Annotated in this window: 51 protein-coding genes (2 of these 51 running past the window's edge); 10 read left to right on the plus strand and 41 right to left on the minus strand. The window is 67.5% G+C overall.

The window, feature by feature from the left end; translation table 11 throughout:
• The 4 genes from C5E07_RS08065 to dhaK all read right to left on the minus strand — a co-directional run.
• Positions 1-206: the 5' portion of an NfeD family protein gene (locus C5E07_RS08065; protein ID WP_104299053.1), read on the minus strand. The gene continues 262 nt to the left of window position 1, outside the view; only the first 206 of its 468 coding nucleotides appear in the window; its start codon is at positions 204-206; the stop codon falls past the left edge of the window.
• Between the two features lie 133 nt (positions 207-339).
• On the minus strand, positions 340-1,053 hold the full coding sequence (gene dhaM / locus C5E07_RS08070; protein WP_104299054.1) for a dihydroxyacetone kinase phosphoryl donor subunit DhaM: 714 nt from the start codon (positions 1,051-1,053) through the stop codon (positions 340-342).
• On the minus strand, positions 1,050-1,682 hold the full coding sequence (dhaL, locus tag C5E07_RS08075) for a dihydroxyacetone kinase subunit DhaL (protein ID WP_104299055.1): 633 nt from the start codon (positions 1,680-1,682) through the stop codon (positions 1,050-1,052). Before dhaL ends, dhaM begins: the two co-directional genes overlap by 4 nt.
• A gap of 3 nt (positions 1,683-1,685) precedes the next feature.
• Positions 1,686-2,687, minus strand: coding sequence for a dihydroxyacetone kinase subunit DhaK (dhaK, locus tag C5E07_RS08080; protein WP_104299183.1), 1,002 nt, complete (start codon positions 2,685-2,687; stop codon positions 1,686-1,688).
• Between the two features lie 188 nt (positions 2,688-2,875).
• On the opposite strand from dhaK, the gene C5E07_RS08085 reads away from it, so the two are divergent.
• Both C5E07_RS08085 and glpK read left to right on the plus strand, forming a co-directional pair.
• The gene (locus C5E07_RS08085) at positions 2,876-3,673 is read left to right on the plus strand and encodes an MIP/aquaporin family protein (protein ID WP_104241166.1); all 798 of its coding nucleotides are present in this window, start codon (positions 2,876-2,878) and stop codon (positions 3,671-3,673) included.
• Between the two features lie 154 nt (positions 3,674-3,827).
• Positions 3,828-5,342 (plus strand): glycerol kinase GlpK, encoded by a 1,515-nt coding sequence (glpK, locus tag C5E07_RS08090; protein WP_104299056.1) that lies wholly within the window; start codon positions 3,828-3,830, stop codon positions 5,340-5,342.
• Positions 5,343-5,466: 124 nt separating this feature from the next.
• Here the strand turns inward: glpK and trpD are convergent, their stop codons facing one another.
• Entirely contained in the window at positions 5,467-6,525 is a 1,059-nt protein-coding gene (gene trpD / locus C5E07_RS08095) for an anthranilate phosphoribosyltransferase (protein WP_104241164.1), read from the minus strand.
• Positions 6,526-6,631: 106 nt separating this feature from the next.
• Between trpD and C5E07_RS08100 the strand changes: the two genes are divergently transcribed.
• The 4 genes from C5E07_RS08100 (at position 6,632) to C5E07_RS08115 (ending at position 10,860) form a co-directional block, all read left to right on the plus strand.
• Complete coding sequence (locus tag C5E07_RS08100; protein WP_236558405.1) at positions 6,632-7,264, plus strand: heme-copper oxidase subunit III; 633 nt, start codon at positions 6,632-6,634, stop codon at positions 7,262-7,264.
• A 22-nt stretch (positions 7,265-7,286) separates the two neighbouring features.
• Positions 7,287-8,120, plus strand: a complete 834-nt coding sequence (locus tag C5E07_RS08105; RefSeq protein WP_104241162.1) for a c-type cytochrome — start codon at positions 7,287-7,289, stop codon at positions 8,118-8,120.
• 72 nt (positions 8,121-8,192) lie between these two features.
• Entirely contained in the window at positions 8,193-9,272 is a 1,080-nt protein-coding gene (locus tag C5E07_RS08110) for a ubiquinol-cytochrome c reductase iron-sulfur subunit (protein ID WP_104241161.1), read from the plus strand.
• Positions 9,256-10,860 carry a cytochrome bc complex cytochrome b subunit gene (locus C5E07_RS08115; protein ID WP_104241160.1) on the plus strand — a complete coding sequence of 535 codons (1,605 nt, stop codon included), beginning with the start codon at positions 9,256-9,258 and terminating at the stop codon, positions 10,858-10,860. The genes C5E07_RS08110 and C5E07_RS08115 overlap by 17 nt, the downstream gene beginning before the upstream one ends.
• A gap of 803 nt (positions 10,861-11,663) precedes the next feature.
• Here the strand turns inward: C5E07_RS08115 and C5E07_RS08120 are convergent.
• The 5 genes from C5E07_RS08120 to C5E07_RS08140 all read right to left on the minus strand — a co-directional run bounded on the left by C5E07_RS08120 (position 11,664) and on the right by C5E07_RS08140 (position 16,782).
• Positions 11,664-12,086, minus strand: a complete 423-nt coding sequence (locus C5E07_RS08120; protein ID WP_104241158.1) for a cytochrome c oxidase subunit 4 — start codon at positions 12,084-12,086, stop codon at positions 11,664-11,666.
• The gene (gene ctaD / locus C5E07_RS08125; RefSeq protein WP_104241157.1) at positions 12,083-13,804 is read right to left on the minus strand and encodes a cytochrome c oxidase subunit I; all 1,722 of its coding nucleotides are present in this window, start codon (positions 13,802-13,804) and stop codon (positions 12,083-12,085) included. Before ctaD ends, C5E07_RS08120 begins: the two co-directional genes overlap by 4 nt.
• Positions 13,805-13,815: 11 nt before the next feature.
• Positions 13,816-14,769, minus strand: a complete 954-nt coding sequence (gene coxB, locus C5E07_RS08130; RefSeq protein ID WP_104241156.1) for a cytochrome c oxidase subunit II — start codon at positions 14,767-14,769, stop codon at positions 13,816-13,818.
• A 128-nt stretch (positions 14,770-14,897) separates the two neighbouring features.
• Positions 14,898-15,263 carry an iron-sulfur cluster assembly accessory protein gene (locus C5E07_RS08135; protein WP_104241155.1) on the minus strand — a complete coding sequence of 122 codons (366 nt, stop codon included), beginning with the start codon at positions 15,261-15,263 and terminating at the stop codon, positions 14,898-14,900.
• 100 nt (positions 15,264-15,363) lie between these two features.
• Complete coding sequence (locus C5E07_RS08140) at positions 15,364-16,782, minus strand: dipeptidase (protein ID WP_104299057.1); 1,419 nt, start codon at positions 16,780-16,782, stop codon at positions 15,364-15,366.
• A gap of 40 nt (positions 16,783-16,822) precedes the next feature.
• Between C5E07_RS08140 and C5E07_RS08145 the strand changes: the two genes are divergently transcribed.
• Positions 16,823-17,407 carry a DUF3043 domain-containing protein gene (locus C5E07_RS08145; RefSeq protein WP_160071698.1) on the plus strand — a complete coding sequence of 195 codons (585 nt, stop codon included), beginning with the start codon at positions 16,823-16,825 and terminating at the stop codon, positions 17,405-17,407.
• A 196-nt stretch (positions 17,408-17,603) separates the two neighbouring features.
• Here the strand turns inward: C5E07_RS08145 and C5E07_RS08150 are convergent, their stop codons facing one another.
• From C5E07_RS08150 to C5E07_RS08265, 24 genes are all read right to left on the minus strand, one after another.
• On the minus strand, positions 17,604-18,635 hold the full coding sequence (locus tag C5E07_RS08150) for a quinone-dependent dihydroorotate dehydrogenase (protein ID WP_104299058.1): 1,032 nt from the start codon (positions 18,633-18,635) through the stop codon (positions 17,604-17,606).
• A complete protein-coding gene (nrdR, locus tag C5E07_RS08155) occupies positions 18,632-19,141 on the minus strand; it encodes a transcriptional regulator NrdR (RefSeq protein ID WP_104241151.1) in 510 nt (169 codons plus the stop codon). The genes C5E07_RS08150 and nrdR overlap by 4 nt, the downstream gene beginning before the upstream one ends.
• Positions 19,141-20,445 carry a histidinol dehydrogenase gene (gene hisD / locus C5E07_RS08160; RefSeq protein ID WP_104299059.1) on the minus strand — a complete coding sequence of 435 codons (1,305 nt, stop codon included), beginning with the start codon at positions 20,443-20,445 and terminating at the stop codon, positions 19,141-19,143. The genes nrdR and hisD overlap by 1 nt, the downstream gene beginning before the upstream one ends.
• Before the next feature lie 63 nt (positions 20,446-20,508).
• Positions 20,509-24,018 (minus strand): DNA polymerase III subunit alpha, encoded by a 3,510-nt coding sequence (gene dnaE, locus C5E07_RS08165; protein WP_104241149.1) that lies wholly within the window; start codon positions 24,016-24,018, stop codon positions 20,509-20,511.
• A 76-nt stretch (positions 24,019-24,094) separates the two neighbouring features.
• Complete coding sequence (locus C5E07_RS08170; protein WP_104241148.1) at positions 24,095-25,021, minus strand: RluA family pseudouridine synthase; 927 nt, start codon at positions 25,019-25,021, stop codon at positions 24,095-24,097.
• Entirely contained in the window at positions 25,021-25,572 is a 552-nt protein-coding gene (lspA, locus tag C5E07_RS08175) for a signal peptidase II (protein ID WP_258063115.1), read from the minus strand. The genes C5E07_RS08170 and lspA overlap by 1 nt, the downstream gene beginning before the upstream one ends.
• Positions 25,573-25,582: 10 nt before the next feature.
• Positions 25,583-26,329, minus strand: a complete 747-nt coding sequence (locus C5E07_RS08180; protein ID WP_104241147.1) for a DivIVA domain-containing protein — start codon at positions 26,327-26,329, stop codon at positions 25,583-25,585.
• 306 nt (positions 26,330-26,635) lie between these two features.
• Positions 26,636-26,920 carry a YggT family protein gene (locus C5E07_RS08185; RefSeq protein WP_104241146.1) on the minus strand — a complete coding sequence of 95 codons (285 nt, stop codon included), beginning with the start codon at positions 26,918-26,920 and terminating at the stop codon, positions 26,636-26,638.
• A 118-nt stretch (positions 26,921-27,038) separates the two neighbouring features.
• Positions 27,039-27,545: a cell division protein SepF gene (locus C5E07_RS08190; RefSeq protein ID WP_104241145.1), complete on the minus strand. Its 507-nt coding sequence runs from the start codon at positions 27,543-27,545 to the stop codon at positions 27,039-27,041.
• Between the two features lie 33 nt (positions 27,546-27,578).
• Positions 27,579-28,295, minus strand: coding sequence for a YggS family pyridoxal phosphate-dependent enzyme (locus C5E07_RS08195; RefSeq protein WP_104299060.1), 717 nt, complete (start codon positions 28,293-28,295; stop codon positions 27,579-27,581).
• Between the two features lie 7 nt (positions 28,296-28,302).
• Positions 28,303-29,529: a cell division protein FtsZ gene (gene ftsZ / locus C5E07_RS08200; RefSeq protein WP_104241143.1), complete on the minus strand. Its 1,227-nt coding sequence runs from the start codon at positions 29,527-29,529 to the stop codon at positions 28,303-28,305.
• Positions 29,530-29,782: 253 nt separating this feature from the next.
• Positions 29,783-30,505, minus strand: coding sequence for an FtsQ-type POTRA domain-containing protein (locus C5E07_RS08205; RefSeq protein ID WP_104299061.1), 723 nt, complete (start codon positions 30,503-30,505; stop codon positions 29,783-29,785).
• Positions 30,502-31,911 carry a UDP-N-acetylmuramate--L-alanine ligase gene (gene murC / locus C5E07_RS08210; RefSeq protein WP_104241141.1) on the minus strand — a complete coding sequence of 470 codons (1,410 nt, stop codon included), beginning with the start codon at positions 31,909-31,911 and terminating at the stop codon, positions 30,502-30,504. The genes C5E07_RS08205 and murC overlap by 4 nt, the downstream gene beginning before the upstream one ends.
• 89 nt (positions 31,912-32,000) lie before the next feature.
• Positions 32,001-33,086 carry a glycosyltransferase gene (locus C5E07_RS08215; RefSeq protein WP_104299062.1) on the minus strand — a complete coding sequence of 362 codons (1,086 nt, stop codon included), beginning with the start codon at positions 33,084-33,086 and terminating at the stop codon, positions 32,001-32,003.
• Positions 33,083-34,312 (minus strand): putative lipid II flippase FtsW, encoded by a 1,230-nt coding sequence (gene ftsW / locus C5E07_RS08220; RefSeq protein ID WP_104299063.1) that lies wholly within the window; start codon positions 34,310-34,312, stop codon positions 33,083-33,085. The genes C5E07_RS08215 and ftsW overlap by 4 nt, the downstream gene beginning before the upstream one ends.
• The gene (gene murD, locus C5E07_RS08225; RefSeq protein WP_104299064.1) at positions 34,272-35,783 is read right to left on the minus strand and encodes a UDP-N-acetylmuramoyl-L-alanine--D-glutamate ligase; all 1,512 of its coding nucleotides are present in this window, start codon (positions 35,781-35,783) and stop codon (positions 34,272-34,274) included. The genes ftsW and murD overlap by 41 nt, the downstream gene beginning before the upstream one ends.
• On the minus strand, positions 35,780-36,877 hold the full coding sequence (gene mraY, locus C5E07_RS08230) for a phospho-N-acetylmuramoyl-pentapeptide-transferase (protein WP_104241137.1): 1,098 nt from the start codon (positions 36,875-36,877) through the stop codon (positions 35,780-35,782). The genes murD and mraY overlap by 4 nt, the downstream gene beginning before the upstream one ends.
• Entirely contained in the window at positions 36,874-38,292 is a 1,419-nt protein-coding gene (gene murF, locus C5E07_RS08235) for a UDP-N-acetylmuramoyl-tripeptide--D-alanyl-D-alanine ligase (protein ID WP_104241136.1), read from the minus strand. Before murF ends, mraY begins: the two co-directional genes overlap by 4 nt.
• Before the next feature lie 4 nt (positions 38,293-38,296).
• Positions 38,297-39,829, minus strand: coding sequence for a Mur ligase family protein (locus C5E07_RS08240; RefSeq protein ID WP_104299065.1), 1,533 nt, complete (start codon positions 39,827-39,829; stop codon positions 38,297-38,299).
• 23 nt (positions 39,830-39,852) lie between these two features.
• Positions 39,853-41,622 carry a penicillin-binding protein 2 gene (locus C5E07_RS08245; RefSeq protein ID WP_104299066.1) on the minus strand — a complete coding sequence of 590 codons (1,770 nt, stop codon included), beginning with the start codon at positions 41,620-41,622 and terminating at the stop codon, positions 39,853-39,855.
• Positions 41,623-41,658: 36 nt separating this feature from the next.
• On the minus strand, positions 41,659-42,222 hold the full coding sequence (locus C5E07_RS08250) for a hypothetical protein (protein WP_146080547.1): 564 nt from the start codon (positions 42,220-42,222) through the stop codon (positions 41,659-41,661).
• Positions 42,219-43,220: a 16S rRNA (cytosine(1402)-N(4))-methyltransferase RsmH gene (gene rsmH / locus C5E07_RS08255; protein ID WP_258063810.1), complete on the minus strand. Its 1,002-nt coding sequence runs from the start codon at positions 43,218-43,220 to the stop codon at positions 42,219-42,221. The genes C5E07_RS08250 and rsmH overlap by 4 nt, the downstream gene beginning before the upstream one ends.
• Positions 43,221-43,412: 192 nt before the next feature.
• On the minus strand, positions 43,413-43,844 hold the full coding sequence (mraZ, locus tag C5E07_RS08260; protein WP_104241131.1) for a division/cell wall cluster transcriptional repressor MraZ: 432 nt from the start codon (positions 43,842-43,844) through the stop codon (positions 43,413-43,415).
• 270 nt (positions 43,845-44,114) lie between these two features.
• Positions 44,115-44,498: a DUF3040 domain-containing protein gene (locus C5E07_RS08265; RefSeq protein ID WP_104241130.1), complete on the minus strand. Its 384-nt coding sequence runs from the start codon at positions 44,496-44,498 to the stop codon at positions 44,115-44,117.
• A gap of 87 nt (positions 44,499-44,585) precedes the next feature.
• On the opposite strand from C5E07_RS08265, the gene C5E07_RS08270 reads away from it, so the two are divergent.
• Complete coding sequence (locus C5E07_RS08270) at positions 44,586-45,668, plus strand: polyprenyl synthetase family protein (protein WP_104299068.1); 1,083 nt, start codon at positions 44,586-44,588, stop codon at positions 45,666-45,668.
• 61 nt (positions 45,669-45,729) lie between these two features.
• Here C5E07_RS08270 and C5E07_RS08275 read toward each other — a convergent pair whose 3' ends face one another.
• A complete protein-coding gene (locus C5E07_RS08275; RefSeq protein ID WP_104241128.1) occupies positions 45,730-46,074 on the minus strand; it encodes an Rv2175c family DNA-binding protein in 345 nt (114 codons plus the stop codon).
• Positions 46,075-46,208: 134 nt separating this feature from the next.
• Between C5E07_RS08275 and pknB the strand changes: the two genes are divergently transcribed.
• The gene (pknB, locus tag C5E07_RS08280) at positions 46,209-48,224 is read left to right on the plus strand and encodes a Stk1 family PASTA domain-containing Ser/Thr kinase (RefSeq protein ID WP_104299069.1); all 2,016 of its coding nucleotides are present in this window, start codon (positions 46,209-46,211) and stop codon (positions 48,222-48,224) included.
• A 51-nt stretch (positions 48,225-48,275) separates the two neighbouring features.
• Here the strand turns inward: pknB and C5E07_RS08285 are convergent, their stop codons facing one another.
• The 3 genes from C5E07_RS08285 to C5E07_RS08295 form a co-directional block, all read right to left on the minus strand.
• Positions 48,276-49,979, minus strand: a complete 1,704-nt coding sequence (locus tag C5E07_RS08285) for an acyltransferase (RefSeq protein ID WP_104299070.1) — start codon at positions 49,977-49,979, stop codon at positions 48,276-48,278.
• A gap of 165 nt (positions 49,980-50,144) precedes the next feature.
• A complete protein-coding gene (locus C5E07_RS08290; RefSeq protein WP_104241125.1) occupies positions 50,145-51,530 on the minus strand; it encodes a class II 3-deoxy-7-phosphoheptulonate synthase in 1,386 nt (461 codons plus the stop codon).
• Between the two features lie 169 nt (positions 51,531-51,699).
• Positions 51,700-52,419 (minus strand): 1-acyl-sn-glycerol-3-phosphate acyltransferase, encoded by a 720-nt coding sequence (locus tag C5E07_RS08295; protein ID WP_104241124.1) that lies wholly within the window; start codon positions 52,417-52,419, stop codon positions 51,700-51,702.
• Between the two features lie 175 nt (positions 52,420-52,594).
• On the opposite strand from C5E07_RS08295, the gene C5E07_RS08300 reads away from it, so the two are divergent.
• On the plus strand, positions 52,595-54,415 hold the full coding sequence (locus C5E07_RS08300) for a long-chain fatty acid--CoA ligase (RefSeq protein WP_104299071.1): 1,821 nt from the start codon (positions 52,595-52,597) through the stop codon (positions 54,413-54,415).
• Positions 54,416-54,460: 45 nt separating this feature from the next.
• Here C5E07_RS08300 and def read toward each other — a convergent pair whose 3' ends face one another.
• The 3 genes in view from def to C5E07_RS08315 are tightly spaced (each overlapping or abutting the next) and all read right to left on the minus strand, a layout consistent with a single transcriptional unit that may run on beyond the window.
• Positions 54,461-55,012, minus strand: a complete 552-nt coding sequence (gene def / locus C5E07_RS08305) for a peptide deformylase (protein ID WP_104299072.1) — start codon at positions 55,010-55,012, stop codon at positions 54,461-54,463.
• Positions 55,009-56,415, minus strand: a complete 1,407-nt coding sequence (locus tag C5E07_RS08310) for a mycothione reductase (protein ID WP_104299073.1) — start codon at positions 56,413-56,415, stop codon at positions 55,009-55,011. Before C5E07_RS08310 ends, def begins: the two co-directional genes overlap by 4 nt.
• Positions 56,408-57,108, minus strand: partial view of a pyruvate carboxylase gene (locus C5E07_RS08315; RefSeq protein WP_104299074.1) — the end only. It continues 2,722 nt past the right edge of the window; the window shows 701 of its 3,423 coding nt (coding positions 2,723-3,423); its start codon lies off the right edge, out of view; the stop codon is at positions 56,408-56,410. Before C5E07_RS08315 ends, C5E07_RS08310 begins: the two co-directional genes overlap by 8 nt.

Raw genomic sequence — 57,108 nt, forward strand, 5'->3', positions numbered from 1 at the left:
ATGACGATCGCGACGATGTAGGCCCAGAACTGCGGCAGGCCCATGCTGTCGGTGATGGCACCCGAGGCGCCGAAGACGACGAGCGCGACGGCCAGGCCGGGAACGGAGAGCAGCCCGCCAGCATCGACGTCGAGGACTTCCCCGAAGAAGAGCGAGAAGACCAGAAGCCCCAGGCCGATCGCTCCGATGATGATGAAGACGGTCATGACGGTGAGCTCCCTGGTGGCCGCGTGCGGCGGGGTGTCCCGCCGCCTCGCGTTGATTCTACCGAAGGCTGAGACACCGCGGCGCGGAGACCTCTCCGGCGCGGCGGCGCCTCAGCCTGAATTCTGACGGAGATCAGGCTTCTCCGAAGCCGGAGCTGATGAGCGCCGCGATCTCGGTGACGGCCTGCTCGGCCTCCGCGCCCGTTGCCGAGACCTCGATCTCCTGCCCCTTCGAGGCCCCGAGGGAGATGATCCGGAGCAGGCTCTCCGCGTCGGCCCCGCCGATCGTGATCTGCGCATCGAACTTCCCTGCCACTGAGACCAGCTGGGCCGCCGGCCGTGCGTGCAGCCCCTGCTCGTTGACGATCTCGACCTTGGTGCTCGCGCGGGGAGCCGCAGCCTCATCCGCTGCCGACGGTGCCGACGCTGCCGACTGCTCGGCTCCTGACGCGTCCTGCGCGCCACCGTCCCTCTGCCAGGCCGACTCCCCTGCCCGCGACACGGCGTCCAGCGACGCCCCTCCGGCCGCCGCGACAGCGGCAGCCACCGTGCCCTCGACGAGCGGCGCGTCCACGAGGCGCACGTCCCCGGCGGCGTCGTCGAGCATCTCGAGCACCGTCTCGGCAGTGAGGACGGCGGAGCCGAGGTCGGTGAAGACGGCGACTCCCTCGCCGGACTGCGCCGTCGCGACGGCGCGCTCGATGAGCTCGAAGCTCGTGCCGATTCGGCCGTCCTCGGTGCCGCCAGCAGGGACGATCGTCACGTCCTCCGCCATCTGACCCGCGAGCTCGACGAGACCCTCCGCGATCCGTGCAGAGTGCGATACGACGACGATGCCGACCGTCATGAAGCCGCCTCGACAGCGGCACCAAGGAGGTAGGCGGTCGACTGCGCGCCCGGATCCCGGTGCCCGGCGCTGCGTTCGCCCAGGTAGCTCGCTCGGCCCTTCCTGGCGATGAGCGGCTCCGTCGCGGCAGCGCCCTCCACTGCCGCGAACGCCGCGGCCCGGAGCACAGCGGCGCCGTCGTCGCCAGCGGCGGCCGCCTTGCTCGCGGCGGAGGCCGCGGGAGCCCAGGCGTCGACCATGGTCTTGTCGCCCGGCTGCGCCTTGCCACGCTGCTGCAGCCCTGCCGAGGCCGCCTCCACTAAGGCCGCCACGTCCGCGGGCTCCAGCTCGGGCTTGCCCTTGAGCGCGACGGCGCCCTTCAGGAACGCCGTCCCATACAGCGGGCCCGCCGCTCCGCCGACCGTGGAGATCAACGTCGTCGCGAGCAGCTTCAGCACGTCGGCCGGCGTCGCATCCGCCTCGAGCGAGGAGAGCTTCCCGAGCGCGGCCTGGAATCCGCGATCCATGTTCTCCCCGTGGTCGCCATCGCCGATGTTGCGATCCAGGTGGATGAGCTCAGTGCGGTTCTCGGCCATCGAGGTGGCAGAGAGCTCCACCCAACGCCTCGCCCAGTTTCCGTCGAGTGTCATGTTCTACCTTCCCCACCGAAGTGCCGCTGTGTGCACCGGTGCATCCCACAATGCCGTGAGTTCGTCGTCGAGCCTGAGAACGGTGATCGAGCAGCCTTGCATCTCGAGCGATGTCGTGAAGTTCCCGACAAGGTGCCTGGTTACCGTAATTCCGTGCTCCTTGAGTACCTGCGCGGCGCGACGGAACACGATGTAGAGCTCGATTTCCGGGGTGCCGCCCATTCCATTGACAAACAGCAGCACATTGTCGCCCGAGGCGAATGGCAGATCCTCGAGAATCGGGGCGAGCAGCCGATCGACAATCGCATCAGCAGGCTCGATCGCGATTCGCGCGCGACCCGGCTCTCCGTGAATGCCGATCCCGATCTCGATCTCATCCTCGGCGAGATCGAAACTCGGCTCGCCAGCGTGCGGCACGGTGCAGGCCGAGAGAGCGACGCCCATGGACCTCGTGTTCGCGTTGACCCTGGTCGCGAGCTCTGCGACGGCGTCGAGGTCGTCTCCGCGCTCTGCCGCCGCCCCGGCGACCTTCTCCACGAGCACCGTGCCAGCGACCCCGCGCCGCCCGGCCGTGTAGAGCGAGTCCTTCACTGCGACGTCGTCGTCCACGAGGACCGTGCGCACCTCGATATCCTCAGCCAGCGCAAGGTCGGAGGCCGTCTCGAAGTTCAGGACGTCGCCGGTGTAGTTCTTGACGATGTGGAGCACACCCCGACCGGCGTCCACGGCCTTCGTGGCCTCGAGGATGGGGTCAGGCGTCGGTGAGGTGAAGACCGGCCCTGGGACTGCCGCGTCGAGCATCCCGTAGCCGACCAGCCCGCCGTGCATGGGTTCGTGCCCTGAGCCGCCGCCGGAGACGATCCCGACCTTGCCCTCCACCGGTGCATCGTTTCGCACGAGGAATGCGGGCTCGGGGGCGACCCGGAGAATATCCGCATGGGCGAGCGCCATACCCTCGAGCGCTTCCTTGACAACGTCCTTCGGATCGTTGATCAGCTTCTTCACGATCATCCTCTCGACGAGATTTCGGCAGCAGCATTGCAGCCACGCTCAGCCTAGTGCCGATGGCGGGTCACAATTCGGGAAACTCGCTCGTAACACGCGCGTCGGAGTTGTTCCTGTGCCTATGGTGAGGAACCGCTCAATCGCGGCACGGGCTCGCCCCGTATCGAACTTCCCAGAAAGGCAATCCCGTGGATCTAGGATCGATCTTCTTGGCCGAGCTGGTGGGCACCGCAGTGCTCGTCCTCCTCGGTTGCGGTGTCGTCGCCAACGTCGTCCTCAAGGACACGAAGGGCAACGGCGGCGGCTGGCTGCTCATCAACTTCGGCTGGGGCTTCGCCGTCTTCATCGGCGTGCTCTCGTCAGCGGCGTCAGGCGGCCACCTCAACCCAGCAGTGACGCTGGGACTCGCGGCCAACACCGTCGTCACCGGCGGCTCTGTGGACGTCGCCGAGGTGGGGCTGCGCATCGTCGCTCAGCTCATCGGCGCCATCCTCGGTGCCGTCGTCGTCTGGCTCGCCTACAAGCTCCACTTCGACGACGAACCGGATGCGGGTTCGAAGCTCGCGGTCTTCGCGACGGGTCCGGCCAAGCGCAGCCTCGGCTGGAACACCGTGACCGAGATCATCGCGACGTTCGTCCTGGTGCTTGCCGTCATCGCGTTCCAGAACTTCCCGGCCTTCTCCATGGCGAACACGGACTCGACCGCGCCCGACATGGGCAGCCTCGGAAACCTCGCGCCGCTCGCCGTCGCGATCGTCGTGGTGGCCATCGGCGCGAGCCTCGGTGGGCCGACCGGCTACGCCATCAACCCAGCGCGTGACCTCGGACCGCGCCTCGCGCACGCCTTCCTCCCCATCAAGGGCAAGGGCGGCAGCGACTGGAGCTACTCCTGGGTTCCGATCGTCGGACCGATCATCGGCGGTGTCCTCGCCGGCCTCGTCGGCACGGCGATCCTGCCCGCCGCAGCTTCCGCCTTCGGCGCCTAGCACCCACAGGGCGACCTCGACGCTTTCAGGGCCGGAGTCTTCACAGTTCCGGCCCCGAAACTGTCTGCAGGACACCACCAGCGATGCTCGCGCCAGTCCAGCATCGCGTTTTTCACCGCTGGCACATCAGCACCTCTGACAAGGGAGTCACTCCGTGAGCAAGTACGTCATCGCCATCGACCAGGGAACCACCTCCTCGCGAGCCATCGTCTTCGACCACTCCGGGTCGATCGTGTCGACCGGGCAGCTCGAGCACGAGCAGATCTTCCCCAAGGCCGGCTGGGTCGAGCACGACCCCAAGGAGATCTGGAACAACACGCGAGAGGTCATCGGCCAGGCGCTCTCGAAGGCGAACATCACCAGGCACGACATCGCGACGATCGGCATCACGAACCAGCGCGAGACCGCCGTCGTCTGGGACAAGACCACCGGGGAACCCGTCTACAACGCCATCGTGTGGCAGGACACGCGCACGCAGCCCATCGTCGACCGGCTCGCGGCCGAGGGCGGCGTCGAGCGCTTCAAGGACACCGTCGGGCTTCCCCTCGCCACCTACTTCTCCGGAACGAAGATCGTCTGGATCCTGGAGAACGTCGAGGGTGCGCGGGAGCGCGCCGAGGCCGGCGACCTCATCTTCGGCACGACTGACAGCTGGGTGCTCTGGAACCTCACCGGCGGCGTCGACGGAGGCGTCCATGTCACCGACGTCACGAATGCCTCCCGCACGCTCTTCATGGACCTCGAGACGCTCGCCTGGGATCAGTCGATCCTCGACGCGTTCGGGGTGCCGGCATCGATGCTCCCGGAGATCAAGTCCTCCTCCGAGGTGTACGGCCACGCCAGCACGCAGTCACTGCTGCGCGAGGTGCCCATCTCCGGCATCCTCGGCGACCAGCAGGCGGCCACCTTCGGCCAGACGGCCTTCTCCTCGGGCGAGGCGAAGAACACGTACGGCACGGGATCGTTCCTCATCTACAACACCGGCGAGAAGATCGTGAAGTCCGAGAACGGACTCCTCACGACGCTCTGCTACAAGCTCGGCGACGCGGCTCCCGTCTACGCGCTCGAGGGCTCGATCGCCGTGACCGGGTCGCTCGTGCAGTGGCTGCGCGACAACCTGGGCCTCATCAACTCGGCTCCGGAGATCGAAGACCTGGCCAGCAAGGTCGAGGACAACGGAGGCACCTACATCGTCCCGGCCTTCTCCGGGCTCTTCGCCCCGTATTGGCGACCGGATGCACGCGGCGCCATCGTCGGCCTCACGCGCTTCGTCAACAAGAACCACATCGCTCGTGCGGCCCTCGAATCCACGGCATACCAGACCCGCGACGTCCTCGAGGCATCCAACGCGGACTCCGGCGTGCCCCTCGCGGAGCTGAAGGTCGATGGCGGCATGGTCGCGAACGACACGCTCATGCAGTTCCAGGCAGACATCCTGAACACGGACGTGGTGCGCCCCGTCGTCACGGAGACGACCGCGCTCGGTGCGGCCTACGCCGCCGGGCTCGCAGTCGGATTCTGGAAGGACCTGGACGAGGTGTCCGCCAACTGGCAGGAGGACAAGCGCTGGACGCCGCAGATGCCGGAGGAAGAGCGCGAGCGTCTCTACCGGAACTGGAAGAAGGCCGTCTCGAAGACTCTCGACTGGGTTGACGAGGACGTCAAGTAGCGCCCTGCGCGCTTCCCGACGACCGAGGCCCTCAGCAGTGTGCTGCTGAGGGCCTCGCCCTGTCCTGGTGCGGCGTCGTCGCGTTGCTCACTCTGCTGTCCGCTGCGCCGATCGGCGACTCGCTTCACGCGGAGCGAGTCGCTGCCACCCACGCATCCAGCGTCTCGATCGCGCGGCCGGAGTCGATGCTGGACGCTGCGTCAGCGATGCGCGCCGCGAGGCGCTCTCGGAGGGGCCGCTCTGCCGCTTCCGGCGTCACCGCGAGGTCGTAGGCGACGAGGCCTGCGGCCGCGTTGAGCAGCACGATGTCTCGAACGGCGCCATGCTGCTTCCCGGACAGCACAGCGCGGGCGATGGCCGCGTTCTCCTCCGGCAGACCGCCGAGGAGCTCCTGCATGTCGTAGGTGCCGAGGCCCACGTCCCGTGGGTGGAGATCGTGTTCGGTGATCGCACCGTTCGACACCTCCCAGATGTGGCTGTAGCCGGTGACGCTCAGCTCGTCGAGCCCGTCGTCACCCCGGAAGACCAGAGCGGTGGCACCGCGGGTGCGGAAGACCCCGGTGATCAGCGGAATGGCGGCCTGGCGGGCGACCCCGACGGCCGATGCCTCGGGGCGAGCGGGATTCGTGAGGGGGCCGAGCAGGTTGAAGACCGTGGGAACCCCGAGCTCACCGCGCACCTTCTTGGCGTGGCGGAACCCCGGGTGGAACTGCGCGGCGTAGACGAAGGTGAGTCCGACCTCCTCGAAGATGCGTCCCACTCGAACAGGGTCGGCCGTGTGGACTGCGCCAAGAGCCGAGAGAACGTCGCTGGATCCGGACTTCGCGCTCGACGCCCCGCCCCCGTGCTTCACGACGGGGACCCCCGCACCGGCGCAGACCATCGACGCCATCGTCGAGACGTTCACGGTCCCGACCATGTCGCCACCGGTACCGACGATGTCCAGCGCCAGGGGCGGCACCTCGAGCGGCACGGCGTGCTCGAGGATCGCGTCGCGGAACCCGACAACCTCCTCGACCGTCTCGCCCTTCGCGCGGAGGGCGACCAGGAAGGCAGCGAGACGTGCTTCGCTGACGTCGCCGCTCATGACCTGGCGCATGGCCCACGTGGCCTGCGCGACGCTGAGGTCATCACCGCCAAGGAGCTTCTCGAGCAATCCGGGCCAGGTCTCGGTCGATGTCATGCAGGAAACGATAGCCGTCCACCACCCAGGCACACCTAATCGGACGCGACCCGCCGGTCAGCCGTGCGTTGTCTCGGGAACCTGGGAAATCGGTCATAATGGTCAGGTGACTGCTGCAACCACCGCTCAGGCCGTGCACACGGTCCATCGCCCCAATACGACTGCCATCGGCGTCATCGTTTGGCTCGGTAGTGAGGTGATGTTCTTCGCTGGGCTCTTCGCGATCTTCTTCACTCTGCGCTCTATGGCGCCAGAGCAGTTCGCCGAAGGCCACAGTGCGCTGAACGTGCCCTTCGCCACCATCAACACGCTGATCCTCGTCAGCTCGTCGTTCACGTGCCAGTTCGGCACGTTCGCGGCTGAGCGCGAGCAGGCCCGCGCCACAGGCAAGAGCCCCAAGAACTGGGGCGCGATCGAGTGGTTCTATCTCACCGTCCTGCTCGGAGGCATCTTCGTCGCCGGCCAGGTCTGGGAGTACGCCACGTTCGTCAGCGAGGGCTACGTCCTCAACCTGAACGCGTTCACGAGCGCCTTCTACATGACGACCGGCTTCCACGGCCTGCACGTGACCGGCGGACTCGTCACGTTCCTCCTCGTGATCGGCCGCATGTACTCTGCCCGCCGCATGGGAACTCGCGAGGTCAGCAGCGCGCTGGGCATCTCCTACTACTGGCACTTCGTCGACGTGGTCTGGGTTGCGCTCTTCTTCGTCATCTACCTGCTGCCCTACTTCTCGTAGCCCGATCCTGGAGAACACACCAATGTTCCGAACGACCAAACCACGGACTGCGAAGACGGCGACCCGCAAGACGGCTCGCCGCCGCACCCCCCTCGCCACCGCGGCTCTCCTCGGCGCAGGCCTCCTGCTGACCGGCGGCGCGTACACCGCGATCGACACCGCAACCACGGCTGCTGCAGCCGAGGACGTGGCCCCCGCCAGCGCCGCAGACATCGAGAACGGCGCCGCGCTCTTCGGCGCCAACTGCGCCACCTGCCACGGCATGAACGCAGCGGGCACCGAGAACGGCCCGAGCCTCATCGGCGTCGGTGCCGCTGCCGTCGACTTCCAGGTCGGCACCGGCCGCATGCCCATGCAGGCCAACGCCGCCCAGGCCCCCGCCAAGCCCGTCCAGTTCGACGAGCAGGGCATCTCGGACCTCGGCGACTACATCGCTTCGCTGGCCCCCGGTCCCGCCGTCCCCGACGAGAAGTACCTGCAGGCCGATGGCGACGCAGCACGTGGAGCAGAGCTGTTCCGCATCAACTGCGCCATGTGCCACAACGTCGCAGGTGCGGGCGGCGCCCTCACCGAAGGAAAGTTCGCACCCGAGCTCATGACGGTCGAACCCGTCCACCTCTACGAGGCGATGATCACGGGCCCGCAGAACATGCCCGTCTTCAACGACGCGAACCTCACCCCCCAGGACAAGGCCGACATCATCACGGCGATTCGCTGGCAGACCGAGGTCACCGGCACGATCGGCGGCAACAGCCTCGGATCGCTCGGTCCGGTCTCCGAGGGCCTCTTCATCTGGATCTTCGGAATCGGCGCAGGCGTCGCAATGGCGGTCTGGATCGCCACTCGACCGAACTAGTGCCGGAAGCAACCCGGCCCGGGTCCAAACGACTTACTGCAGCTGAACAGACACACCCAGAAAGGGATCACCATGGCTGATGGCGAACACGGCGGAGAGCTTCGCACTGCTCCTTCGTCGGAGCGGGCGCCTCACATCGGGACCGCGATCCTTCCCAAGGACGGCTTCGAGAACCCTGGCATGCCGGCGCACCGCGACCGGATCACGGACGCGGACCCCGCGCAGGCGAAGCGCACTGAGCGCCTCCTCGTCGCGCTGTTCGTGTTCTCGGCACTCGCCAGCATCTTCGCTGTCGTGGCCTACTTCGTGTGGCCGATCAGCCGCGAGGACATCTCGACCGTCCGCCTGAACAACATGTTCCTCGGCATCGGCATCGCGCTCGCGATGCTCGCCATCGGCATCGGCACGGTCGCCTGGTCCAAGTACCTCATGGCCGACCACGAGATGGCCGAGGCCCGCCACCCGGGCAAGGGCTCCCCCGCCACTCGTTCGCGAGCGGTCGAGGTCTTCGCGCAGGCGAACGAGGAGTCGGGCTTCAGCCGCCGCAAGCTGTTCCGCAACTCCCTCATCGGAGCCCTTGTCGCCATGCCGCTTCCCGGCATCGTGCTTTTCCGCGACCTCTACAACGGGAACAACCCGGACCCGGTCGAGTCGCTCTCCCACACTATGTGGGAAGAGGGAACTCGCCTCGTCCGCGACCCCACGGGAACGCCGATCCGCGCCGCGGACGTCACCTACGGTTCTGCCTTCCACGTCATCCCCGACGGCCTGATCGACCTCGAGCACCACCTGCTCGAGGAGAAGGCCAAGGCAGTTGTCCTGCTCATGCGCTTGCCCGCTGACCAGCTCAACGAGCGCGAGGACCGTGCCGGATGGTCCTACGACGGAATCGTCGCCTACTCCAAGGTCTGCACGCACGTCGGCTGCCCGGTCGCTCTGTACGAGCAGCAGACGCACCACCTGCTCTGCCCGTGCCACCAGTCGCAGTTCGACGTCAAGAACCACTGCGAGGTCATCTTCGGACCGGCGGGACGCCCGCTCCCGCAGCTGCCGATCGCTGTCGACGACGAGGGCTACCTCATCGCGCAGAGCGACTTCACCGAACCTGTCGGACCGAGCTTCTGGGAGCGACGCCATGACTACAACGTATAAAGCTCCGGTACGCGAGGGCGGGTTCATCGCCGGCGCCGCCAACTACCTCGACGAGCGCACCACCATCTCCGGTGCGGTCAAGGAGTTCGGACGCAAGATCTTCCCGGACCACTGGTCCTTCATGCTCGGTGAGATCGCGCTCTACAGCTTCGTCGTCATCCTGCTCTCCGGAACCTTCCTGACGTTCTTCTTCGACCCGTCGATGGCCCACGTCGAGTACGAAGGCTCCTACCTCCCGCTCAAGGGCATGGGCATGTCGGCCGCTATGGCGTCGACGCTCGACATCTCCTTCGACATCCGCGGCGGACTGCTCATGCGCCAGGTGCACCACTGGGCAGCGCTGCTGTTCGTGGCGTCCATCGGGCTCCACATGCTGCGCGTCTTCTTCACCGGAGCGTTCCGCAAGCCCCGCGAGCTCAACTGGGTCGTCGGCTTCGTGCTCTTCATCCTCGCGATGGCAGAGGGCTTCACCGGCTACTCGCTCCCCGATGACCTGCTCTCCGGCAACGGCCTGCGCATCATCGACGGAATCATGAAGGGCATCCCGCTCGTCGGAACCTGGGTCTCCTTCTTGTTCTTCGGCGGCGAGTTCCCCGGTACCGAGATCGTCGGGCGCCTCTACTCGCTGCACATCATGATCCTGCCCGCGATGGTCATCCTGTTCATCGCGTTGCACTTGGCCCTCATGGTGATCAACAAGCACACGCAGTGGCCCGGACCCGGCCGCACGAACGGCAACGTCGTGGGAAACCCGGTCCTTCCGGTGTTCGCCGGCAAGGCAGGCGGATTCTTCTTCCTGATCTTCGGCCTCATCTTCCTCATCGCGTCGTTCTTCTCGATCAACCCGGTCTGGAACTACGGCCCGTACGACCCCTCCCCCGTCTCCGCCGGTACCCAGCCCGACTGGTACATCGGCTTCGCCGACGGCATGCTGCGACTCATCCCGCCCGGCTGGGAGGTGTACTGGTTCAACCACACGTGGTCGTTCGCGATCCTGACCCCGCTGATCCTCATCGGAATCTTCATCGTGCTGGTTGTCGTCTACCCCTTCATCGAGGCGTGGATCACGGGTGACAAGCGCGAGCACCACCTGCTCGACCGCCCGCGCAACGCACCCACCCGCACCGCGATCGGCGCAGCCGGCGTCACGTTCTACGCCGTCATGTGGGCTGCAGCAAGCTCCGACCTCATGGCAACGCACTTCCACCTCGCCATGGAGCACGTCATCCACTTCCTGCAGGTGATGCTGATCCTCGGACCGGTCATCGCGTACATCGCCACGAAGCGGATCTGCCTCGGACTCCAGAAGCGCGATCGTTCGCTTGCGCTGCACGGTGTCGAGTCGGGACGTGTTCTTCGACTCCCCCACGGCGAGTTCGTCGAGGTCGAGGTTCCGCTCGATAAGTACGACCGATGGGAGCTCGTCTCCTACAACGAGCAGGCGCCGATCATGCTCCGTCCGAACGAGGACGGAAAGATCACGGCTCCCATGCGCCTGCGCGCCGCTCTGTCGCGCTGGTTCTTCGAGGACCGCGTCGAGCCCGTCACGAAGACGGAGATCGAACAGGCACACCACGGCCACCACTAGGCCGTAGCGACTCCCTGAGCCTTCGGGCACACAAGAGGGGCTGTCATTCCGCATCAGCGGACTGACAGCCCCTCTTGTCGTCGGCGGTCCCTCCTGCGAGGGCGCGGGGGCAGCGGCGACCGGCTCCCCGTGGAGTCAGGAGCGGAGACCGCGCAGCCAGTCCCCCAGTCCCCCAGCCCGCCAGCCGAGGACGCTTGGCCGAGACGGGATCTCGCCGAGCGCAGTGGCTTCTCGCCCTCGGGAGCCCACACGTGATTGGCCGGCACGCGGAGTCGCGCGAGGGCACAGAGACCCCAGGAGCCACCGGCACGAGCAGGGGGCGGCAGCGTTGCCGACCCCCGCGAGGTCCACCACCAGTCGAGGTGGTGTCCGGTCACGGTGCCAACGGCACAGAGACTCCCGCACGGTCTCCACAGCCCACTGCCGCGGCCCCATGGAAGTGAGACGGGAGGGACCTCGCCGTTTCCACTGCACTGCCCACGCTTGGCGCGCACCGAATGCAGGCGGGTAGGGGTCGGACTCAAGAAAGCGGCGCTCTTGCTCCGCCCGCGTCCGAGCGGGCTCCGAACGTGCGGGCATCCGGTAGAGGCAGAGGCAGAGTCCTCACGGCCCGAGGTGCGCGTGCTCCCTCAGCGCGCTCTGGGACCCTCAGCTCCTCTCCGGGTGCACGAACACGCACGCTCGACTCAGGAGCGCCACAGGGGCACGTGGGGGCTACCAGAGTGGCGCCGAGCCTCGTCGGCGGAGACCGCAAAAGGCCCGCCCCTCTTGCGAGGGACGGGCCGGAAGCCTGCAGACGACGCCTAGTGGGCGTAGCGTCCGCGGTAGTACTCGAACACCCAGCCGACGATGGCGATGATGAACAGCGGCGCCGCGAAGTACGCGAACCACCATCCGCCGATCGACAGGCCGAGGAAGATCAGCCCGACGGCAAGGGCCAGCACGAACGGCCACCAGCTCTGCGGCGGGAAGAAGCCGAGCTCAGGATCAGCGTCAGCGATCTCGCCGTCGAGCCTGTCCTCGGGAAGGACGTGCACTCGGAACGGCTTCGCCGAGCTGCCGAGATAGAACGCGACGAAGGCCACGAAGATGCCGGACAGCGCCAGTGCGACGATGCCAACCCACTCGTAGTGGCCGAGGGCCGCATGAGTCCAGAGGGTGTAGACGACGGTCACGACCGCGTAGAAGACGGCGAGGACCCAGAGGAGGCGTGCTGAGGTCTTCACTCTCGTTCTCCGATCTTGTCGTTGACTGGCGTCAGGTCGCGGTAGCCGTGCGGTGCGACCTCGGGGTGGTTGAGGTCGAATGCCGGACGCTCCGAGCGGATGCGCGGGATGGACGTGAAGTTGTGACGCGGCGGCGGGCAGCTGGTCGCCCACTCGAGCGAGGAGCCGTAGCCCCACGGGTCGTCGACGGTCACCTTCGGTGCGTTGCGGGCCGTGATGAAGACGTTCAGGAAGAACGGCAGCAGCGAGATCGCGAGCACGAAGGCGCCGAACGTCGAGAGCTGGTTCATCCACGTGAAGTTGTCTTCGGGCTGGTACGTCGCGTAACGACGCGGCATGCCCATGACGCCGAGCCAGTGCTGGATGAGGAACGTCATGTGGAAGCCGATGAACAGCAACCAGAACTGGATCTTGCCGAGGCGCTCGTTGAGCATCTTCCCCGTCCACTTCGGCCACCAGAAGAAGAATCCGGCGAACATTGCGAAGACGATCGTTCCGAAGATGACGTAGTGGAAGTGAGCCACGACGAAGTACGTGTCAGACACGTGGAAGTCGAGCATCGGCGAGGCCAGGATGACACCCGTCAAGCCACCGAAGACGAAGGTGACGAGGAAGCCGAGCGAGAACAGCATGGGCGTCTCGAACGTGACCGAGCCACGCCAGAGCGTTCCCAGCCAGTTGAAGATCTTCACACCGGTCGGCACCGCGATGAGCATCGTCATGAGCGCGAAGAACGGGAGGAGCACGGTGCCCGTCACGTACATGTGGTGAGCCCACACGGAGGCGGAGAGCGCCGCGATGGCGATCGTCGCGTACACGAGGGTCTTGTAGCCGAAGATCGGTTTTCGGCTGAAGGCCGGGAAGATCTCGGACACGATCCCGAAGAACGGCAGCGCGAGGACGTAGACCTCCGGGTGGCCGAAGAACCAGAACAGGTGCTGGTAGAGGATCGCTCCCCCGGCCTCGACGTCGTAGATGTGCGTCAGGAACACGCGGTCCATGAGCAGGCCGAACCAGGCAGCCGCGAGAACGGGGAACGCGAACAGCACGAGGATCGACGTGATCATCGCGTTCCAGGTGAAGATCGGCATGCGCCACATCGTCATGCCAGGTGCACGCATCGTGATGATCGTCGTGATGAAGTTCACGGCGCCGAAGATCGTCGCGAATCCTGTCGCCGCGAGCCCGGCAACCCAGAGGTTGCCTCCGACTCCCGGAGAGTAGGTCATCGTCGACAAGGGGACGTAGGCCGTCCAGCCGAAGGATGCCGCACCTCCCGGCGTGAGGAAGCCACCGACCGCGATGAGCGCGCCGAAGGTGAAGAGCCAGAAGGCGAACGCGTTCAGTCGCGGGAACGCGACGTCGGCCGTGCCGATCTGCAGGGGCACGAGCACGTTCGCGAAGCCGGAGAAGAGCGGCGTTCCGAACATGAGCAGCATGATCGTGCCGTGCATCGTGAACAGCTGGTTGTACTGCTCTTTGGTGTCGATGATCTCCATGCCCGGCTCGAAGAGCTGGGTGCGGATGACCAGTGCCATGACTCCGCCGATGCAGAACCAGACAAAGCTCGAGATCAGGTACATGTACCCGATGGTCTTGTGGTCCGTCGAGGTGATCCAGGTGACGAGGACGTTGCCCTTGCGCTCGACAGAGCGGCTCGGAGCCGTGGTCGCCTCAGAGACCGGGGTGATGCCTGGACGGTTCAGCGTTGACGTCATTTTCGTCGCCCCTATTCCGACTCGTGGTTGAACTCGGGAACATCAGTGCCCGGAAGGTTCTGGTTGCGGTTGTAGTCGTCGCCGTGGGCGCCGACGTTGCCCGCCGCGCGCAGCTCGGCGATGTAGGCGTTGTACTCGGCCTGCGAGACGACCTCGACCTGGAAGAGCATCATCGAGTGGTACTCGCCGCACAGCTCGGCGCACTTGCCCATGTAGGTGCCTTCACGTTCTGGCACGAACGACATGGTGTTGGTGTGGCCGGGGATGTTGTCGATCTTGTAGTGGAAGTCGACGACCCAGAAGGAGTGGATGACGTCGCGCGACTTGATGTCGAGCGTGACGTTCGCGCCGACCGGGAGGACGAGCTTGGGCAGCGCTGCCTCGTCGATGGTTCCGGTCGCAGCTCCGCGCTCTCCGTCGACAGACGGCTCGCGGTCTTCCTGCGCCTGGATGCCCTCGTAGTAGACGCCCGAGTCATACGCGGTGTTGCTGGTCGGCAGGTAGTTGAAGTCCCATGCCCACTGCTTGCCGTAGACCTCGATCTTCACGTCCTGCTCTTCTTCGGCGAAGTTCGAGACGACAGGAGCCTCTTCTCGCACCGTGAAGGCGAAGAAGCCGGCGACGAGGATGATCGGGACCACGGTGAAGAGGATCTCGATGGGCATGTGGTAGCGCAGCTGAGCTGGCAGGCCCTTTTCGCCCTTGCGGCGGCGGTACATCACGGATGCCCAGATGATGAGCCCCCACGTGATGCCGCCCACGACAAGCAGAATGATCCAGGAGTTGACCCAGAAGTTCGTAAAGGCGTCGGAATGGTTGGTGACGCCGGGGTCACCGGGCATGTAGCCCCGTAGTTCTTGCGACGTGCAGCCAGCCAGAATCAGAATCAGGGCTGCTGCAATCGGAGCGGCGAACCACTTCACGCGGCGGGTGTCTCGCACGGCAAACCTTTCGAGGTGACGCATACAGGTTGCTGTCAGTCTAGTGGGAATCTCGCGGGCGAACGACTCGGGGCGCGCGGAGACGACGAAACGGCGCGGTCAAAGACCACGCCGTTTCGGGTGTGTCGCGGGGCGCTGCCCCGCGTGTCGGGTCAGTGGAACGAATCGCCACAGGCACAGGATCCCTGCGCGCTCGGGTTGTCGATCGTGAAGCCCTGCTTCTGGATCGTGTCTTCGAAGTCGATCTTCGCGCTGTCAAGGTAGGGGACGCTCATCGGATCGACGATGACTTCCACTCCGTCGAAGTCGACGGTCGCGTCGCCGTCGAGGATGCGCTCGTCGAAGAACAGCTGGTAGATCAGCCCGGAGCAGCCACCAGGCTGCACGGCGATGCGGAGGCGGAGTCCGCCCTCGCTCTCCTGGCCGATGAGGTTCTTGATCTTGTCGAGGGCCGCCTGCGTGAGGGTCACGGAGTGCGTGGCCTCGCTCACGGTGATGCCTTCAAGAACTGCGCTCATTGATTCTCCTCGTGCTGCTCGGCGGGACGACGTGCTCCCGCGCTCTTCACGTCGATAACGGCGTGTGAGCCAAGGATATTCCTCCCACGCACGAATCGCATCACCGGATGTCCGCGTCAGGGCGCGCGAAGCGGTGCAGGAACAGCGCCTCAGCCGAGATCGCCCGGCGGAGCACCCCGAGGTCCTGCGACTCGTTCGGGCTGTGCGCCATCGTCGCCGGATCCTCGACTCCGGTCACCAGGATCTCCGCCTCCGGGTACACCTCGGCGAGCGCCGCGATGAAGGGGATCGATCCCCCGATCCCCGTCTCCTCCGGCTGGGCGCCCCATCCGTCCTCCATCGCGGTCTTCATGAGACCGACGGCTGGTCCGGCCGTGTCGACGAGGAACGGCTGCCCCAGGTCCGGCTGGGTGATCTCGATGTGCGCCCCGAACGGCGCATGCTCGCGAAGGTGGCGCTCGATGGCCTCGAACGCGCGCGAGGCGTCGTCCCCAGGCGCGATGCGGGCGGACAGGCGCACCGAGACCGCTGGGAGGAGCGTGTTCGAGGCCTCGTCGACGCTCGGCGCGTCGATGCCCGTGATCGTGATCGCTGGCTGGTTCCAGAGCCGGTCGTGGACCGTGCCGGTGCCGATCGTGGTGACGCCCTCGAGCAGTTCCGCGTCACGGCGCACGTCGGCCTCATCGCCCCCGGAGGGTCCGTCGGCACGCGAGCCGAGCCCGGTGACCGCGACGGCTCCGCGCTCGTCCCAGAGGGAGTCGAGGAGCCGGACGGTCGCGAGCATCGCATCCGGAACCGCTCCCCCGAGCATGCCGGAGTGCGAGGCGTGGCCGAGCGTTCGCACGGTCACCTTCATCGTCACGTTGCCGCGTAGCGAGACGGTCAGGCCGGGGATGCTCGTGGACGGGTTGTCGCTGTCCGCGACGATGATGGCGTCAGCGCCGAGGGCCGCCTTGTGCTTCTCGAGGAAGTCGGCGAAGCTCCGCGAGCCGTTCTCCTCCTCGCCCTCGATGAACACCGAGATGCCGATCTTGGGTCGGCCGGCTGTCGCCGCGCTGAGCGCCTCGACAGCCGCGATGTGGGCCATGACCCCTGCCTTGTCGTCGCTTGCGCCACGGCCGTAGAGGCGGCCATCCCGCAGCGTGGGCTCGAACGGCGGGGTCCGCCAGTCGTCGGCGCTGCCCTGCGGCTGCACGTCGTGGTGCGCGTAGAGGAGAACCGTCGGCTGGCCGGGCTCCGCCGCACGCGTTGCGATCACCGCGGGCTGCCCTGCATAGCCGTCGGCGGTCTCGACGCCGTCGATGTCCACGGATTCGAACACCCCCGTCTCGCGGAGCAGTTCGGCGGTGCGCTCGGCGCTGCGTCGCACGTGGACTCGGTCGAACGCATCCCAGGACACCGATGGAATGCGGACGAGCCCGGCGAGCCGCGCGATCGTGGTCGGAAAGCGGTCCTCCACAGCTCGGAGGAGGGCCTGTTCCTGGTCATGTGCATCGAGTGGGGCATCGGAGAGAGTCATAGCGGTTAGGCTAAATCACCCAGAGTTCTTGAGAGGCATCATGTCGAAGCACGAGTCCAAGAGCGCCGAGACAGCATCGCTTCCCGCGAAGAGTCCGGCCAAGAAGCAGCAGCCGACCCCCACGAGGCGCGAGCGCGAGGCGCAGAACCTGCGTCCCCTCGTCCCCGAAGACCGCAAACAGGCCAAGCGCGAGATGCAGGCGAAGGTGCGCATCGAGCAGGCCAAGGCACGTGAGGGGCTCGCCAAGGGCGACGACCGCTACCTCCGTCCCACCGAGCGCGGCCCGCAGAAGCGCTTCATGCGCAACTACATCGATGCGCGGTACTCGATCGGCGAGCTCCTGCTCCCGATGATGTTCCTCGTCATCTTCGCCACCTTCATCCCGAGCCAGTCTGTCGGCATCTGGGCCATGAGCTTCATCTGGGCCTTCCTCGCCGTCTGCGTGCTCGAGGCCGTCATGATCGCGAACATCATCAAGCGACGCATCGCCGCGGTCGTCGGCAAGGACAAGGTCGAGAAGGGCATCATGATCGGCACGATCGCCCGGAGCCTGCAGCTTCGCGTCATGCGCATGCCGAAGTCGCAGGTCAAGCGCGGCGCGAAGATCGAGTTCACGGGCAAGTAGCCCTCGCCGGGACGGGCCTGCTCGTCTGCAGGACTCAGAAACCACAGGAACTCGACACCGCAGAAACTCGAAGGCCCGAACGGTATTCCGCTCGGGCCTTCGCTGTTTCACAATCTAGACCTGCTCGGGGCCCAGCAGGTGTCAGCTGCCTGAGAATCGTGAAGACGGCACGATCTGCGAGCAGCGAGGCCCGGGCTCAGCGCCTCAGGCGCGCGAGCCCCCTGTTGATGCTGGCTGCCCAGCCGGGGCCGGCGTAGAGGAACTCCGTGTACCCCTGCACGAGCGTCGCGCCGGCGTCGAGACGCCGCTGCACTTCGGCGGCGTCGGCGACACCTCCGACGGAGATGATGCAGAGGCGGTCCCCCGCTGTCTCCGTGACGATTCGCAGCACGTCGAAAGAGCGTTCCGTGAGCGGGCGTCCAGAGAGGCCTCCAGCACCGAACGCCTCGACGACCCGCGAGGATGTGCGGAGTCCGGACCTCGAGATGGTCGTGTTCGCGGCGATGACGCCAGCGAGTCCCTCGTCGATGGCCAGCTGCGTCACTTCGCGGATCTCACCGTCCGTGAGGTCTGGTGCGATCTTGACCAGCAGCGGCACGTCTGGCGCAGCCTCACGGGCTGCCCGCAGGATGGGCGTGAGGGACTCGAGCGACTGCAGGCTGCGCAGGCCTGGCGTGTTCGGCGATGAGACGTTGACGACCAGGTAGTCGGCGACGTCCTTCACCGCCGACGCGGCTGCGGCGTAGTCGAGGTGCGCATCCTCTGCTTCGGTGGTCTTGTTCTTGCCGATGTTGACGCCGACGATGACGGTGCGGTTTCGGCGAGCCGCGATGTTCGCCGCCGCGAGCTCGGCGCCCCGGTTGTTGAAGCCCATGCGGTTGATGAGCGCGCCATCTGCGACGAGCCTGAAGAGGCGTGGGCCCGGATTCCCCGGCTGTGGGCGCGGCGTGACCGTGCCGACCTCGACGTGCCCGAAACCGAGGGCCGCAAGCCCGTCGATGTCTTCCGCGTCCTTGTCGAATCCTGCTGCGAGACCGAACGGCGATGCGAAGCGAAGTCCCATCGTCTCGACCGCCAGCGACTCGGCAGGGGCCGTGAACGGCGACGTCACCCGGGCCGGGATGCGACGCCCGAGAATCCTGATGACGCCCGATGCGAGGGCGTGGGCACGCTCCGTGTCCATCTTCGACAGCACGTGGGTGAAGAGCAGGCGGTACGCGGCGTTCATCTGACCTCTTCCTCGATGGTGGGCTCGCCGTCGGCCGACTCCGTGGCGTACTGGGCCCTGATGCCGTCCTCGTGCATCTGCTCGATGGCGGCTCGGAAGTCGTCGAGGCTCGCGAAGCCCTGGTAGACGCTCGCGAACCTCAGGTACGCGACATCGTCGAGCTCGCGCAGCGGTGGCAGGATCGCGAGCCCGATGTCGTTGGCCTCGATCTGGGATGCCCCCGTCGACCTGATGCTCTCCTCGACCCGCTGGGCCAGCAGAGCGAGATCGGTGTCGGTGACGGGCCTCCCCTGGCATGCCTTGCGAACGCCGGCGACAACCTTGTCTCTCGAGAAGGACTCGACGACGCCATTGCGCTTGATCACCGCGAGGCTCGCCGTCTCGGTCGTCGAGAAACGGCGACCGCATTCGGGGCACTGCCGCCTGCGACGGATCGCGAAGCCGTCGTCGCTGGTCCGCGAGTCGATGACCCTCGAGTCGGGGTGCCGGCAGAATGGGCAGTGCATCAGCTGAACCTCGCCGTCACTGCTTCGCCGTGCGCGGGCAGGTCCTCAGCTTCGGCGAGCGCCACGACGTGGCCGCTCACCGTCCGCAGGGCCTCTCGGTCATAGCGGATGACCTGCTGCGGCCGCAGGAACGTGTGTGCCCCGAGGCCGGGCGTGTGGGCGGCTTGCCCTCCCGTCGGGAGCACGTGGTTCGAACCAGCGAGGTAGTCGCCGAGGCTCACGGGCGAGTTCGCCCCCATGAAGATCGCACCGGCGTTGTGGAGCGTCGCGAGCACGGCCTCGGGCTCACGGGTCTGCACTTCGAGGTGCTCGGGTGCGTACGCGTTCGAGACCACGGCCCCAGCGGCGAGGTCGTCGACGAGGATGAGCGCGGACTGGCGTCCGCCGAGCGAGGTGCGGACCCGTTCGGCGTGCTTCGTGGACGCGGCTCTGGCGGCGACACGCTCGAGCACTCGTTCGGCCCACTCGGGGTCCGGCGTGACGAGGAGGGCCGAGGCGAGTTCGTCGTGCTCGGCCTGGCTGACGAGGTCGGCGGCGACGTGGTCGGGATCCGCCGAGTCGTCCGCGAGCACGAGGATCTCGGTGGGTCCGGCCTCGGAGTCGATGCCCACGAACGACTGCACGATGCGCTTCGCAGCCGCCACGTAGACGTTGCCAGGGCCCGTGATGACCTCGACGGGCTCGAGGCCGATGTCCGGGACGCCGTGTGCCAGCGCACCGATCGCGCCGGCCCCGCCCATGGCGTAGACCTCCGTGATGCCGAGCAAGCCAGCCGCACCGAGGATCGTCGGGTGGACGCTCCCGCCGAATTCGCGCTGAGGCGGCGACGCGATGGCGATGGATCTCACCCCGGCAGCCGCGGCCGCGCAGACGTTCATGACGACGCTCGACGGATACACGGCCTTGCCGCCTGGCACGTACAGGCCCACGCGGGCGACGGGGTGCCAGCGGAGCTCGACGATGGCGCCATCGCCGAGCGTCGTCACACGCGGCGCGGGGACCTGCGCCGCGGATCCGGCCCGAACCCGCTCGATCATGGCCTCCAGACCGGCGCGAACCCGAGGGTCGAGGCCAGCCGTCGCTTCGTCGATGTCCTCCTGGGGGACCCGCAGATGGGGCGGCTCGACGCCGTCGAGGCGAAGGGCCTGCTCCCGCAGGGCGGCGCCGCCCTCGTCACGGACCGCGGAGATGAGCTCCGCTGCGGTGCCGAGGGCGCGCGTCACGTCGAGCTCGGCACGAGGGAGGATGTTCCGAAGCTCGGAGGCGCTGAGCGCAGAACCACGCAGATCGATGAGTTGCATCATGGTTTCTCCATCGTAGTCAGGCAGGAGGGAGTGCCGTCGCGACAGCAACGGCCGAGGTGGGCGCTACTCCAGGCAGCTCGGCCCGAGGAGCGCCTTGAGCTCCCCGTAGAGGTCCTGCGTGATACGCACGCGGTGCGGCAGCTCGAAGCGGCGGATGACACCGGGAGTTCGCAGCCTGAGACGCACCTCGCTCTCGCCCGAGTGCCGCCGCAGCACCTTGCCGAGCGCATCCACGACGGGCTCGGTGGCGCGCGTGTCCGGGATCGTGAGCGTCAGGGTGCCGGCGTCCTCGGCCGCGGAGATCTTCGGCAGGGTCAGACCCTGCGCGTGGAGGTTCATGCCGTCGTCTCTCTTCGAGACACGGCCCTTGACGGCCACGATCACGTCGCCCTGGAGCTGCGTCTGGAACTCCTGGTAGGTCTTGCCCATGAACATCACGGTCATGGTGCCGCCGAAGTCCTCGACCTCGATCATGCCGTATGGGTTGCCTGAGTTGCGGGCGACCCGGTGCTGCACGCTCGTGATGAGGCCAGCGATCGTCACCTGAGAGCCGTCTTCGAGGTTCTCGGCCTGCGTGAGGTCGAGGATGCTCGTCGTCGCGAGCTTCGCGAGGTCGCGCTCGAGACCCGCGAGCGGATGATCGGACACGTAGAGCCCGAGCATGTCGCGCTCGAAGGCGAGCTTGTCTCTGCGGTTGAACTCGGGGCGGACGGGAACGTCGTCCTCCTCCGCCTCGAACTCGTCGAGTCCCGCGAACAGGTCGACCTGGCCGTGCGCCTCGTTCCGCTTCCGCGAGACCGCGACGTCGATGGCGTTCTCGTGGACCTCGACGAGCGCGCGGCGGGTGTTGCCGAGCGAGTCGAACGCGCCCGCCTTGATGAGCGACTCGACGGTGCGCTTGTTCGCCACCGTCGTCGGCACCTTCTTCAGGAAGTCGTGGAAGGACGTGAACGCCGTCTTCGACTCCCTGGCCTTCTGGATCTCCTCGACCACGTTCGCGCCCACGTTGCGGACGGCGCCGAGGCCGAAGCGGATGTCCTCGCCGACCGCCGAGAAGTTGACGAAGGACTCGTTGACGTCCGGTGCGAGCACGGTGATGCCCATGCGGCGGCATTCGTTGAGGTACATCGCGAGCTTGTCGCGGGAGTCGCCGACGCTGGTGAGGAGGGCGGCCATGTACTCAGCCGGGTAGTGCGCCTTGAGGTAGGCGGTCCAATAGGAGACCACGCCGTAGGCCGCGGAGTGCGCCTTGTTGAAGGCGTAGTCGGAGAAGGGCAGCAGGATGTCCCAGAGCATCTTGACCGCTTCGTCGGAGAAGCCGTTCGCGTGCATGCCGCCCTGGAAGCCAGCGAACTGCTTGTCCAGCTCCGACTTCTTCTTCTTGCCCATCGCTCGACGCAGGATGTCTGCCTGGCCGAGGGAGAACCCCGCGACCTTCTGCGCGATGGCCATGACCTGCTCCTGATAGATGATCAGGCCGTAGCTGGTGGAGAGGATCTCCTTGAGGGGCTCCTCGAGCTGCGGGTGGATCGGCGTGATCTCCTGCTCGCCGTTCTTGCGCAGCGCGTAGTTGATGTGCGAGTTCGCGCCCATGGGGCCCGGGCGGTACAGCGCGATGACGGCCGAGATGTCCTCGAAGTTGTCGGGCTTGAGCAGACGCAGGAGCGATCGCATCGGGCCACCGTCGAGCTGGAACACGCCGAGGGTGTCTCCGCGGGTCAGCAGCTCGTAGGCCCCGACGTCGTCGAGTTCGAGATCTTCCAGAACGAGGTCGATGTCGCGGTTCGCCTTGATGTTGACCAGCGCGTCGCTCACGATGGTGAGGTTGCGCAGGCCCAGGAAGTCCATCTTGATGAGGCCGAGGGACTCGCTCGCAGGGTAGTCGAACTGCGTGACGATCTGGCCGTCCTGCTCCCGCTTCATGATCGGGATGATGTCGATGAGCGGATCGCTCGACATGATGACGCCAGCCGCGTGCACACCCCACTGGCGCTTGAGGTTCTCGAGGCCACTCGCCGTGTCGAAGACCTTCTTCGCGTCCGGGTTGCTCTCGATGAAGGCGCGCATCTCGGAAGCCTCCGAGTAGCGCTTGTGCTCCTTGTCGAAGATGCCGCTGAGCGGGATGTCCTTGCCCATGACGGCCGCCGGCATCGCCTTCGTGAGCTGGTCGCCCATGGAGAACGGGTAGCCGAGCACGCGCGACGCGTCCTTCAGAGCCTGCTTCGCCTTGATGGTGCCGTACGTCACGATCTGCGCGACGCGCTCCGAGCCGTACTTCTCGGTGACGTACTTGATGACCTCGGACCTGCGGCGATCATCGAAGTCGACGTCGAAGTCGGGCATGGAGACGCGGTCGGGGTTGAGGAAGCGCTCGAAGATGAGGCCGTGGCGCAGCGGGTCGAGGTCGGTGATGCCCATCGCGTAGGCGGCCATGGACCCGGCACCGGATCCACGGCCGGGACCGACGCGGATGCCGTTGTCCTTCGCCCAGTTGATGAAGTCGGCGACGACGAGGAAGTAGCCGGGGAAGCCCATCTGGTTGATGACGCCGATCTCGTAGTCGGCCTGCTTGCGCACGTCGCTCGGGATCCCACCCGGGTAGCGCTTGCCGAGGCCGGTGTCGACCTCCTTGATGAACCAGCTGCTCTCCGTCTCTCCCTCTGGCACGGGGAAGCGCGGCATGTAGTTGGCGCTCTCGTCGAACTCCGCGGAGCAGCGCTCGGCGATGAGCAGCGTGTTGTCGCACGCTTCAGGGTGGTCGCGGAAGATCGCGCGCATCTCGGCGGCCGATTTGAGGTAGTAGCCCGTGCCGGAGAACTGGAAGCGGTTCGGGTCGTCCATGGTCGACCCGGACTGGACGCAGAGGAGCGCAGAGTGGCTGTCGGCATCGTGCGAGTGCGTGTAGTGGAGGTCGTTCGTCGCGACCAGCGGAAGGCCGAGGTCCTTCGCGAGCTTGAGCAGGTCGGGCATGACGCGGCGCTCGATGTCGATGCCGTGGTCCATGATCTCGCAGAAGTAGTTCTCCGCGCCGAAGATGTCTCGGAACTCCGCGGCGGCGGCGCGAGCTTCGTTGTACTGCCCGAGCCGCAGCCTCGTCTGCACCTCGCCGGAGGGGCATCCGGTCGTCGCGATGAGGCCCTTCGAGTACGTGTTGAGCAGCTCACGGTCCATGCGCGGCTTGAAGTAGTACCCCTCCATGGACGCGCGGCTCGAGAGCCGGAAGAGGTTGTGCATGCCCTGCGTCGTCTCGCTGAGCATCGTGATGTGCGTGTAGGCACCGGAACCGGAGACGTCGTCTCCCCCGCCGTTGCCCCACTTCACCCGAGTCCGGTCGCCGCGGTGCGTCCCCGGCGTCAGATAGGCCTCCGTGCCGATGATCGGCTTGATGCCGTGCTCCTTGGCTGCCTTCGCGAACTCGTAGGCGCCGAACACGTTGCCGTGGTCGGTCATCGCCACCGCGGGCATGCCCTGCTCGACAGCGGCCTTCATGAGCTCGCCGATCCGGGCTGCGCCGTCGAGCATCGAGTACTCGCTGTGGACGTGGAGGTGGGCGAACGAGTCTGCTGAAGGCAATGTCTCTCCGGGAAGAAGGGTGGATCGGCGCACCCATCTTAGATCGCCGGAGCGGGTCAGCGAGCGTGCCTGTGGACTACAGCTCGCCCTCGCGCAGCACCTCGAGCGAGTGCGCCAGGTCGTCGGGGTACTCGGTCGTGAACCGCACGGGCTCACCTGTTCTGGGGTGCGCGAACCCGAGCTCCTTCGCGTGCAGCCACTGGCGCTTGAGGCCGAGCTTCGCGGCGAGGATCGGGTCGGATCCGTAGAGCGGGTCACCGATGCAGGGATGGCGCTGTGCGGCCATGTGCACGCGGATCTGATGTGTGCGCCCCGTCTCGAGGTGCACCTCGAGGAGGGCTCCACGACGGAACGCCTCCGTGGTCTCGTAGTGCGTGACGGAGGGCTTGCCCTCGCTCGTCACGGCGAACTTCCACGAGGACCCTGGGTGGCGCCCGATGGGGGCATCGATCGTTCCGGAGAGCGGATCAGGGTGGCCCTGGACGACCGCGTGGTAGACCTTGTCGACCTCGCGGTCGTGGAAGGCCTTCTTGAGCTGCGCGTATGCCAGCTCGCTCTTCGCGACGACCATGAGTCCGCTGGTTCCCGCGTCGAGGCGATGCACGATGCCCTGGCGCTCGGATTGCCCGGACGTCGAGATCGTGAACCCAGCTGCTGCGAGCGCCCCCAGGACCGTCGGCCCATCCCATCCGATGGATGGATGCGCCGCCACGCCGACGGGCTTGTCGATCACGACGAAGTCGTCCTCATCGTGCACGATCTTGAGGTCGGGCACGGCGATGGGCACGACTTCGACCGGCCCAGCCTGCTGCCATTCGACGGAGATGACGGAACCCGCCATCATCCGGTCGGACTTGCCGACCTGCTTGCCGTCGATCGTGATGCCGCCGGCTGCCGCGATGTCGGCCACCTGCGTCCTGCTGAGCCCGAGCAGCTTCGAGACTCCCGCGTCGACGCGGGCCCCCTCGAGGCCGTCTGGGATCGGGATCGTCCTGGATTGCATCACGCGTCCTTCTTCGCCTTTGGTCGGCGCTTGCCGTCGAATCCGATGTCGAACAGGGTGAGCAGCACGAACGCCGACATCCCCACGACGATGCACATGTCCGCGACGTTGTAGATCGCCGGCAGCATCCAGGGCGTGTAGATGAAGTCGATGACGTGACCGACACCGAAGCCCGGCTCGCGGAAGAGCCGGTCCCAGAGGTTGCCGAGCGCCCCGCCGAGCACGAGCCCGAAGACGGCGGCCCACAGCTTCGAACCCAGCTTCCTGGCCACGACGACGATGACGATCACCATGATGGTCGAGACGCCCGTGAAGATCCACGTCGAACCTGCGGCGAAGGAGAAGGCCGCGCCGGGGTTCCTGACGAAATGCCATTGGAGGAATCCCCCGAGCACTTCGATGGTCTGGCCCTCGGTCATCGATCCGACGACGGCGGCCTTGCTGATCTGGTCGAGCGCAAACGCGCCGACGGCGACCGCGGCGAGCATCGCAAGAATGCGGATGCTCGGTCGCGATCGCCGTTCGGTGGTCTGCAGAGGTGTGTCCTCCACGTTCCGGTTGCTACTGGCCCGCTGGTGCGGAGCCTTCGAGGACGTCGCTGGCCTGACGGTTCAGGTCGTTGAGCTGTCCCTCGATGTAGGAGCGCAGGTTGTTGCGGTACTCGCGCTCGAAGATGCGGAGTTCCTCGATGCGAGCCTCGAGCTTCGTCTTGGTCTCCTCGAGGCGACCAAGGGTCTCGCGTTCCTTGGCCTCGGCCTCGGTGACGATCGTGCGGGCACGACCCTCGGACTCGGCCGTGATCTCGCGGGCACGCTTCTCGCTGTCGCCCTCGATCTGACGGGCGCGGGTCTCGGACTCGGCGACGATCTCTCGTGCACGGGTCTCGCCCGTTGCGATGATCTCGTCGCGCTTGCGGGTTCCCTCTTCGACGTGCTCGTCGTGGAGGCGACGGGCGAGCGCGATGAGCGAGCTGCTCGTCTCGGCCTCGTCTTCGCCCTGCGCGACGACGGGTGCGGGAGCTGCGGGCTGAGCGAGCGGAGCGATGGGCTCCGGCTCGGGCTCGGGCGCTGCCTCGACCTCGACGCTGGGCTCCTCGACCGGGGCGGGAGCGGCTGCGGCCGGCGCGTGATCGGCGCGAGCCTGTGCCTCTTCGAGCTGCTGACGAAGCTGCTCGTTCTCCCCCACGAGGCGGCGCATCTCTGCAACGACCTCGTCGAGGAAGTCGTCGACCTCATCTTGGTCGTACCCCTCGCGGAACTTGGTCTGCTGGAAGCGTTTGTTGATGACGTCCTCAGGAGTGAGTGCCATGTCGGCCACCTTTCGACTCTCTCTGCGATTGGTCTGTATCTGGTATAGACACTGAGTTTTACTTCAAGACTCTGGGCCTGACTTCAAGACATTGGATCTTGCTTCAAGACACTGGGTCTGACTTGACAACACTAGCGTTGCACAGGTGTGCGCGCAGAACGTTGCTGTGCTGCACAGCACATAGGTCACATTACGGCACTTGGGTCCCGCGCGTCACATTCTGCCGGGAAAGTCGGCATTGACCTCGTGGAATACGCCGATTCCGGCCATCCACGGGGCAGAACCGGGACCGGACGGCAGCCGCGCTCAGAGGAGACGGACGAGATTCGACGTGATGACGAGGGCGAACATCACGATGATCCAGGCGAGGTCGAGCGCGATGTTGCCGATGCGGAGCGGCGGGACGACCTTCCGAACCGCACGGAGGGGCGGGTCGGTCAACGAGTACACGCCTTCGCAGAGCACGAGGACGAAGCCCTTCGGCTTCCAGCGCGGGGCGAACATGCGCGCGTAGTCGAGGATCAGCCGCCCCCACATCACCATGATGTAGAGGCCGATGATGAAGCCGAGGATCGCGCCGAGGATGTTCATTCGTTTCCTGAGATGTTGTCGCGCAGACACGGCGACGGTGCACCCACTGGATGCACCGTCTCACCGTTCGCGCGAATGCGGGCCGGTCCGCCTGGCGGCAGAGCCTGACTGGATGGGGCTACTGGAAGAACGAGGCTTCCTTCTCCGCCTCGAGCTTGCTCGACTCGCCGTGGACGGCGATGTGCTGCGGAGAGAGCAGGAAGACCCGGCTCGTCACGCGCTCGATCTTGCCATACAGGCCCTGAGAAAGTCCGCTCGCGAAGTCGATGAGGCGACGGGCTTCAGCCTCGTCCATCTCCGAGAGGTTCATGATGACCGGGACGCCATCGCGGAAGTTCTCGGCGATGACCTGCGCGTCTTTGTTGTAGGCCTTCGGGTGGACCGTGAGGATCTCGTTCATTTCCGCCATCGCCGGGGTCGAAGTGTGCTTGGGAGCTTTGGTGATCGGAGTCACTGGCGCCGGCTTGGGGCGCTCGGTGACCACCGGGGAGAGCTGCGGCGAGGGGGCCGCCGTGGGCGACTGCCTCTGCTGCTGCTGCGCCTGGGGCGTCTCGTCGTGCAGATTCTGCTCGTCTTCGTCAGCAAGGCCCAGGTAGACCATGGCATTGCGCAGCGGGTTGGCCATTGTGCTCCTCCGTGTGTTCGGCGTGCGTCCACGCTACGTCCGGTCGGGGCGCTTTCCCGTGATTGCCGCGCCGATCCTTAGGTGTGTCGCACCGTTTTCGATGGCTTCCCTGAAATCGTTCGACATGCCCATCGAGAGTGCGGTGGCAGCTGGCGCGAGCGCCTGGATGCGCTGGCCCAGCTCCCTGAGCACGCCGAAGGATGCGCGCGGCTCCTCCCCCAGCGGGGCGACGCACATGAGGCCCTGCAGCTCGAGGGTCGGAGTGCGGAGCACGTGCTCGACGAGCGCGTCGAGCTCGTCGGGCTGGACGCCACCCCGGGTGGCGTCTGGCGTCATGTTGACCTGCACGAAGACGGGCAGCGGCCGCTCGCGCTCGATCGTCGACAGGGCGTCGACGAGGCCCGCGCGGTCGATCGAGTGCACGGCATCCGCGTACTGAGCGATCTGCCTGGCTTTCTTGGTCTGGATCTGACCGACGAAGTGCCACTCGAGCTCGGCGCGGCCGGCGAGCGCCTCGGCCTTGTCTCTCGCCTCCGGATGCCTGCTCTCCGCGAAGCGGCGCAGTCCGAGGTCGACGAGCTGGGCCACGAGCTCTGGACCGTGGAACTTGGTGACCGGGATGAGGGTGACCTCGGCGACGTCCCGGCCCGCGGCACTGCAGCTCTCGCCGATGGCCGCCTGGATCGCCGAGAGGCGCTCGGCCAGCGTCGAATGACCCTGGCCGAGCGCCTCCACTGCGTGCTCTGGCATGTGCGCCCTACTTGAGGAAGTCCGGGACGTCGAGGATGTCCTCTGCGTCGTCGTACGCCGCCTCTGGCTCGCGGCGCGGAGCGATCGTGGGAGCCTCAGCCGTCGACCAGGACGGGGCCTGCGCTACGGGGACCGGGGCCTGGACGGGCTCACGCTCGATGGGCGCGGCGGGGGCCGATGCGACTGCGGCAGCAGCAGCGCCGAGCCCGATCGCTCCGGTATTCGCCTGCTGCACGGGAGCCGCGGCGACCGCCGGGGCCGCCTGCTGCTCCTGGATCGTCTTGGGCTCGCCACCGGCGAAGCCTGCGGCGATGACCGTCACGCGCACCTCATCGCCGAGGGTGTCGTCGATGACGGCACCGAAGATGATGTTGGCCTCCTGGTGGACGGCCTCCTGCACGAGCTTGGCGGCGTCGTTGATCTCGAAGATGCCGAGGTTGGAGCCACCCTGGATCGACAGCAGGACGCCGTGGGCACCCTCGATGCTCGCCTCGAGCAGAGGTGAGGCCACGGCGAGCTCTGCGGCCTTGATGGCACGGTCCGCGCCTCGGGAGGAGCCGATGCCCATGAGGGCGGAGCCGGCACCCTGCATGACCGACTTCACGTCGGCGAAGTCGAGGTTGATGAGGCCAGGAGTCGTGATGAGGTCGGTGATGCCCTGCACACCGGCGAGCAGCACCTGGTCTGCCGTGGAGAACGCCTCGATCATCGAGATTCCGCGGTCGCTGATCTCCAGGAGACGGTCGTTGGGCACGACGATGAGGGTGTCGACCTCTTCCTTCAGGGTCGCGACGCCCTGCTCGGCCTGCTGCATGCGGCGGCGACCCTCGAAGCTGAAGGGCTTCGTGACGACACCGATCGTGAGGGCGCCGATCGACTTGGCGATGCGGGCGACGACCGGAGCGCCACCCGTTCCGGTGCCTCCGCCTTCTCCCGCGGTCACGAAGACCATGTCGGCGCCGGCGAGCGCCTGCTCGATCTCCTCGGCGTGGTCCTCGGCGGCACGGCGTCCGACCTCTGGGTCGGCTCCCGCTCCGAGCCCACGGGTGAGCTCGCGGCCCACGTCCAGCTTGACGTCGGCGTCGCTCATGAGCAGCGCCTGAGCATCGGTGTTGATCGCGATGAACTCGACGCCACGGAGGCCGAGCTCGATCATGCGGTTGACTGCATTGACGCCGCCGCCGCCGATGCCGACGACCTTGATGACGGCGAGGTAGTTGTTGGTGTTCGACACGTGTCCGGCCCCTCGTTGGCGTGTGGTGTGGATGAAGTACGGAGTGCACACCTCGGCGAGAAGCCCGAGAGCTTCAACCTCTACTTGAAGCTCAGAGATATGCGGTTTCCTGATTGCTTGCTTCGACGCTAGGTCGCGAAGCCCGCACGATCCGTGCAGTCCGCAGGTGTGTTGCGTTTTGCGCGGCGAATGACCGTGAGTCGCTTCAACCCCCACTTGAAGGTTTCCCCGTGACCGCCACCGCGGGCTCGCATCAGCGGGTGACGGGTGTCTCCGGACTCGACACGTCGTAGCTCGAGATGGACTGCTCGGCTGTCGCCGCGACGAGAGCCGCGAGCACCTCGGCCTTGCGGTCGGACTCCTCGGCGCTCCCCCAGACGACCTCCGCGCCGCTTCGCATCGTGAGGCGGACGTCGTCGATGCTCTTGGCCGTGACCGCAGCCACTCCGGAGCGGAACTCGACGGGAAGCGCGAGCGAGACCGCGGCTGCCGACGCGAACGCCTCGGAGTCGACTCCCTGCCCGTCGAGCTCGAGGGTGGGAATGTCGGCGGCGGGTTCCGGCTGCGTCCACAGCACGACTCCCGCTGCGTCCATGACGTCGTAGCCTGCCGGCACCTGGACGGTACCGATCGGGGAGCGCTCGACGATCGTCACGACGAGCCTGCTCGGAGGTTCGACTCGAATCGAGTAGCTCTGCACCAGCACGTAGGACTGCAACCGGGTCTCAACGTCCTCGTTCGTGACGAGGGCGAGCGGCTGGCCGTTGAGATCGGCGAGGGATGCGTCGACCTGCGCCTTGTCGACGCGCTCGGCGCCGGACACGACGATCTCCCGCACGGACATGATGGGGCTGTAGACGGCGACCGCCACGAACGCCACGAGGGCGGCGAGGGCCGCCGCGATCCAGAGCAGGATGCGACGACGCCGTCGCGCGCGCCAGGTGAATCGGCGCGCCTCGTCGCCGAGCACGCTCACGACTGGCCTTGCTCCTTCGCGCCGAGCGCGTCGAGGAGCTGGGGCACGATGAGGTTGACGTCACCGCAGCCGAAGGTGATCACGAAGTCGCCGTCGCGGGAGATCTGGGCCACAGTGTCGGCCGCATCCTGCCAGTCGGGGCGATAGGCGACCTTGCTCTGGTCGACGAAGGCGTTCTCCACCAGGGCCCCGGTGACGCCCTCGATCGGGTCCTCCCGAGCTCCGCACACGTCGAGCACGACGGTCTCGTCGGCGAGGCGCTCGTAGACCTCGGCGAACACGTCGCTCATCGCCAGCGTGCGCGAGTAGAGGTGGGGCTGGTGGACGGCGATGAGGCGGCCGGAGCCGACGACGGTGCGAGCCGCGGAGAGCGCTGCCTCGACTTCGGCCGGGTGGTGGGCGTAGTCGTCGTAGACGCTGACACCGTTCACCGTGCCGTGCAGCTCGAAACGGCGCTTGGTGCCTCCGAACTCCGAGAGCGCGTCGAGGACGGCGGCGGGCTCGAAGCCGAGCTGCACGAGGACGACGAACGCGCCGGTCGCGTTCAGCGCGTTGTGGACGCCGGGCACGTGCAGGAGCGCCGGGTAGTCGACGCCCTGCCAGGTGACGGTGAACCGGGTCTCCCCGCCCTCGGACGCGATGTCGGAGACGCGCGCGTCGGCCGACGGAGCCTGGCCGAAGGTCAGGATGCGGTCGTGGGAGAGCTTCCCGGTCAGCTCGACGGCGAGCGGGTCGTCGCTCGAGATGACGACGGCCTCGGTGGCGGCGTCTGCGAACTGGACGAACGCGGCCTCGAAGGCCTCGACGGTGCCGTAATGGTCGAGGTGGTCGTTGTCGACGTTCGTGATGAGCGCGATCGCCGTGTCGTAGAACAGGAAGGACCCGTCGGACTCGTCCGCCTCGACGACGAACGCCTCACCGGAACCCACCGCGGAGCTCGTGCCGAGCGCCGAGATGATGCCGCCGTTCACGAAGCTCGGGGAGGCATCGAGCGCGTCCAACGCCGTGACGACCATGCCGGTCGACGTGGTCTTCCCGTGTGCGCCTGCGACCGAGACGAGACGGCTTCCGCGCGTCAGCCAGACGAGTGCCTGCGAGCGGTGCAGGACGTTGAGTCCGCGCTGCTTCGCCAGGACGAGCTCCGGGTTGTCCGGCCAGAGGGCGCTCGTCACGACGATGGTGTCGGCGTCGCCGAGGTGCTCGGCGGCGTGCCCGATCTCCACCCGGGCTCCGCGTTCGCGAAGCTCCCTGGTCGCGTAGTTCTCGGTGCGATCGCTGCCGGAGACGGTGAGGCCACGGTCGAGCATCATGCGTGCGATGCCGCTCATGCCCGAGCCGCCGATGCCGATGAAGTGCACCGCGCCGATCTCATCGGGGATCTGCGCGGTGGCGTCTGGATTGATCATCTCTGCTCCTGGGTTCGCTCGGTCTTCGAGCTGCGCGGCGTATGCCACGTCGATGGTCGAGGGTACTCCGCCTGACCGAGGTGGGAAATCTAGCGCCCCTGAGGGCTCCGCAGCGCCTCGTCGAGGAGCGTGACGACGCGAGCAGCGCCGTCCCGCTGCGCGGACGCGAGGGTCGCGGCCTCCATGCGAGCGCGGCGCTCGTCGTCGCGAGCGAGCGCGAGGAGCTCTTTCGACGCCCACTCCGGGGAGAAGTCGCCGTCGGTCACGCGGAGGGCGCCGCCGGCAGCGAGCACCGAGCGGATGTTGATCGTCTGGTGATCACCCGTGGCCGCGGGGTACGGCACGTAGACGGCTGGGAGTCCGACGACGCCGAGTTCGCTGACCGTCGAGGCGCCAGCGCGGGCGACGACCAGGTCGGCGGCCGCGAAGGCCAGATCCATTCGGTCGCAGTACTCGAGGACGTGGTAGCCGTCGAGCTCGTCGTGCTCGAACTTGGATAGCCCGCCGACGAGGTGAAGGACCTGCCACCCCTCCGCGATCAGCTCGGGGACCACGGCCCTCACCGTCTCGTTGACGCGCCTCGCACCGAGCGAGCCGCCGGTGACGAGGAGGGTGCGGCGTGCCGGGTCGAGTCCGAAGAATTCGACGGCCTCGCTCCGCTTCGCCGCACGATCGAGGTGCTCGATCTCGGCGCGCAGGGGCATGCCGACGGTCACGGCCCCACGGAGCGGGGTGCCGTCGAAAGCCACGCCGACCCGCTTCGCCCAGCGCGCGCCGAGCTTGTTCGCCATGCCGGGGAGCGCGTTCGCCTCGTGCACGACGATCGGCACTCGTCCCCGGGCGGCCAGGTAGGCGGGAGCGGCCGCGTAGCCGCCGAACCCTGCGACCGCATCGATGTCGTGCTCGACGAGCATGCGCCGGACGGAGGAGACGGTTTCGCGAAGCCGCGGCAGGAACGTGAGCACCTGCGCGTTCGGGCGTCGCGGGAACGGCAGCTTCGGGATGGTCAGGAGCTCGTATCCGCGGGCTGGCACGAGGCGCGCTTCGAGCCCTTCCTTCGTGCCGAGGACGAAGATCTTGGATTCCGGGTCACGGGCGCGCAGCGCATCTGCGACTGCGAGGAGTGGGTTGACGTGGCCGGCCGTGCCGCCTCCGGCGAGCAGGTAGTTGGTCACGTGCGTGACTCCGATCTCTTCGGGTTGCGGGCGATCGACAAGACTATGCCAATCGCGAAGAGTGTCGTGATGAGCGCGGAACCACCGGAGGAGACGAGCGGGAGCGGCACGCCGAGCACGGGGAGGAAGCCGATGACCACGGCGATATTCACGAAGGCCTGGAAGACGATCCAGGTCAGCACTCCGCCGACGATCGTCTTCGCGGTCCAGTCGCTCGCCTCGTGGTAGATGCGCACGAGCACGACGGCGAGCAGGACGAAGAGCCCGATCACCACGATCGCGCCGACGAGCCCGAGCTCTTCGCCGATGATCGCGAAGATGAAGTCGTTGTCGGCCTCAGGCAGCCACGACCACTTGGCCTTCGAGTTCCCGAGGCCGGAGCCGAAGAGGCCACCGGCGGCCAGCGCATAGAGGCCGTGGGCGCTCTGCCACCCCCACGACTCGTAGTCGACGTCGCCGCCGAAGAAGTTGGTGATGCGGGCCATGCGGTTGTCGCTGAAGACCGACATCAGCACCGCCCCGGCCACGGCGACGGCGAGAGCCAGCAGGAGGTATCTGGTTGCAACTCCCCCGAAGTACAGCGCACCGAGCACAAGCGCCCCGACCACGATGATGGTGCCGAGGTCCTTGCTCAGGAGCATGATCCCGAAGCAGAGGAGCAGGACGGGCACGATCGGGACCGCGACCTCCTTGCCGATGTGGAGCTTGCCCTGCTTGCGGCCGATGATGAGACCGAGCCAGAGCACAAGGGCGACCTTGACGACCTCCGCCGGCTGCATCGTCGTGAAGCCGAGGTTGATCCAGGCCCGGTTGCCGTTGATGTCCACGCCGATGGGCGTGAAGACGAGCGCCTGGAGGATGATGGCGACGGCGAGCGCGGCCCACGCCGACCTCTTCCAGAAGCTGAGGGGCATCCGGGATGCGAAGAGCATGAGCGGGATGCCGAGCGCCGCGAACGTCGCCTGGCTCACGAACCGTGACGAGACCGCGTTCCCTCCCGCGAACTCCTCGACCGAGGAGCTCGAGAGCACCATGACGATGCCGAAGGCGACGAGGAACAGCGTGATGGACAGCAGGAGCACGAAGTTCCTGTTGACGCCGCGGATGCGCTTGCCGAGGGAGACGACGACGGCGGTCGAGGAGCTCTTGCGGGCGGGCGCGGTGCGCGCGCTCGAGCCGCCTGGACTACTCGGGGGTGCGGTCCGGGGAGCCTTCTGTCTCGGCATGCAGGCCCCCTTCAAGATGCGACGCGACGGCCAGCGCGAATCGCTGACCACGGTCGCTGTAACTCACGAACTGATCCATGGAGGCGGCCGCCGGTGCGAGCAGCACGGTGTCCCCGTCCTGCGCGAGCCGAGCGGCTTCCGCCACGGCACGACTCATGATGGAGTCAGTTTCGCTCACGTCGATCTCGATGAAGGTGACCTGGGGCGCGTGTTGCGCGAACGCGTCGACGACCTCGGAGCGCGAGGCTCCGAGCACGACGGCACCCCGCAGCCGCCCTGCATGCTTCGCGACGAGGGGTGCGATGTCGACACCCTTCAGGAGCCCTCCGACCAGCCAGACGACGCTGCGGTGAGCGGCGAGGGAGGCATCGGCCGCGTGCACGTTCGTGGCCTTGGAATCATCGACCCACAGGACGCCAGAGCGCTCGGCGAGGACCTCGTGGCGGTGCCGGTCGACGGAGAACGTCGAGAGCGCAGCCGAGATGGCGGAGACGGGAACACCGACCGCGCGGACGAGAGCGGCGGCCGCCAGCACGTCCTCGACGAGGTGCTTCGAGGAGAGCCCGCGCAGGCGCAGCTCATCCAGCGTCGTCAGCTCGAGCGCGGTGCGCGCTCGATCATCGAGGAACGCGCGGTCGACGAGGATGCCGTCGACGACACCGAAATCGCTGGGGCCGGGCACATCCGTGCCGAAGCCGATCGCACGGCATCCCTCGATGACGTCGGCCGCCTCGACGAGATCCAGCGTGGCCTCGTCGCCCTTGTTGTAGACGCAGGCGATCTGGGCACGCTCGTAGACGCGCCCCTTCGCTGCTCGATAGGCCTCGGCTCCGCCGTGCCAGTCGAGATGATCGTCCGCGATGTTGAGGACGACGGCCGCGTGCGCCGACATCGAGTGCAGCGAGTGCAGCTGGAAGCTCGAGAGCTCGACGACGAGCAGCTGGAACTCTGCCGGGTCCCTGAGCACGTCGAGGACCGGCACGCCGATGTTCCCGCACGGCGCGGTGCGGATGCCAGCGGCGAGCCCCATGTGCGCTGCGAGCTGGGTGGTCGTCGTCTTGCCGTTCGTGCCGGTGACGGCGAGCCACGGCGCCGGCTCCCCGAACTTGTCGCGAAGCCGCCAGGCGAGCTCCACGTCCCCCCAGAGCGGAACGCCGAGCGCTTCAGCCGCCGCGATGAGCGGGTGGCTCGGCGCGAAGCCGGGAGACGCGACCACGAGGTCGACGCCGAGGCCCCGCAGCGCCTCGACCGCGACGTCGTCGCTCTCGGCGATCGTGACGGGGACGTCGAGGACGTCGAGGATGCGCTCGCGCTCCTCGTCGTGGGACTGGGCGATGACGTGCGGCCTCGCACCGAGTTCGGTGAGGGTATCGGCGACCGAGAAGCCGGTCTTGCCGAGTCCGAGCACTGCGACGGCGACGCCGTTCCAGTCGTCGTGCCAGCTTCGCAGCGCCTCGATGACGCGGGTCACGTCGTGACCCCCCACTCCGCGTAGAAGAGGCCGATGCCGAGCGCGGCGCACAGCCCCGCGATGATCCAGAACCTGACGACCACCGTCGTCTCAGCCCAGCCCTTCAACTCGAAGTGGTGGTGGATCGGGCTCATGAGGAAGATGCGCTTCCCCTTGGTGAGCTTGAAGTAGATGCGCTGCACGATGACGGATCCGGTCGTCATGACGAACAGCCCGCCGATGAGGACGAGGAGCAGCTCGGTCCGGGTGATGATGGCGAAGGCGGCGATGGCACCACCCAAGCCGAGCGAGCCGGTGTCGCCCATGAAGATCTGCGCAGGCGAGGTGTTCCACCAGAGGAAGCCGATGAGGGCTCCCGCGATGCCGGCCGCGACGATCGCGACGTCGAGGGGCGCGTACGCCGTGTAGCACGCCGACTCGAGCGACTCCGCGAGACGCTCGGTCCCGCAGGCCTGGTTGAACTGCCAGTAGGCGATGATGCCGTACGAGCCGATCGAGATGATCGAGGCCCCCGTGGCGAGGCCGTCGAGGCCGTCCGTCACGTTGACGGCGTTCGACGTGCTCGTCGTGATGACGACGATCCAGATGATGAGCGCGATCGTTCCCGCGACGGCGCCGAGCGCCATGAAGTCGATGGGCAGGTCGCGGATGAACGAGATGTGCGTGGAGATGACCGGCACGCCGTCGTTGTTTCGGAACTGGAGGCCGACCACCGCGAAGAGCCCGGCGACGACGACCTGGCCGACGATCTTCGACCATCCGCCGAGGCCGAGCGACTGCTGCTTGCGCACCTTGAGGAAATCGTCGATGAAGCCGATGACGCCGAGGCCGACCATCATGCCGAGGATGAGGAGTCCCGCGGCCGTGACCTGGTCGCCCGTCGCGAGCGTCGCCGCGAAGTACGCGAGCACCGACCCCACGATGAAGACGATGCCGCCCATCGTCGCGGTGCCCCGCTTCGAGTGGTGGGCCTGGGGCCCGTCCTCTCGGATGAACTGACCCCACTCGAGGCGATGGAAGAGCCGGATGAAGAGCGGCGTCATGAAGAGCGTGAACGCCAGCCCGACGCCCCCGGCAATAAGGATCGCTATCACGCGAAGTGCCCCCTGAGGTGCTCGGCGAAACGGTCCCCAAGGTGTCGGAGGCCCGCTGAGTTCGAAGACTTGACGAGCACGAGGTCACCAGGGCGGGTCTCCCGCACGAGGAGCTCGTAGGCCTCGTCCATGGACTCGACGAAGATGGACTCGCCGTCCCAGGAACCCTGGGCGATGGCGCCGAGGTGGAGCGCGCGCGCGTCACGGCCGACGACGATGAGCTGATCGATGCCGAGGCGGACCGCGAGGAGTCCGAGGCGGTCGTGCTCCTCGATCGACGCGTCGCCGAGCTCGCTCATGGCGCCAAGCACCGCGACCGTGCGCGACCCCGTCGGCGCGATCTGCGCGATGGTCTTCAGCGCAGCGGCCATGGAGTCCGGGCTCGCGTTGTACGCGTCGTTGATCAGGTTGACCTGGCCAGAGTGCTGGAGCTCCATGCGCCACTGCTCAGCGCGGGTGACGCGCTCGAGCGCGTCGCGGATCTCGGTCGCCGGAACTCCCTGCGTGTGGGCTGCGGCTGCCGCGGCGAGCGCGTTGGTGACGTGATGCTCCCCGATGACCCCGAAGCGCACCAGGACGGCGTCCTCTCCGGGCAGGTGCAAGGTGAACTGGGTGCCGGCGAGGCTCGTCGAGACGTCGCTCGCACGCACATCCGCTCGAGCTCCCCTGCCGAACCAGAGGACATCGGCCTCGGTCTTGTCGGCCATCGAGGCGACCCGGCCGTCGTCGGCGTTCAGCACGGCGGTGTCGCCGGCGACGAGGCCCTGCACCATCTCGGTCTTCGAGGTCAGCGTCACCTCGATGCCGCCGAACTCGCCGGCGTGGGCGAGGCCGACCGTGAGCACGATCCCGACGTCGGGCTTGGCCATCGCGATGAGCCGGCTGATCTCGCCGGGTGCGCTCGCACCCATCTCGGCGATGAGGGTCTGCGTGCCCTCGGTCAGCTTGAGGAAGGTGAGCGGGGCTCCGACCTCGTTGTTGAAGCTGGCGACGGGGGCGACGGTCTCCCCTCGAGCCGAGAAGATCTCGCGGAGGAGGTTCTTGGTCGTCGTCTTGCCGTTGGATCCGGTCACGGCGATCGTCGTGAGCTCGCCGCGGGCCTTGACGCGGGTCACGACCGCTGTGGCGAGGCGCCCGAGCGCGAGGACGGCGTCATCGACGACGACCTGGGTGACGGGGAGGTCGAGGATGCGCTCGACGAGCAGGAGAGCGGCTCCGTTCTCGACCGCCTTCGGCGCGAAGAGGTGTCCGTCGGTGAACTCGCCCGGCTTGGCGACGAAGATATCGCCGGTTCGGATGAGCCGAGAGTCGGTGTCGACGGTCCCGGAGAAGACGCTCTCGAGGGTGTCGCCTGCCGCCGGTCGGGCTTCTCCCCCGGTGATCTCTGCGATCTCGCGAAGTCGGAGTTCGATCATCCGCTCACCACCCTGCTTCCCTGAGCGCCGCTCTGGCCTCTTCTCGTGCCGAATACTGGATCTTCTTGCCCGCGACCTCGGTGTAGCTCTCGTGGCCCGGACCGGCAACGAGGATAGTGTCCTCTGCGCCCGCAAGCGAAACCGCCTTGCGCAGACCGAGGCTCGCGTCGGCGATCTCGTAGAGCTCGCGTTCGGGGTGGCTCGACCTGGCGCTCTCGACGAGGACGCGTCGGATCTCGTCCGGGTCCTCGGTGCGGGGGTTGTAGTCGGTGATGATGACGACGTCGCTGCCTGCGGCGGCGACCCGCGCCATCTCGGGCCGCTTCGTCCGGTCGCGATCGCCGTCGGCACCGAAGACCATGAAGAGGCGTCCCGTCGTCATCGCGCGAAGCGCGCCGAGCGTCTGCTCGAACGCGTCCGGGGTGTGCCCGTAGTCGACGTACAGGCGAGGGCCTCGCTCACCGGAGACCAGTTCGAGGCGCCCAGGCACGAAGGCGTCGATGCCGCCGTCACGCTCGAGCACCTCGGCGATCTCGCCGAGGTCGTAGCCGGACTCGACGAGCATCGCGATCGCGAGTCCCGCGTTGGCCGCAGAGAACCAGCCGGGCATCGGGATGCTCGTGTGCAGGACCCGGTCATCTGGGCTCGTGAGCGTGAAGCTCGTGCTGCCTCCGCTGGAGTCGGTGACGACCAGGTTCCAGTCGGCGTCGGTCCCGGGCTTGGAGGAGATGGTCGTGACGGGGATGCGGGAGTCCTCGACGACGCGTGCGCCCCACTCGGAGTCGAGCGACACGACGCCGCGTCGAGCACGCTCCGGCGTGAAGAGCTTGAGCTTTTCCCCGAAGTAGGCATCGAAGTCGACGTAGTCGTCGAGGTGGTCGTGCGAGAGGTTGATGAAGCCGACGACGTCGAACTCGATGCCGTCGACCCGGTGCCTCGTGATGGCCTGCGCGGAGACCTCGATGCTGGCCGCGTGGACGCCGACCTCGCGCATGCGGGCGAGCAGCGCGTGCAGCTCGCTGGCTTCTGGCGTCGTCAGGCTCGCCTCGATGCGCTCTTCGCCGATGCGGCGCTCGACCGTCGTGGTGAGGCCGGTGACGACCCCCAGCTGCAGCAGGAGGCCGTCGAGGATGTAGACGACGGACGTCTTCCCGTTGGTTCCCGTGACGCCGAAGAGCTTCGGCTGGTCCGGGTCGGTGCGGTAGATCCACGCGGAGACGTCGCCGAGCGCGAGACGCGGCTCCTCGGTCACGAGGACCGGCACTCCGAGGTCGCCGGCCAGCTCGGCCCCGGCGGCGTCGGTGAGGACAGCGACGGCGCCGGCCTCGGCCGCGTTCGCGGCGTAGCTGGCTCCATGCACGCGAGCACCGGGGAGCCCCACGTACAGGTCTCCGGCTTCGACGTCCAGTGATGAGATGGAGACGCCGGTCACCTCGACCTGGTCGACGCCTTCTGGGGCGTCGAGTCCGAAGTGCGCGCACAGCTCGGAGAGCGAGCGCGGCACTGGGTGGGATGGACGAATGCTTGCTGCGGGCATGACTTCCTGTGCAGTAGTGCGGATCAGAACGTGGTCGGGATCGTCGGCCACGGGCTCGGCGATGGTGCCACCCGGTTGGATTGGAGGACGTAGGCCATGACATCGTGCCATGCTGGCGCGGTGGCGGCGCTGCCCCTCATCGTAGTTGGGTTCATGATCGAGACCGTCACGACGTACTTGGGGTCGTCGATCGGAGCGACTCCCGCCATCGAGGTCATGAAGCTGCCGTCGACGTACTGGCCCTGCCCGTCAGAGACCTCGGCGGTGCCCGTCTTGATGCCGACACGGTAGCCGGGGATCGCCACCTCGTTCGCGAGGCTCCCGCTCTGCGCCGTGGCCTCGAGCAGCGTCAGCGTGTCGGTTGCGGCCTGCGCGGAGACGACCTGGCGCGGCTCACCGGGTTCGCTCGGCACGAAGCCGTCCTCCGTCTCGCAGCCCTCGACGAGATGGACGGGAAGCCGCTGACCGCCGTTGGCGATGGTCTGGTAGGCGCTCGCCATCTGCGGGGCCGTGACCTGCAGGCCCTGGCCGAACATCGTGGCGTAGTTCGTCTGCGGGTCCCACTCGTCGTACGGGCGGACCGTTCCGGCCTCCTCTCCGAGGAAGTCGGCCTCGGTGTCGGCGTTCAGGCCGAAGTCGAGCATGTAGTCGTAGCGCTCGCCCGCGCTCAGTCGCTGCCCCATCAGGGCGATGCCGATGTTGGAGGAGCGCGTCATGATGCCTGCAGCGGTCCAGCGCTCATCGCCGTGCGCCCAGTCGTCGCCGAAGCTGACGTCGGTCTGCTCGAAGCGGCCGGGCACCGTGAACTGCTCACCGGGCGTGGAGAGGCCCTTGTCGAAGACCATCGCGGCGGTGAGTGCCTTCATCGTCGAGCCGGGCTCGTACGGTGCTGTGAAGGCGCGCGAGCCGCGGTCCTCCGTCGCCGTGGCGCCAGGGTCGTTGGGGTCGACGGACGGGAAGTCCGCCGCGGCGAGGATCTTGCCGGTGCCGACCTCCTGGACGATGATGTGCCCCCATTGGCCACCCATCGCCGTGACCTGCTGCGCGAGCACCTGGAGTGCGTAGTACTGCAGGTCGGCGTCGACCGTGAGCTTGAGCGTGCCACCCTGCTTCGCCTCGGTCAGCGTGACCTCGGTGCCGGGGATGCGCACGTTGTCCGCGCTTCGCTCGTAGGTCTCCTCGCCGTCGACGCCCGCGAGGCATGTGTTCTCCGACAGCTCGAGTCCCGCAAGGGGCTCGCCGTCGGCGCCGAGGAAGCCGGTGAGGTTCCCGGCCACCTGCCCGTTGGGGTAGACGCGCGCCGCTTCCCGCTTCGGGTAGATCCATGGGATCTCGAGCGCGCGCACCTTCTGATACGCGGCGAGCTCGAGCCCCCGGCTGAGGTACGCGAAGTTGCTGTCGGGGTCGATGGCAAGCGCCCCGTCGATGACGCCGATGAGCTCGGCCTGCTGCTGCCCGGTGATGGCTGCGATCTCGCCGAGCGCCTGGTCCCTGGAGACCTTGGTGGTCTTGCCGTCGTCGCCCGTGCGATCGAACTCGTCGACATTCGCGGGGGCGACCGTCAGGTCGAAGCGGTCGGCGGAGTCGGCGAGGATCTCGCCGTTGCGGTCGATGATCGACCCGCGCTCGCTGAAGATGGTGCTGGAGACGCCGCGCTTGGATTCGGCGTCGGCGTTGATGGTCGACGCGGAGACCAGCTGCACGTCGATGAGACGCACTCCGAAGGCGACGAGCACCGCGGTCACCAGGATGATGACGAGGCCTGCCCTGCGCCTGGACACTTTCGGTGACACGGTGGTCCTCCCCCTCTGGCGTTGCTCTTGGTGGGTCTACCTCGTGGAGGGAGAACGCAGCTCGGTGACCGAGGGTACGGCAGGCGCGGCGGCCTGCTCCGCTGAAACTCCGTTGGGGTCGGCGACCGGTGCCGCTGGCTGCGTGACCTCGTTCGTCACGAGACCCGTGTTGATGGGAGCGGCGGTGCCGGTGGAGGCCGCATCGGTGGCGAGCGAGCCGCTGCCGACCTGCAGGAACGCCTGCGAGTCGGTCGGCACCATGCCGAGCTTCGTGGCCTCGACGGCGAGGTTCTGCGCCGACGACATGGCGCTGAGCTCTTCGAGCGCCGCTGACTCGGTGCGGGCGAGCTCCGTCTGCGTCTGCTCGAGCCCGCTGACCTCGTAGGCGCCCTGGGAGATCGCGATGCTCAGGGCCAGCTGCGTGACGAAGACCCCGGCGAGGACGACGAGGGAGATGAGCATCGAGCGGAGGCTCGGGAGCCGCCGGGCGCCAGGCGTCTCGACGAGTCGCAACCGCGGCGACGATGTCGCCTCCCTTGGGGCCGACTTCTGGCGACGCGTGGAGGTGGACCCGCGGAGGAGGCTTGTTGCTGCAGTCATGCCCGTGGGCTCCTAACTCTCGCCACCGCGCGCAAACGCACGGGAAGTGCTCGTGGATTGATCTCGCCCTCATCGGCGCCGGCCCGCTCAGCTCCGCGGACGAGGCGTTCGAACTCGGGCTTGTGCTCTGGCAGCTCGACCGGGAGGCCGCTCGGCGCGGTCGACGTGGTCTTCGCCTCGAACAGACGCTTCACGAAGCGGTCCTCGAGGGACTGGTAGGCCTCGACGACGACTCGCCCGCCGAGGGCGACTCGATCGAGGGCCTGCGGGAGGGCACGCTCGAGCGCGCCAAGCTCGGCGTTGACCTCGATGCGGAGGGCCTGGAAGACGCGCTTCGCAGGGTGACCGGCATCGCGCTTCGCGGCTGGCGTGGCTCGCTGGAGGACGTCGACGAGCTGTCCGGTCGTCGCGATCGGACCCTGGGCCCGCTCGCGCACGATCCAGCTCGCGTAGCGCGGCGCGAGCTTCTCGTCGCCGTACCGGTAGAACAGCTGCTTGAGCTCCTCCTCGCCGTACGTGGCGACGATCTCTGCCGCCGTGACGCCCTTCGTGGCGTCCATGCGCATGTCGAGGGGCGCGTCCTGGCTGTAGGAGAAGCCTCGGCTCGCTTCATCGAGCTGGAGCGACGAGACGCCGAGGTCGAACAGGATGGCGTCGACGGTGTCGATCCCGAGCTCGTCGAGCGAGGACTCGAACTCGTCGTAGACGGCGTGCACGAGCGTGACCCGATCGCCGAAGCGAGCGAGGCGCCGACCGGCGAGGCCGAGTGCCTCAGAATCGCGATCGAATCCGACCAGGCGGGCGTTCGGGCAGCGGTCGAGGACCGCCTCGCTGTGGCCGCCCATGCCGAGCGTCGCGTCGACGTAGATGCTGCCTGGGGCCTGCAGCGCAGGCGCGAGGAGCTCCACGCAGCGCTCGAGGAGCACTGGCGTGTGCAGCGATGCCGGGTCGCGTTCGCTGTCGTTCTCCGGCTGTGTGTTCTGGCTGTTCTCTGTCATGACGATGCGGGTTCCTCCCTGATCACTGATTCCCATCCGTTCTCTCTCCCCGCGGCGATGCGCGAGGGGAGCGAAGTGGAGATTCCTTCTGCCGCCGGGGAAGTGGCTTCAGATGGGGCTCCGCGGTGCTGCTGAGCTCTGCTGCGAGGGAAGGCGCTTCAGAGCGGAACGGCTGAGAATCGGCGGTCAGGGTCAGAAGAGTCCCGGGATCACCTCCTCCGCGGTCTCGGAGAAGGCGGCCTCGTTGGCCGCGACGTAGGTGTTCCAGGCCTCTGCATCCCAGATCTCGGCGCGACTGCCCGCACCGATCACGGCGAGCTCGCGGTCGAGCCCCGCGTACTGCCTGAGCTGCTGCGGGATGGTCACGCGGTTCTGCCGGTCAGGCGTCTCCGCGTGGGCTCCGGAGAGCAAGAGGCGCAGGTAGTCACGGGCCTGCTTGCTGGTGACGGGGGCCTGGCGGATGCGGTTGTGGAGCTCCTCGAACTCGCTCGTGGAGAAGACGTAGACGCAGCGGTCCTGCCCTCGGGTCAGCACGACACCCTCTTCGAGCTCGTCGCGGAACTTGGCCGGAAGGATGAGCCGGCCTTTCTCGTCGAGCTTGGGCGAGTACGTGCCAAGGAACATGCACGCCTCCCTCCCTGTCGCTGAATCCCCACATGCTCCACTTTACTCCACAACCCACCACGCATCTACGCAAACGCGCCTTTTCTCGCCTGTGAATGCAGAAAGAGGCCAGTAAACTACTGGCCTCTCAACGGTGGAGGGAAGTGGAGCTCTTTTCACCTCACAAGGGCACAAAAAAAGGGACCGGCCAGGTGGCCGGTCCCGAGGTGAGGAAGTGAGGTGGGTGGGGGAAGGTGCGAAGTGGAGGGCAGTGGGAGGACTCCCCCGTTGCTACTCCCCCTGCTGCCGCTTGTCCCAGCGGTTGCCGAGCTTGTCCATGAACGAACCGTCGGACGACTCGCCGCTCTTCGGTGAGGGGCGACCGGTCGGCAGTGGGTCGGACTGCGAAGCCGCGCCCTTCGGGGCGGCGAACGCGTAGACGACTCCCGCCAGCATCAGGACGAACCCGACGACACCCAGGACCGGGATGTTGGTGGCGACGCCGGCGACGACGACGCCGATGCCGACCGCGACGGAAAGGAACGCGACCACGACGGCTCGCGTGGTGACCGCAGCGCCGCTTCTCGGCGATGTGGACACCACGTCCGCATCGTTCTGGTAGAAGCTGCGCTCCATCTCATCAAGCAGCCGCTGCTCTTGCTCAGATAGTGCCATGTTGACCTCGTGCTCAGGGGGCGATCGGAGCCCCGCTCCGAAGTATTGCGCCCATTGTAGGCGCGCGCACCTGGGTAGAGTGGTGTCGTGTCTGAGAGTTCTACGCTGTCCTCCAAAGTCCAGCGTCGTCTGGACGCCACAATTGCCGAGAATCTTCAGGTTCTGGGGCCGATCGGCGTCGATGTGCCCGCCTTCCTGGAGCAGGCCGGGACCTTCACGACGGGCGGCAAGCGCCTCCGAGCGTCGTTCTGCGCCGCCGGATACAGCAGCGCCGCCGGCACGCCCGAGCAGAGTGAGGCGGTGATCCTCGCTGCGGCCTCGATCGAGCTCTTCCACGCCGCGGCCCTGGTCCACGACGACATCATCGATCGCTCCGACACGCGCAGGGGTGCACCCTCCACCCACCGCGCCTTCTCGAAGCACCACCACGCCTCCGGCTGGGCTGGCGACGAGGAGCACTTCGGTCTCAGCGCCGCGATCCTGCTCGGCGACCTGCTGCTCGTCTGGAGCGACCAGCTCTTCGTGGAGGCCTGCGCCCTCGTGCCCCCAGCGGACGCCGTTCGCGCACGAGCCGAGTTCAGCAAGATGCGCAGCGAGGTGACGATCGGCCAGTACCTCGACCTCGTCGAGGAGGTGGCGTGGCCGGTCGTGCCCATCGACGCACGCGCGTCCCGGGCGACGACGATCGCGATCTCGAAGTCCGCCAGGTACAGCGTCGAGGAGCCTCTTGTGCTCGGAGCGCTCCTCGGAGGTGCCTCCGATGCCCTCGTGCAGCAGATTCGCGCGTTCGGGCTGCCCCTCGGCCTCGCCTTCCAGCTCCGGGATGACGTCCTCGGCGTGTTCGGGGACGAGGCGGTCACCGGCAAGCCCAGCGGAGACGACCTCCGAGAGGGCAAGAGAACCCTCATGATCGCCGCAGCCCAGGAGCTCGCATCGCCTTCGGACTCGGCGCGGCTCGACGAGCTCCTCGGAGACCAGGGGCTCGATGAGACGCAGATCGCCTGGATGCAGGCGCTCATCGCGGAGTCCGGCGGATTGCAGCGCGTGGAGGAGCTGATCAGCTCCTCGCTCGTCGAGGCGCTCGCCGGACTGCAGGGCCTCGAGCTCGACCCCGGGTCGCGGCGACTGCTCGAGCAACTCGCGGAGCGCACGGCGCACCGGGAGCACTGACCAGCCGGCAACCCGCTCGGTGCCAGCAGCCGGTGGTCCGGCGGCGAGCCGCGCTGGTCGACTAGATGGCGAGCAGCTGGACGGCGTGACGCACCTGCGTCTTCCGTCCCTGCACGAGCGCGTCGAGGGGCGCGACACCGAGCGTCTCATCGACGCTCAGGAGCCACACCATCTGGTCGTGGGCACTGAGCCCCGCGTCGCCGAGCAGGAAGAGCGTTCCCCGGAGACCCGCCAGCGGCTCGCCGTCCTTGATGAACTCCTGCGGGATCCGCGGCTCTCGCTCGATGCGGAACGACAGCAGCTGCTTGTCCTCGATCAGGGTCGACACGCGCCCCGTCGAGACACCGAGCTCGGATGCTGCCTGGGGAATCGTGTACCACTCACGGGTACTGAAGACGTCGCTCACGCCTCACATGGTCGCAGACTCGGCGCATCGATGCGAGCCCGAGCGATTCCTCGATGCCGTGCGGTGTTTCATCCCGGAGGCGCGTGCCTTGTCGGGCTATCCTGCACGACGTGAGTCCCGTTGGTCCCGACGACATGATCGGCCGTCTGATCGACGGCCGATATCAAGTGCGCTCTCTGATCGCCAAGGGCGGCATGGCTACGGTCTATGTCGCCACTGATCTGCGCCTCGAGCGCAGGGTGGCGGTCAAGGTGATGCACGACCACCTCGCCGCCGACGAGCGCTTCCGCGAGCGGTTCATCCGCGAGGCGCGCTCTGCGGCGAAGATCACCCACCCGAACGTCGTGAACGTCTACGACCAGGGTGACGACGAGGTCTTCGCCTACATGGTGATGGAGTACATCCCGGGCATCACGCTCCGAGACCTGCTCCACGACCATCACCGACTCACCCCGGAGCAGTCGATCGACGTCATGGACGCCGTGCTCGCGGGCCTCCAGGCAGCGCACAAGCTCGGCATCGTGCATCGCGACCTCAAGCCCGAGAACGTCCTGCTCGCCGACGACGGCCGCATCAAGCTCAGCGACTTCGGTCTCGCCCGTGCGGCGAGCGCGAACACGGCGACCGGGCAGGTCCTGCTCGGCACCATCGCCTACCTGAGTCCCGAGCTCGTGACCAAGGGCACGGCCGACGTGCGCAGCGACATCTACTCGCTGGGCATCATGCTCTTCGAGATGCTGACGGGCGAGCAGCCGTACCGAGGCGACCAGCCGGTCAACATCGCGTACCGCCACGCCAACGAGACGGTTCCCGCCCCCAGCGAGGTCAACGCCAGCGTTCCGCACGAACTCGACGAGCTCGTCGCCTGGTCGACGGAACGCGATCCCGAGCTTCGGCCAGCGGACGCCGGCGTGATGCTCGAAGCGCTGCGTCGCGCAGAAGCCGAACTCGGCCAGTCGGCCCGGCCCATCGACCCGACGGCGGTGCTGTCCACCGCGAGCCAGAGCGACGTCGAGGACACCGACCCGACGGAGCTCGCCCTCATCACGAGCCAGGTGTCGTCCGCGTCCTCACCTCCGGAGTTCGCCGAAGGACACGTCGAGCCCTTCAGACCCGGAGACGCCCCCACCGTGGTCGGGGCGCCGATCTTCCCGGAGCCAAGCGCCGCGGAGCTCGAGCCATCGCTTCCGCAAGCCACCTCGACGGCCGAGCAGGGCGCCCGCAAGCGACGCACCTTCGGGGCGGTCATCGCCATCCTGGTCATCGCGCTCGTCGCAGCGGCCGGTGGTATCGGCTGGTGGTTCGGACTCGGACCTGGTTCCTACAACACCGTCCCCGAGGCGGTCTCCCTCACGCAGGCCGACGCGGAGTCGGCGATCACCGCAGCCGGCTTCACCGTCGGTGACGTCACGCAGGAGTTCTCGCTCGAGGTCGCTGCCGGCACCGTCATGGACATGGACCCGCAGGCCGGCACGTCGCTCGCCCCGGAGACTCCGATCTCCCTCGTCGTGTCCGCCGGGCCGGAGATGCTCACGGTGCCGGCCCTGGAGGGGCTGACCCTCGAGGCGGCGGAATCCGCCATCACCGAGGCAGGCTTCACCTACGACCAGGCCACGACCCTGCGCCAGTTCTCCGACGAGGAAGCCGACATCGTGATCGCGGCGACGGACACCACCGGCGCTCCACTCCCCTCCACGCTCGCCGAGGGGCAGCCCATCCGCCTCGTGGCCTCGGCCGGAATCCTGCCGGACGTCGCCGGTGAGACGGAAGCGAACGCGACGAAGCTCATCGAGGAAGCCGGTCTCGTCGTCAACGTGTCGAGCCGGGAATTCTCGGCCTCGGTCGCCAGCGGTACCGTCATCGCCTCCTCGACCACCACCGATCCGGTCGTTCCGGGCGACACCATCAACATCTCGGTCTCGAAGGGGCCAGCCCCCGTCGTCCTCCCCAACGTCGTCGGCGCACCCATCGGAGAAGCCATCGCGACGCTCGAGGGACTCGGGCTGACGGTCGGCCACAACGTTCCACCCGGCATCGTCAACGACCCGAACCCGGTCATCAAGTTCGTCGTCTCGACGCAGTCGCCCGCCGCCGGGGTCGAGGTACCGGCCGGGTCGAACGTCACGCTCACGGCCACCGCAACGCTGTAGGCGCTCTGCCGCTGGGGCGTGGCCCGGGCTCTCGCCTCCCGCGACCGAGCGCTACGAGCGTGACGCCGGCCGAAGTGTCGCGATGGGCTCAGGACGATGCACCCCGCGCATGCGGTAGCCCAGCGAATCCGATGCGTGCAGCAGGTCCGCGAGCAGCCAGATGATGCTCAGCCACATCTCGGTCCCCTGCAACCCTGGTTCGCCATCCTCCCCCGAGGAGCGCGGCGCGAACGCCATCCCCTCGCCGGGAACCCACTGGCCGAGCGCCTGCTCGAGCGCCCCGCGCGCCCACTCCGCGATCTCCCCGCGGCGGTGCTGGGTCTGCTGCGAAGCGAGCCAGAGCGGATGCGCGATATCGAGCACGTTGCAGGCCGTCCAGCCGTCTGGCGTGGAGAGGTGGGGGTCCGCGGCGTGCAGCAGCACGGTGTCGATCGTCGCGACCGGATACGGCAGCGGCAGTCCGAACTGCGCGAAGAGTCCGCGGGTGAGCCGGTAGAAGCCGTTCACGGCCTGCAGCCGTGGCGACTCCCCGTCCGGGAGCTCTTCCCCCCACAGGCCTGTTCGCGGGTCCGCGCGTGCGACCGCCCAGCCGAGCACGGTGAGGAGCGGCCCGACTCCCCTGTCGTCGAGGGCGTCGGAATGATCCAGCATGTTCGCGGCGCACGCCGTCGCGACCGCGTCGACCGCGGCACCGGAGCCCCAGGCGCCAGCAGCCCAGTCGCGGGCGTCGAGGGCCGCCGTCACGTCGGTTCCCGTGAGCCCGTGCACGGCGCGGATCGGGTGGGGCATCCGCCCGCCCAGCAGCCGCACGGCGTAGCTGGCGCTGAGGACGTGGTAGCTCGCCGGCCCCTCGAAGGCCGAAAGCCGTTCCGACGACTGCGGATCCGGCGACGTCTGCGCTCGCTCGAGGCCGGCGTCCGAGAGATCGCCGTCGGCGACCAGGCCCGTCGCGGGATCCTGCCTCGCCGTCAGCCTCCGGAGCAGGTCCGCGGCGTCGAAGCCGGGCGGCGGCGCGTCCAGCAGCAGGTCGGCGAGCTCGACGGCGTCGGCCCAAGGTCGAAGGGTGGGCGCCGCAGCCGTGCCTGGGCAATCGACGAAGCGGCCGCCCTCGAAGCAGCGCGCGAGCACCGCCGTGATCTCAGCCCGAGCCGTGTCCCCGAAGCGTCGGAGCCCCTCCCTGAGCCCGGCTTCGCGTGCCGGCGCCCGGCGGTCGCGGAGGACGCGCGCAGGATTGCCCGCTACGACCGCGTGGTCAGGGACGCTCTTCGTGACCACCGAGCCCGCGCCGATCACGACGTGGTCGCCGACCACCACCCCGTCGAGGATCGTCACCTGCGAGCCGATCCAGACATCGTCTCCGAGGACGATCCCTCGACTCGACAGCCCCTGGGTGAAGACCGGAGCGTCCGGCTCCATCTCGTGATTGAAGCCGAGGATCGAGGTGTGTGCGCCGATTCGGACGCCGTCGCCCATCTGCACGTCGCCGCGGACCACTGCGAAGGGGTTGACGGAGCAGTCCGCGCCGATCGCGACGTTGTCGGTCACGTAGGCGTTGGCGGCGATGTAGCTGCGGTCGCCGATCGACAGCCGATCGCAGAAGACGGCGGCGCTCGCCGAGACGAACACCCGGTCGCCGATCACGGCACCCGACGCTGCCAATTCGCGCAGTCGCTCAGCTTGGGCGGCTCCGTCGGCGGAGTGGGGATCGTACTCCCATGGGAGGAAATCGACTCGGTGGACGCTGTCAGCGCTCATGCGCTCATCCTTTCACGAGCGATGCGGCGGCGGAGTTCAGGCTTCGTGCTCACAAACGCCGAGAGAGGCCTCCTGGCGACGGCAGAGCTCGACAGCTCCACCATGCCAGGAGGCCTCGTCACGTCACACGACCCGAAGCGCCTTCGAGGTCACGACCGAGTCCCTCTAGTGCTTGCCCGCGCGCAGCTCCTCGGCCACGAGGAACGCGAGCTCGAGCGACTGCATGTGGTTGAGACGCGGGTCGCACAGCGACTCGTAGCGGGTCTCGAGGGTCTTCTCGTCGATGTGCTCGGAACCGCCGAGGCACTCGGTGACGTCATCACCCGTGAGCTCGACGTGAATGCCACCCGGGTGCGTCCCCGCGGCGCGGTGCGCCTCGAAGAAGCCCTTGACCTCGTCCACGACGTCGTCGAAGCGACGCGTCTTGTAGCCGTTCGGCGTCGTGATCCCGTTTCCGTGCATCGGGTCGGTGATCCACAGCGGCTGCGCATCGCTGCTCTTGATCGCCTCGAGCAGGGGCGGAAGCGCGTCGCGGATCTTGCCTGCGCCCATGCGGGTGATGAACGTGAGCCGACCAGGTTCGCGGTTCGGGTCGATCTTGTCGATGAGCCGCAGCATGGTGTCGGGCGTCGTCGATGGCCCGAGCTTCACGCCGATGGGGTTCTTCACGCGGCTGAAGAAGTCGACGTGCGCCTCGTCCAGGTCGCGCGTGCGTTCCCCGATCCAGATGAAGTGGCCGGACGTGTCGTACGGCAGACCGGTGCGGGAGTCGATGCGGGTCATGGGTCGCTCGTAGTCCATGAGGAGCCCCTCATGGCCGACGAAGAACTCGACGTCACGGAGTGCGTAGAAGTCAGCTCCGGCGGCCGCCATGAAGCGGACGGCACGATCGATCTCAGCCGCGAGCTGCTCGTAGCGCGCGTTGGCGGGGTTGGCGGCGAAGCCCTGGTTCCAGGAGTGCACCTCGCGGAGGTCGGCGAAGCCGCCCGTCGTGAATGCCCGGACGAGGTTCAGCGTGGAAGCGGCCGTGTGGTAGCCGCGGAGCATGCGCTCCGGGTCCGGGGTGCGGCCCTCCTCGGTGAAATCGAAGTCGTTGACGATGTCTCCGCGGTACGCGGGCAGCGTCACGTCCCCGCGCGTCTCGTTGTCGCTCGACCTGGGCTTCGCGAACTGACCGGCCATGCGGCCCATCTTGACGACCGGCATCGACGCGCCGTACGTCAGCACGACGGCCATCTGCAGGATCGTGCGCACCCGCGCACGGATCTTGTCTGCCGTCGCGCCCGCGAAGGTCTCGGCGCAGTCGCCACCCTGCAGGACGAACGCCTGCCCGGCAGCGGCCGTCGCGATACGGTCGCGCAGGCGGTCGACCTCGCCGGCGAAGACGAGTGGCGGCAGCGACGCGAGCTCACCTGAGACGCTCGCGACCTTGGTCGCGTCGCCCCACTGCGGCTGCTGCCGGATCGGCAGCTCGCGCCAGGCGTCGAGCCCCTCGAGCACGCCGGGGGGCGTCGGGATCGACTCTGTGTGGGTGGAGGTGAATTGGCTCATGCTCGCTTCTCTGATCTCATGTCTCTGATCTCATGCTGGCAGCTTGGGCGCTGCAGCGCTGGTGTGTTGCTGGATCTCACGCCGAACGGCCCCGACGATACTCGGGGCCGCGGCGCTCTGCTCTGTTGATCGCTCAGGGCTTCTCGAACGCCCGGACCTGCTCGGCGATTCAGTGCTTCTGCGCGGCGGCGAGCGCCTTGGCCTCTGCGTCCATCTTGGTCCGGATGGACGAGGCATAGATGTCGCGATAGTCCTGGTTGCTGAGGGCGTGCAGCTCGCTCATGATCTCGTCCGTGATGGAGCGGAGCACGAAGCGGTCGGCGGCCATGCCCTCGTACCGCGTGAAGGTGAGCGGCTCGCCGAAGACCATGCCGACCTTGCGGAGACGAGGAACCTTCGCTCCGATGGGCAGGACGCGCTCCGTGTCGACCATGACCACGGGGACGACCGTGACGGGCTTGTCCGCCTGCATGATCATGCGCGCGATTCCCGTGCGCCCACGGAACATCCGTGCGTCGGGGCTGCGGGTGCCCTCCGGATAGATGCCGAGCACCTTGCCCTCGCCGAGCACGCGCAGGCCCGTCTGCAAGGACGCCTCGCTCGCTGCTCCGCCACCCCGGTCGATCGGGAGCATGCCCGTCGACTTGAAGAACTGCGCCGTCAGATAGCCCTTGATCCCCGTGCCGGTGAAGTACTCCTTCTTCGCGAGGAAGTAGACGCGGCGGTCGATCGACAACGGCATGAAGAACGAATCGATGACCGACAAGTGGTTCGACGCCAGAATGACCGGCCCCTTCGCCGGTATGTTCTCGACGCCGCGCACCCAAGGGCGGAACGTTCCGCGCACCAAGGGACCTGCGAAGAGATGCTTGAGCACCCAATACAACATGCGTGGCCTCCCGATAGGCGATGGCACATCAGTGTACTCGGGACATGCCCGGCCCCGTTGCGCCGCTCCCCGTTTCCGAAACGGTAGGGTTGGAAGCCACGGAACGTGAAGTCGAATCGGTCCGGACGATGGGCGTTCAGGCGGCTCACGACCAGGACCACACTCAGGAGTTGCAATGAAGCTATCCGAGACCCCCGCCGTCGTCAGCCCGGAGCCGAGCTGGAACACCACAGATCTGCTCGAGTACCGACTTCGAGAATCGCCGGATCTCGCCCTCTTCGCCCTGCCGGATGGCAGCATCTGGCGCGACGTGCCGGTCAGGGAGTTCCACGCGAAGGTGCACACCCTCGCCAAGGGCTTCGTCGCCGCTGGCATCGAGCCCGGGGAGCGCATCGCGTTCGTCGCGAAGACGAACTACGAGTGGACGCTCGTCGACTTCGCGCTCTGGTACGCCGGTGCGGTCATGGTGCCGGTCTACGAGACCAGCTCGTCAGCGCAGATCGAGTGGATGCTCGAGGACTCGGAGGCCGTCGGCATCATCTCCGAGCTCCCGGAGCACGACGACAAGCTCGACGAGATCTCGGACACCGTCGAGGGGCTGCGCGTGCGCTACGCGCTGCACGCCGGCGCGATCGAGGAGCTCATCCGGCTCGGGGCCGGCGTCGAGGACGCGGAGATCGAGCGCCGTCGTGGGATCGCGAACGGCGCTGACATCGCGACGCTCATCTACACCTCGGGATCGACGGGACGCCCCAAGGGGTGTGTCATCACGCACTCGAACTTCGTCGAGCTGTGCCGCAACGTGAAGGACCCGCTCGGCGCGCTCATCTACCCCGGCGCATCCACGGTGCTCTTCATCACGCTCGCGCATGTCTTCGCCCGCTTCATCTCAGTGCTCTGCATCTACGGCGGAGTCAAGGTGGGCCACCAGCACGACACCACGAAGCTCGTGGAGTCGCTCGGCACCTTCCACCCGACCTTCCTCCTCGCGGTGCCCCGCGTGTTCGAGAAGGTCTACAACTCGGCGGAGCAGAAGGCGGAGACCGGCGGCCGGGGCAAGATCTTCCGCAAGGCGGCAGACGTCGCGGTCCGCTACTCGGAATCTCAGGACGCGGGCCGGACGCCGCTTGTCCTCGGCCTCCAGTACAAGCTGTTCGACAAGCTCGTCTACTCGAAGCTGCGCGAGGTCATGGGCGGCCGAGTCAAGCACGCCGTCTCGGGTTCCGCGCCACTCGGCGCGCGTCTCGGCCACTTCTACCGGGCCATCGGCGTGAACATCCTCGAGGGCTACGGCCTCACCGAGACCACGGCCCCTGCGTCCGTGAACCTCGCGGAGAAGTCGAAGATCGGCACCGTCGGGCCGGCGCTGCCCGGCGTCGCCGTGCGCACCGATGACAGCGGCGAGCTCCAGGTCAAGGGCATCAACGTGTTCCGCGAGTACTGGAAGAACCCAGAGGCCACAGCCGCGGCCTTCGACGGCGAATGGTTCAAGACGGGAGATCTCGGCTCGATCGACGACGACGGCTACATCACCGTCACCGGGCGAATCAAGGAGATCATCGTGACCTCCGGCGGGAAGAACGTCTCCCCCGCGGCGCTCGAGGACCCGATCCGAGCCAACCCGCTCGTCGGCCAGATCGTCGTCGTCGGAGATCAGCGACCGTTCATCTCCGCGCTCGTCACGCTCGATCCCGAGATGCTCAAGACCTGGCTCTCCAACAACGGCGAGGACCCGAGCATCTCGGTCGCCCAGGCCGCGGAGCACCCGAAGGTGCTGGCCGAGATCCAGCATGCCGTCGACCTCGCGAACACGCGCGTCTCCCGGGCCGAGTCGATCCGCAAGTTCGTCGTGCTCGACGGCGAGTTCACTGAAGCGGACGGCACGCTCACGCCGAAGATGTCGATCAAGCGCCACGTGATCCTCGAGAAGTACCGAGGAATCATCGAGGGCATCTACAACGCCGCACCCGCGACGCAGGGCATCACGCTCAAGTAGCTCGGAGAGCTGGACCCTCGCGGCCAGCGCCTCCGGTTAGCGTCGTCAGCGCGACGTGCGGCCGAAGGCGCTGGCCTTCGCGGATCCAGCAGAGGCGGTCGCGGGCGCGAACCACTCGCTGCTCCGGATCTCCCGCATGGCTTCCTTGCGGTGCTCGGGCGCGAGCGTGTCGATGTACACGACCCCCTTCAGGTGGTCGGTCTCGTGCTGCAGCATCTGAGCCATGAGGCCGGAGCCCTCGAGGACGACGGGCTCGCCGTCCAGGTCGATTCCGGTGACCCGAGCGTGCTCGTACCGTGGCGTCTTGTTCCAGAGGCCGGGGACGGAGAGGCAGCCCTCGTCGATCTCCTCGACGCCTCCCCAGGTGCTCTCGAGGACCGGGTTGAGCACGTAGCCGGTCTGCCCGTCGATGTTGTACGAGAACGCGGCAAGTCCGACCCCGATCTGCGGAGCAGCCACCCCGGCACGGCCGTCGAGCGCCGTCGTGTCGAGCAGGTCGGCGACAAGACTCCGGATGCGGTCGTCGACGACAGTGATCTGCTCGGCGGGCGTGCGCAGCACCGGATCTCCGTAGAAGCGGATGGGGCGAACGGTCACAGTTCCTCCTCAGCGCGCAGCAGCGCGTTCTCGACCACCTCGCTAGCCGCGGGGTGGGGCCAGTACTGGCCGCGCGCGAGACCCCGGATGGAGTGCCCGAAGCTCGCCGCGAGGACGAGGGGCTGGAGCAGGACCGCCGCGTCTGGGCCCACGATGTGCGCCCCGAGGATGGTCGCGCTTCCACGCGCTATGACGAGTTTACAGAAGCTGCGCTGGTCTTCGAGCGCCCACCCCCATGCGGTGGACCCGTACTCGTGCACGACCTCGAACGCGTCGTAGCCGAGCTGCTCGGCCCGCTCGAGGGTTGCTCCGAAGCTGGCGATCTGCGGCTCGGTGAACACCACGTCGGGGACCGGGCCGAGGGTGTTCTTCATGAGGCGACGGCCGGGCTCGACGGCGATGTTGTGGGCGACGACCCGCGCCTCGTGGTTGGCGACGTGCTTGAGCTGGTGCTCCGAGTCGATGTCGCCGAGGGCGAAGACGCCGGGCACCTGGTGGCCGTCGCGGAGGACGCGCTGGTAGGCGTCCACGCGCAGCCGGCCGTCGTCGTGGTGGTCGAAGCCGACCTCGAAGGTCCCGAGCGTGTCGGTGTTCGGGATGCGTCCGATCGCGACGAGCACAGCGTCGACCTCGATGCGCTCTCCCGAGTCGGTCGTGAGTGTCGCGACGCCGCCGTCGTCGGAGAATCCGACGACGGAGGTGCCGGTCTCAAGGCGCCAGCGCTCCCGTGCCGCGTCCGCGAAGGTCTCGGCGACGTCGGCATCGAGCGAGGAGAGCACGCGCCCGCGCACCAGCTGCGTCACCTCGGAGCCGAAGGCGCTGAAGACGTGCGCGAACTCAGAGGCGATGGAGCCGCCGCCGATGATCGCCAGGCGACGAGGCGCGTCATCGATGCGCATGATCGTGTCGGAGGTGTGGACGAGCGGCGAGCTGAGCGGAACGACGTCGTGGTGGCGCGCGCGACTGCCCGCGGCGATGACCAGCGTGTCGGCCGTGAGGCGCCTCCCGGAAGCCGTGAGCACCTCGCGGTCGCCGAGCATCTCGACTCGCTCTCGGACGAGCGTGACCCGAGGGTTGCCGCTCTCCCGGTAGTGCTCCCCGCTCTCGCTGATGTGGTCGATGCGGCCGAACACGCGGTCGCGCACCTCCGGCCACGACGGGCGCAGCCGGACGTCGTGGATGCCAAGGCGGTCGGCGTCGCGCGCGACCCGCACGATGTCCGCCACGTGGACGTACATCTTCGTCGGGATGCAGCCGACGTTGAGGCAGGTTCCGCCGAAGTGCGGGCCGTCGTCGATGATCGCGGTTTTCGGCCCGCTCTCGTCGCCTGGGGGGAGGGAGTTCCCCGAGCCTGCGCCGATGATGATGAGGCCGAAGTGCTCGGCGTCGGTGCGCTCAGGCATCGGCGCTCTCGGCACCCGGACGCACGACGACGAGGAGGTCCCCGTTGCCGACCTCGAGCGGTGAGGAGATCGCGAGGCGCTCGACGACTCCAGCGACGGGTGCGGTGATCCCGGCCTCCATCTTCATCGCCTCGATCGTCGCGACGGTCTGCCCCTGGGCGACACGCTCGCCGACGTCCACACGCAGCGTGACGACGCCGGAGAACGGCGCTGCCACGTGACCGGGATTTCCGCTGTCGGCCTTCTCGCGTTCGATCGTGTCGACCTTGATGCTGCGGTCACGCACGAAGACCGGCCGCAGCTGACCGTTCAGGGTGGCCATGACGGTGCGCATGCCGTCCGCATCCGGTTCGCCGATGGCCTCGAGCCCGACGAAGAGCTGCACGCCCTTGCCGATGTGGATCACGTGCTCTTCGCCAGGCTCGAGCCCGTACAGGTAGTCGAGGGTGTCGAGCACGGACAGGTCGCCGAAGAGCCGGACCGTGTCCTCGTAGCTCGCGGTCGGCTGCGGGAACAGGAGCCTGTTGAGGGTGCGCCTGCGCTCGAGGCTGTCGCCGGCGAGGCCGGCTTCGTCGGCCGCGGAGAGCGGCGTGATCTCGATCTTCACGTCGCGGCCCTCGAGCACCTTGCTGCGGAAGGGCTCCGGCCATCCGTTGGGCAGCTCGCCGAGTTCGCCCGCCATGAAGCCGATGA

The organism is Pseudoclavibacter sp. RFBJ3 (assembly GCF_002931375.1).
In the GTDB taxonomy this organism is placed as follows: Bacteria; Actinomycetota; Actinomycetes; order Actinomycetales; family Microbacteriaceae; genus Pseudoclavibacter.

What these genes read in the sequence shown, in the direction of transcription:
- dhaL (WP_104299055.1), bottom strand. Translation starts at nt 1,682, where the DNA reads ATGACACTCGACGGAAACTGGGCGAGGCGTTGGGTGGAGCTCTCTGCC.
- ctaD (WP_104241157.1), bottom strand. Translation starts at nt 13,804, where the DNA reads ATGACGTCAACGCTGAACCGTCCAGGCATCACCCCGGTCTCTGAGGCG.
- C5E07_RS08310 (WP_104299073.1), bottom strand. Translation starts at nt 56,415, where the DNA reads ATGCCTGAGCGCACCGACGCCGAGCACTTCGGCCTCATCATCATCGGC.
- C5E07_RS08150 (WP_104299058.1), bottom strand. Translation starts at nt 18,635, where the DNA reads ATGAACGCCGCGTACCGCCTGCTCTTCACCCACGTGCTGTCGAAGATG.
- C5E07_RS08185 (WP_104241146.1), bottom strand. Translation starts at nt 26,920, where the DNA reads ATGAACATCCTCGGCGCGATCCTCGGCTTCATCATCGGCCTCTACATC.
- C5E07_RS08115 (WP_104241160.1), top strand. Translation starts at nt 9,256, where the DNA reads ATGACTACAACGTATAAAGCTCCGGTACGCGAGGGCGGGTTCATCGCC.
- C5E07_RS08135 (WP_104241155.1), bottom strand. Translation starts at nt 15,263, where the DNA reads ATGAGCGCAGTTCTTGAAGGCATCACCGTGAGCGAGGCCACGCACTCC.
- murF (WP_104241136.1), bottom strand. Translation starts at nt 38,292, where the DNA reads ATGATCGAACTCCGACTTCGCGAGATCGCAGAGATCACCGGGGGAGAA.
- C5E07_RS08290 (WP_104241125.1), bottom strand. Translation starts at nt 51,530, where the DNA reads ATGAGCCAATTCACCTCCACCCACACAGAGTCGATCCCGACGCCCCCC.
- C5E07_RS08195 (WP_104299060.1), bottom strand. Translation starts at nt 28,295, where the DNA reads ATGCCAGAGCACGCAGTGGAGGCGCTCGGCCAGGGTCATTCGACGCTG.
- trpD (WP_104241164.1), bottom strand. Translation starts at nt 6,525, where the DNA reads ATGACATCGACCGAGACCTGGCCCGGATTGCTCGAGAAGCTCCTTGGC.
- C5E07_RS08180 (WP_104241147.1), bottom strand. Translation starts at nt 26,329, where the DNA reads ATGGCACTCACTCCTGAGGACGTCATCAACAAACGCTTCCAGCAGACC.
- rsmH (WP_258063810.1), bottom strand. Translation starts at nt 43,220, where the DNA reads ATGACAGAGAACAGCCAGAACACACAGCCGGAGAACGACAGCGAACGC.
- C5E07_RS08170 (WP_104241148.1), bottom strand. Translation starts at nt 25,021, where the DNA reads ATGCAATCCAGGACGATCCCGATCCCAGACGGCCTCGAGGGGGCCCGC.
- dhaM (WP_104299054.1), bottom strand. Translation starts at nt 1,053, where the DNA reads ATGACGGTCGGCATCGTCGTCGTATCGCACTCTGCACGGATCGCGGAG.
- mraZ (WP_104241131.1), bottom strand. Translation starts at nt 43,844, where the DNA reads ATGTTCCTTGGCACGTACTCGCCCAAGCTCGACGAGAAAGGCCGGCTC.
- C5E07_RS08300 (WP_104299071.1), top strand. Translation starts at nt 52,595, where the DNA reads ATGAAGCTATCCGAGACCCCCGCCGTCGTCAGCCCGGAGCCGAGCTGG.
- C5E07_RS08145 (WP_160071698.1), top strand. Translation starts at nt 16,823, where the DNA reads ATGTCGAAGCACGAGTCCAAGAGCGCCGAGACAGCATCGCTTCCCGCG.
- ftsW (WP_104299063.1), bottom strand. Translation starts at nt 34,312, where the DNA reads ATGCCGAGACAGAAGGCTCCCCGGACCGCACCCCCGAGTAGTCCAGGC.
- murC (WP_104241141.1), bottom strand. Translation starts at nt 31,911, where the DNA reads ATGATCAATCCAGACGCCACCGCGCAGATCCCCGATGAGATCGGCGCG.
- C5E07_RS08265 (WP_104241130.1), bottom strand. Translation starts at nt 44,498, where the DNA reads ATGGCACTATCTGAGCAAGAGCAGCGGCTGCTTGATGAGATGGAGCGC.
- C5E07_RS08240 (WP_104299065.1), bottom strand. Translation starts at nt 39,829, where the DNA reads ATGCCCGCAGCAAGCATTCGTCCATCCCACCCAGTGCCGCGCTCGCTC.
- C5E07_RS08285 (WP_104299070.1), bottom strand. Translation starts at nt 49,979, where the DNA reads ATGAGCGCTGACAGCGTCCACCGAGTCGATTTCCTCCCATGGGAGTAC.
- pknB (WP_104299069.1), top strand. Translation starts at nt 46,209, where the DNA reads ATGATCGGCCGTCTGATCGACGGCCGATATCAAGTGCGCTCTCTGATC.
- coxB (WP_104241156.1), bottom strand. Translation starts at nt 14,769, where the DNA reads ATGCGTCACCTCGAAAGGTTTGCCGTGCGAGACACCCGCCGCGTGAAG.
- nrdR (WP_104241151.1), bottom strand. Translation starts at nt 19,141, where the DNA reads ATGCACTGCCCATTCTGCCGGCACCCCGACTCGAGGGTCATCGACTCG.
- C5E07_RS08190 (WP_104241145.1), bottom strand. Translation starts at nt 27,545, where the DNA reads ATGGCCAACCCGCTGCGCAATGCCATGGTCTACCTGGGCCTTGCTGAC.
- hisD (WP_104299059.1), bottom strand. Translation starts at nt 20,445, where the DNA reads ATGATGCAACTCATCGATCTGCGTGGTTCTGCGCTCAGCGCCTCCGAG.
- C5E07_RS08250 (WP_146080547.1), bottom strand. Translation starts at nt 42,222, where the DNA reads ATGACTGCAGCAACAAGCCTCCTCCGCGGGTCCACCTCCACGCGTCGC.
- C5E07_RS08140 (WP_104299057.1), bottom strand. Translation starts at nt 16,782, where the DNA reads ATGACTCTCTCCGATGCCCCACTCGATGCACATGACCAGGAACAGGCC.
- C5E07_RS08110 (WP_104241161.1), top strand. Translation starts at nt 8,193, where the DNA reads ATGGCTGATGGCGAACACGGCGGAGAGCTTCGCACTGCTCCTTCGTCG.
- C5E07_RS08105 (WP_104241162.1), top strand. Translation starts at nt 7,287, where the DNA reads ATGTTCCGAACGACCAAACCACGGACTGCGAAGACGGCGACCCGCAAG.
- C5E07_RS08295 (WP_104241124.1), bottom strand. Translation starts at nt 52,419, where the DNA reads ATGTTGTATTGGGTGCTCAAGCATCTCTTCGCAGGTCCCTTGGTGCGC.